Genomic DNA, 57,671 nt, shown 5'->3' with positions numbered 1-57,671 from the left:
GCGGCTGGAACTCACATCCGCCCCCATCGCGACGAGGGCAGGTAAACATAGGTAGCAATCGGAGATCTCGAGAGGCACTCGCTCGCTTTATGAACCGTTTGGTTCTTTACATCATCAAAGACCGGAGGTAATTTTCAAGATGGATCAAGACGCCGACCTGCAGAAAGATCGTATCGTAATCGTCGCTGGGGCTCAGGGTGTTACCGGCAGAGGAGTTGTGGAGCGGTATGCCAAACTTCAGAACACCAAAATCTATGGGCTCTCAAGACGGTCGGTGGAGAACGAAGGACCGGTCTCTAACATTGCCGTGGATCTCAACGACGAATCGGACATCAGGACTAAGTTGTCGGTGATCCCATCGGCCACTCACCTGGTATTCGGTGCGTATGTGGATAAGTCGACGCCGGCGGAGAAGAGTGATGCGAACATTCGCATACTCCGCAATCTTTTGGACTACGTGGAGACGGGGCAACCAAGGTTGCGCCACATCACCATCTATCAGGGTGGCAAGGCATATGGGTCGGATCTGGGCAAATATAAGACCCCGGCTCGCGAGGACGACCCTCGTCTGATGCCTCCTAACTACTACTACACCCAGGAAGACCTTCTCCGCGAGCGACAGCAAAATAGTTCCTGGGACTATACCGTTTTGCGCCCCGGCGGTGCAATCTGCGGTCCTTCGTTTGGGACCGCCATGAACCTGACGATGGTCATTGCAGTCTACGCAGTCATCTCCCGCGAACTCGGTCTGCCGCTTCGCTTCCCCGGGCCGGAGAATGTGTATCGCGCAATGTATCAGGTAACGTCAACGGAGATTCTCGCCAAAGCTACGGTATGGGCTGGCAACGCGGCCTCCGCGCGCAATGAACTTTTCAATGTTACGAACGGAGACACTATGCGCTGGCAGCACATGTGGCCGCGCATTGCACGTATGTTCGGGATGGAGGTCGCGGAGCCCGTCTCCTTCTCTCTCACCACCTTTATGGCGGACAAGGGACCACTGTGGGACACCATCGTGAAAAAGCATGGCCTGCAGCCGATTCCCTACGACCAGATTGTCAACTGGGGCTTCGGCGACTTTGCGTTCCGGCAGGACTTCGACAACGTATCGAGCACGGTCAAAGTCCGCCAGGCAGGCTTTGCTGACTGTATGGATTCGGAGACGATGTTCTCCACATTTTTCGAAGGTCTTCGTAGCGCCAACCTGATTCCAGCCTAACGACACACTGCATCTGGAGGATGAAATGAAAGACCTACTGCACCTTGCTGTCGAGGCCCACGGCGGCCTGGCTCAATGGAACAGCTTTAGCCGACTAGAAGCAGATGCTTCTATCGGCGGTGCTTTGTGGCATCTTAAAGGCCGACCTGATGTGCTCAAAAATATTCACGTTTCGGCAGAACTGCACGAACAATGGATTTCGACTCTCCTCCTAGATAGCGATCATAGGTTGACCCTCGCAGCCGGCGACATCGTCCTGGAATCGGGATCCGATGAAGGGCGGAGAGTACGTGAGCAGCCTCGAGAAGCCTTCGCCGGACAGCTCGCAGAGACGCCATGGGATGATTTTCATGTCGGCTACTTCAGCAACTACGCGCTTTGGACATACTTTACGATTCCTTTCCTTTTCACCTATCCGGGGTTCGTTACGCAGGAACTCGAGCCGTGGTATGAGAACAACGAAGTATGGCGTCCTCTTCAGGTAATCTTTCCATCGAACATAGCGAGCCATACTCATAGGCAGATCTCGTACTTCGGACCTGACGGCCTGCTGCGTCGCCATGAGTACACGGTTGATGTGCTGGGTAGCGCAAAAGGCGTCAACTATGCTCTTGGCTATCGAGAGGTAAATGGCATTCAAATCCCGACCCAACGGAGAGTCTTCGCCTGCGACGACAGTAAACAGAAGATCCCTGTGCCTTTACTCGTCTCTATTGACCTCACAAACATACGCCTAACGTAGAGGGAACCACGGCGAAAGCTCTGACCTCTTCTCTCAACTGCAAAGGAAACTCAATGTCCGACAGCAAACAGGAACACAATAAGGCGCTCGTCCTTGAGGCCTTCGATACATTGTTCAATAGGCGTGACTACCAACAAGCCGAGAAGTTCTGGTCGCCCAGCTATATTCAGCACAGCGTCCACATCGGTCCGGGACGTGATGGCCTGTTCGACCTGATCAGGAGTCTGCCGCCGACGCTCCGCTATGAGCACGGCCTTATCCTGGCCGACGATAACCATGTAATCGTACATGGACGATTCTCCGGTTTCGGTCAGACAGCGTGGGTGACCGCAGACATTCTTCGGATCGTAGATGGCATTTTCGTCGAGCACTGGGACGTCATTCAGGACGAGGCCACCGAAGATCAATCGAAGAGTGGGAAGCCTATGTTTGGCGAGTCCTTTCCGTCTAAGGGCTGACTGTAATTTGGCGCATCACAAAAGACTCGGCGAACCGCTCAACTGAGCGCTTCACGCCCCCGTCAAGGAGGAGAGATGAAAGGAACTTCAAAGGATCGAATCCGTGCTGGCCTCATCGGCGTCGGCAACTGGGCGCGATACGGCCATATCCCAGCACTTCAAAGTCTCCCGCAATACGAGATCACGGCAGTCTCAAGCAGAGAGATGGTCAAGGCGCAGGAACTTGCAAAGAGCTTCGGGATCCGCCACGCGTTTACAGATCCAACCCAGCTGATAGAGCACCCCGAGGTTGACCTGGTAGTGGTGCTGCCGCCTGCCCCGGAACATGCCCCCCTGAGCCGCCGGGCAATCGAAGCAGGCAAGGATGTGTACTGTGAATGGCCCCTCACCACAAAGACGGCCGACTCTCAGAACCTGCTCGCCCTCGCTAAGGCTGCCGGGGTAAGACACATTGTGGGTCTCCAGCGACGAATGGGGCCGAGCGCGCGTTATCTTCGAGACCTGCTCGCTCAGGGCTACATCGGAGATCTCCGCTCGATCAGAATGCACGTCAGTATCGAGTACTTCGGACCTGTGCGACCCCCTTCTCTGGAGTGGACGCTTCCCGCGGCAAACTTCTCGCACCTGCTCTCCATCTACGGGGGGCACTTCTTCGATCTGCTCTTCTACGTCGCAGGCCGACCGCAGACCGTCAGCGCGATCGTCGCTAAGCAGTTTCCAACTCTTACTCTGAGCAGGACAGGAGAAAGTTTTCCTAACGAGACGCCGGATGAGGTCCTGGTTCAGGGCAGGCTTTCAAACGATGCACTCTACTCCGTGCAGATCGAGGCAGGAAAACTGAACAACGCGGGTTTGCAGATCGATCTCACAGGGACCGAAGGAGATCTCAAGATTTCAAACACAAAATCTTTTGGAAATGTGACCGACAATCTCATCGAAGGTGCGCGGGGGAGCGGAAGGAAACTGGAGATCATGCCGGTCCCCGCGGAGTACGAGTTGCCTGTATCCTCTTCCCTCGACGCCAGTGTTCAGGATCTCGTCCACCTGTATGCGGCGTTTGCAGCAGACAGGACTAGCGGTGCATCCCGAGCGCCGGGCTTCAACGACGCCGTACAAATGCACCGATTCATCGACGCCGTCACGAAAGCGTCGGATGCGGGCGCAACCCAATTGACCGACTGAAAGTGAAGACCCATAAGGCGGTCTAATTGGAAGCGGCAGAAATCTCTGAAACTTACAAAGCGAACTCTCGATATAGAAAGGTTCCCGTATGCCTCTTATCCGAATTGACGCAATTGAAGGTCGCAGCAAGCAGGAGATTAAAGATTTACTCGACGCGGCACACCGGGCGATCGTGTCAGCCTTCAAAGTTCCACTACGGGATAGATATCAGGTCTACCATGAACACCCGGAATCGAACCTGATCGCTGAAGACACCGGATTGGAGATACCACGCACGAGAAATCTCGTAATCGTCAGCGTAACGAGCAGACCTCGCAACCAGGATTCGAAGTTGGCCTTTTATGCCAGCCTCTGTTATGAACTGAAACAAAGCTGCAATATCGATCCGGGCGACGTGATTGTGTCCATCGTTACAAACTCGGACTTTGACTGGAGCTTTGGAAACGGCCAAGCACAGTTCATTACTGGTGAGCTGTAGCGACCAGTAATGGTCACTCTCGATCAAAGAGCCGGATCAGAACACCCGCGAAGACGCTTCCAATCGTACTCACGTATTAGAGGACATTCCTTTGCTCTCTCACACCACGCTTCATCTCGCTTCTTCGTCGCAAATGACAATTTTGATCATTTTCCTCAAGAATCCGATCTGTCTTCCAGCTATACCTTAGTCGTCAGCGCGGCAAAAGGCGAAGCCGGTACAGGTTGGCGTCTTTCGACCTCGTAGCTGTTGCGCCGGTGCCATACCATCTCGGGAGATTGCACATGAACGTCCTCTTCATCATCACAGGTTCAGATCAGGGAACCTGGTTGTCGGAAGTCACACATCCATACTGGCATCTCATCGAACACGGAATCGAAATCGACTTCGCGACTCCAGAAGGTGGCAGAGTTGTCTGGGATCCATTAAGCCATCCAGCAACCCAGGGCTCGCACGAGCCCAATGATCTTGTCACCAAAGGCTTCTTCTCGGACGGGAGGTTTGCGTCGAAGCTGGCAGAGACAACGAAACTATCGACGGTAGATCTTGATCGTTACGCTGCCGTCCATGTCGCAGGCGGCCTGGGAGCTGTCTACGATCTCTACCCGAACGAGGACGTTGCCAGGACACTCGAGTACTTCTGGGCCCATGACAAGGTTATTGGAGCTATTTGCCATGGTTCAATCGCGCTCGTAAATAACCCAGAGCGCATTCGCGGGCGTCATGTAACTGGATACACCCGGGCCGAAGACCGCGAATTGGAAGAGAGGCTCGGATCAGGCTTCTTTATACCTCACTTTCCGCAGCCGGTTCTGGAAGGAGTAGAAGCCGTGTTTGACGGCGTTGAACCAGGAGGTTCACGAGTAGTTCTCGACCAAAAGCTCGTCACCGGTCAAAATCAATTTTCCGCATCAGAGTACGGGATTGTTCTCTACCGAGCAATCACAGGTGCAGATCCTGTTCTCTCCTTCGGAACGATAAATTCAACTCCCTAATTTAACCCCAACGCTTTTTTTCAAAAGGCCAGGAGCTGGGGCCACATTCGTATCCGGAGGACATCATATTGAAAGTCGATATATTGATCTATCGTCGCCCCGACCTCACGCACGAGCAGTTCGTCGAACATTGGCGAGACGTGCATGCGCAACTTTTCTCAACTCAGCCTTCCGTGAAGCGACATGTTCGTCGTTACATTCAATCGAGAACAATCCCAGATCCACCGAGCAGCATGCTCATTGCAGACTATGACGGAGTAGCACAGCTCTGGTTTGACGATATGGAGGGCTTTCACGGGGTCTTCAGTTCAAAGGACTACACAGATGTCATCCAGTTCGATGAGCAAAAGTTTACCGACGGTAAGCGCGTTCAATTCCTCTTTTCAGAGGAAACCTCGATCATTGGCTAGTCAGCAGTCGAGCTGATCCCTTGTGACGTCCCGATAATAGCGGGACCCTTCGTCTCAGCAGCCTCGATTGCTTTGGGGCGTTTGCCAGGCTGATTGGTCGCGTCTTCCTGAAATTACTCGCCACCGGCCAGAGGTACTGCAGAGGTCCAATAGCAGGAAATTTACGTGTAATGCGTGGTGTAGAGTGCGGTCCGTGCCACGTAGTTTCAAAGAGGTGCGTCTGGAAGTCGTTATGAACATGAAGTGGCCAACGGCGTCTAATCGAGCGTTTCTTCTTTAGATGCTGTAGCTTGAAGAAGCCTAAGGTTTTCCCGGAAGTTCTGCGGAGGTCCAATAAGAGATTCTCAGGCTGCTTCCCACGTACCTTTTCGCTAATTTTCGATTCGGACTGGAAACAGCTTTCGATGAGTGCGTTACACAGTTGCAAACAGTTGATAGTTCCATTCGAAGGACGATTACTTCCGCTATGCTGACTTCTCGTTACTAATCTGCTATCGGCCCCTTGCGAAGGTATGCGGGTGTTATCGCCCCACAAATACAATTGCTTCATGACGGCTCTCGATCCAAAGCTCTTTCAAAGCACGTTAGCTGACACCATTGCTTGGTGCAAAAGGAAAGCTACGACTATGGGTGCCGAGTCGGATGACGTTCGACGTCGACAGTCCTCTTACAACGTAGCCGAACAGAATTGGAATGAAGCAATCGAAATCATGAACCGAAGGGGTCTTGAAAGCGTCGCTGGTATTAGTCAGTACCAGTTCGCAGTTGCTCAACTCAAAGAGATTCGGGATCTCCTCGGCCCTATGGACAGCCTTTTTCGAAGCCCAGAATTGAAACCGACCTTTAGCCTGGATCAATTTGAAAACGACACTCCTTGGATAGAAGCGGTCGAAGAAGTTGTGACATTGCGTGCAGGATTTGTGGCCGCAAATGTTGACGAGCAATTCGTAAATGACGAGGGAGGCCGCTTTCTCTTGTACACCCCGAGCGAGAATCTCGCTTGTGGCGCCGCGGACGCTAGCTCAAATGGATTCTTTGACACGAACAACGTCCCGCCCTGGGACCTTTGGCTCGGCTTCTCAGGCCGTACGCTCGTGAGCTGGATTCCGCCTCCCCTAGTCGATGTGGCTGCGATGGGAGTTTTCGTCAACCCCGAAGAATGCATCAGGTGGGCCGACTCGCGTTAGTTAGAGATGTCTGACGCTATGCCGACTTATAGGGACTGAAGATTGGCGAGATCGTGGTTTTATGTGTTCGAGGCGTTGACTGGCATTTCCTGATCACGCCCATTCATCTGCATCCGCGCGTAACGTCCTGGCGGAATGCCTACATGGCGGGTGAACGCTATCGTGAACGTGCTGGCCGAACTGTAACCCACACTACCCGCGATCTGTTCGATGGCCAGGTCGCGTGCTCTCAGCCGCTTCTTCGCCAGCGCCATTCTCCACGCAAGTAGGTATTGCATCGGAGCCAGCCCTACCGTGCGAGCAAAGCGCGCGAAGAAGGCTGAGCGCGACAGAGCGGAATCCTTAGCGAGATCCGCCACCGTCCAGGAATGTTCGGGCCGTGCGTGGATTGCTCGCAGAGCGATTGCAAGATGCTCGTCGGCCAGGCCACGAGCGAGGCCGGGTGCGGATGATGCATCGATGCCGGACCGTAATGCCTCAATCAACATCACCTCCAACAGCCTTTGAAGCACAAGGTCGCGCGCGGAACGCCGTGCACGAGTCTCTTCGTTGATCAACTGCAGCAGAAGAGCGAGCCTCGGCTCGCCGCGGGCGATGATGACCTGCGGCAGCAACGAGACCAACAACTCTGCGTCGGGAGAGTCAAAGTGGCAGTGTCCCAGTTGAATGCGTGACTGTACGGGGCCACTTTGCTGACCGATGCGAAAACATCCGGGGCTGGTCTCAATCGGTGGTGTGTTCACTCCAGCCGGAGGCGGTGTCAGGCTCTCGTTGATGAGGTCGTGTATTGCAGGCACCAGCATGAAATCCCCTGCCTGTAGCGTGAGTGTTTGCCCGTTCACGATGACGCGACAAGAGCCCTCAAGGATCGCGCAATAGAACGGGTCACCTGTTGCTAGGCGGTGGACTCTCCACTCTCCGGCGCACTCTACCAACTTGGAGAAGCGGGCTGTGGGTTGAAGCAGGGTGACAACCTCGGCGAGTGGATCATTCGACATATCAAGACTCTCGCAAAAGAATCAGCGACGGTCAACTATAGAAAGTCCTGCCAACCAGGGTTATCTTCAGATCTGTTGGTTTGCACTTTGGAGGTGCTATGTCGAAGATTCTTATTACGGGTTGTTCGTCAGGCTTTGGCCTGGACGCAGCGAAGTTCTTTCTCGATCGCGGTTGGGATGTGGTGGCTACGATGCGGACGCCAGATGCGGATGTGCTGCCAAAGTCGGATCGCCTGCAAATTCTCCCACTCGACGTGACCAATTCAGAGAGTATCGCTCGTGCGGTTTCCGATGCCGGCCACATCGATGTGTTGGTCAACAACGCGGCCTTTGGTTTGCCGTCGCCGGTCGAGTTGGTCGACCTCGATACAGTGCGCGGCATGTTCGAAACCAACACGTTCGGAACGCTTGCAATGATTCAGGCCGTCCTCCCAACATTTCGCGAGGGCCGCTCAGGCGTGATCATCAACGTAACATCGTCCGTCACAGTCAAAGCACTTCCTCTGATCGGTCTGTACAGAGCAAGCAAGGCTGCGGTCGACGCCTTCACCGAATCCTTAGCGCTGGAGGTGCAGCCTCTGGGTGTGCGCGTCCATCTGGTCCTGCCAGGAAGGTCACCCGAGACAAGGTTCGGCGCCAACGCGATGCCTCACCTGCGCGGCCTCGACAACCCAGATTATGCGCCGATGATCGAGCGTGTTCTGTCCAGCATCCGCGACAACTCCGGACCGGTGACCCACGCCAACGATGTCTCCGAAGCGATCTGGCGAGTCGCCAACGATTCATCTGCACCGCTTCGTATAGCAGCTGGTGCTGACGCCGTCGCCTGGATAGCTGAAGCACAGCAGCGCCGGTAACTTACGCAACTCCTGATAAACGCGCTTCTCGGAAGTAATCGGGCATACGGTCGGCTCAATGAGCGCATTGGCCTGTTGGCACCGATCGACACTTGAGCCCATGAGTTGTCGATTCTGCAGTCTGCAATTACGGAACCTGGTGCGATCTCTTCGGGAATGGCCATCGCCGGCACAGTAACTTGAGCTGGGGAGATCGATGACTCAGCACGAGAAGGCGAACGAAAGCAAAAGGGCGGTTCCAGCCGCATCCTGGTACTCACCGATGACCATATGCGTTCGTACTGCTGCGAACGCGGTTTGATGTTCAATGACCAAGCCAACGGCTTTACGGCATTCGCTTGCTCAATGCTATAAAGTACATGAATCCCGAATCCATATCCGATGACGACCGCTCTTAACGTAGCGCTCTTGCTGATCAGTACTATCGCCACACTGGCCGCCTTTGGGGGGAAGACATGGCGTGACGGAGAACAGCGCCTCATTGAGAGAATTTCACCACGAGGATGGATTTCGCTGTTCTGTTTGACAATCGCTTTGGTTTTGGGAGTGACCAAAGAAATCCTGGCTGCCAAGCAAAGCTCCCTCGACAGGAAACAAGACGCACTGAAGGCTGCTGACGCAAAGCTCCAACTCACAGAAACACAGTCGAAATTAGACCTCGCGAAGAAAGATCTTGAGAATTTGGAGCTGCGTGCGCAGCTAACACAGAACCGTCTCGATGACGCCAACACAACACTCGCAGACGTCTGCACATCTCTATCCTCCACCAGAACTGATCTTGACCAGCAAAGCTCGGCATCAATGGTTACTGCTTTGGCTTCAGTCCGCGCCAACGTGAGCGACATGTACTTTGCCATTCCCCCTCCGCGCACGGCAATGATGAATTGAATGTTCGAGGCCAGCTTCTGCCTGAATGGATGGATCGGACCTGTGATGCTGCCACCCAGCTGGATGCGACTTTCTCACTTGGGAACGAAACTACGGAAACCATTACCTACCAGCCCGACGATGTGGGGATGAACCACCTCTACTCCGACCATGGTCTCCCAAAGATTGACGGAGTGGCCGCGAACGGGCTGTTTGCAACATCTCACTTTATGGATATGTTGCAACAGTTGCTTGGACAGAAATCGACGAATCGCTTTTTTTTACTTCGCCGACATCCGCTCCCATGAACACGAGGTAAGCATCGCGCAGCTATACGACACACTTGCTTGATGACAGCTTGGGCGAAATGTATATGGACCTTCTTTCACCTGTGGTTGAGACAGAAGGGCAGCGCAACAGCACGAGTATTAGTTACACCCATAAAAAGTCTCTTCTCCTGCCCACTTCGTTGAACCCAGCGCAATCCTTTAGGATTGTCCAAGACTGGTATGCCGCGGCCGTTAATTGTGGGGCAACACCTTTGCCCACTGTCTGGAAGGATGAATCTTCGGCGCTCATGTGGGCTCGAAAAGATAACGACCGGGACATAGGTTGGAGCGCAGCTGGGCAGTACTGCAAGGCGCTGAAGCTGGACGGATTCAGCGATTGGCGCCTCCCAACAATAGACGAACTTCACGTTATGTACTTCGACAAAAATTACTTTAATCGACACGCGCGCATCTTCACATTGGGCTACGACTTCTGGAGTAGTACTTCTGGAAGTTCAAGAGATCACGCACAGGCTTTCGGAATCATGGGTGGAGGAGCTTCGGAAGAAGCCAGCCTCGACGATACGAAAGTCCATCGCACCCTTTGTGTTCGCAATACCAGGTGATCAGGTGGCTACGCTTGTCAAGCGAAAGCACATCCTGCGTGGAAACTGGCCGGTCTTCTCGATTAGTGCCCAATCGCCAATGCACTCATTGACAATTGGTGAGTACGATAAGCATCTCGTGGAAAATGCGGTGCATTGCGCTGGGCGGCATATGAACCCCGAAGGTCCCGTATCTTTTGACGATCCTGACCTTGTCATCCAAGCCGTGCTTCAGGGCATGAGTATCGGTTGTGGGGAGGAGTGGCATTCCGTGATTGCCCTACACTCCCGGAGAGGTTGAAATCCTCTGGGAGCTGAATTCTACCTTTTCTAGCGACAAACGAAATTATTCAATTCCTAAGCTCCTTGTCGACCGTTACCCCGCCTGGCGGGGGGCCATTCCGTAATGTACACTCTGCTTTTGGCCCCGGAGCGACGACAGAACCAGAGATCTCATCACGATCGCAATGAACAGATGTTAGGGAGAACGTTGAGGTTTCTCGTCATGAAAATACAACGTTTCCATAACTCGCACTTGTAAGAATGCAGGGAGATGGTTTGGAATGGAGAACATTTTAGTGTCTGAAACACGCGATCCATCCACCAGGAAGCGCGCGCTCGTCTTGGGTGGAGGAGGGCCGGTCGGTCGTGCCTGGGAAACAGGCTTCGTATCGAAGCTTGTCGCCGAAGGGGTGATGCTCAGGTCGGCGGACTTGATTGTTGGAACCTCCGCCGGTGCGATCTCAGGAGCTCAGCTCGCTCTCGAGATTGAGCTTGATCTTACTGCTCCCGTGCCGCCACCTGGGCAATCCGTCGCCCCTCCAAAGCCGAACGGCATGGCTTTACTGGTCAAGGCGTTCGCGGAGGCCTCGCAGTCGTCTTCTCCCGAGATCCAGCGTCAGGCAATCGGACGAATGGCGTTAGACTCACCGACGCCGAGCGAAGAGCAGTCGATTCGACGTTTGGATTTCTTGGCGAACCAGGAGTGGCCCGAGAACCTTCAAGCCACGGCGGTGAACGTCCGTACGGGTGAAAGCATCGTTTGGCATAGGGGGTCGGGCGTTCCTTTGGTCCTCGCCATAGCCTCCAGTTGTGCCCTGCCGGGAGTTTGGCCGCCGATCACTATCAATGGCGATCGATATATGGATGGTGGCGTCCGTAGCGCGCTCAATGCGGACCGGGCCACGGGCCATGACGCCGTGATAGTTGTATCGTGCTCCCCTTTGGTTTTGCCGGCAGGAGTCAACAATCCAGACCGAGAGACCCTGAACGCCGGGCTCAACGCAGAGATCGCAGGCCTTCGGGAACACGGGGCTCAAGTCGATGTGGTCACGCCAAGTGCAGCGTTTCTGAAGCTTACAGAATATGGCGCGAGGATGCTGGACGTCAGCCTCGTACCAGAAGCCTTCCAGATTGGGACCCGCCAAGCGGTTCAGGAAGCGCTCCGCATCGACGCAGTGTGGCGCCGGGATCGGGATTTAATTTAAGATTGCAGAATCTAAACCCGTGCTCGCAACCGCATCGCCACGCCAATAAGCGCCGACCCAAATATGTCTGAATATCTTAACGAGAGAAGACATCGATTTTTCTATATTGATAAAGCCCCGGCTATTGGCTTGGGCTTTTCTTCTTTTCGGTGAGCGGCCGTTTATTTAGTTAGGACTGTATCTTCGTCAACTGGGATCTGCTGGATCGAGCTGACGTCGAGATGGAGGTGCTGCTGGAGCGTCAGGCAGCGTGTCCACCGCCAATAGCCTCAATAACAGGTGCATCTGAAGATGCAGCAGCCTGGATGGGGACGTCAAGACACGACGCTGCTGTGACAGAGTGGGCGAGCTGAGGAGATAAGAAAATCAAGTCCACGCGAAATCACCTTTCCCTCTAAACAAGCGGCCAAAGCCATCACTCAATTCGCCTCCCGTATCCCCCTTGGCCGAATTGGCAGACCCGAAGAAATCGCCGCAACCGTTCTTTTCTCGCGTCGGCCGAGAGCAGCTATATCGCGGGCATCGATCTTGTGGCCGATGGCGGATTCACGGCGATGTAGCGCAGACTTAAGTCTCGACAAGTCGGAGTCTCGCCAGTGATCGTTCCCTTCCTACAAGCGGGTTTGTCGTTACCAGCCCAGAGAGGCCGACACCAACCCGCTGGATGAGTGCATTGGTCTGAAATCAACAATTGACGTCTGGCTGGCGAAATTGGGGACGCAATAGATCGTTTCACCATCAGACGGAGCACCGTCTCCAGGCTAATCGCCCCTCATTCCCCTATCTGGCCCTAATTGCACCAGGAAGGACGGTACTGCACCCGCATCCCGCCAACTACGGCCTTCGTTCGTCGGCTCCGCTCCAGAAAACAATCCAGCTCACGGCATCATGTATGAGACGGGCCTCCCTCGATTTCCATTCGTGCACTTCTGGCTGCTTATTTGACATGAAGCCGTTACGCATCGGAGACTCGTTTCGCGATGCCAAGTGATTTGCCCAGGATAGCGCGCCATTGCTGTTCTGGAAGAAGCCGCTGCAGTATCGACGCTCCCTGTGTTTTCACCGGGTAGCGCAGTCGCTTGCTTCCATCGATGGAGGCTTTGAAGATGACCTCCGCGACGCTCTCCGGTCCTGGAAGAGCGGACTCCGGCCCCGATGCCTGTTTCATGCGAGTTTCTACAGAACCCAGATTGGGCTGGTAGGCATCGTGCTGGGCAAATTTCTGCGTAAAACTCGTCTTGATACCGCCGGGTTCTATCAGCTTTACGCGGATGTTGAATGGAAGAAGTTCGTAGTAAAGGGATTCGCTTAAGCCTTCGAGTGCGAACTTTCCCGCGCAATACGGAGAGAGGAACGGAACTCCGAACCGTCCTGATACGGACGATACATTGACAACCACGCCCTGCTTTTGCTTCCTGAAGATGGGCAGGACTTCCTGAATCATTCGGATCGAGCCGAAGACGTTGGTTTGAAAATGCCGCTCGATCTCATCGATCGGGATTGCCTCCAAAGGGCCTGCCAAGCCGATTCCGGCATTGTTGACGAGCACATCAAGCCGACCGGCTATTCGGACTGATTCCATTACCGCCGCGCGAACCGAATCTGAACTCGTCACATCCAGAGACAGCGGGATGACATCGGCCATGCGGCTCCAAGCTCCGAGGCTCTCCAGCCGCCGTGCGGTGGCGCATACCCTCCATCCGCGTTTCAGGAAATACTGCGCTGCAGCTTCCCCAATTCCACTGGACGTTCCAGTAATCAGCACTGTTTTCATCATTCTCCCTAACGACACCTAACTGCATCCTGTGGGCAGAGGCAAACTCTGCTGCATAGTAAAAAGAAAGTCCAAGTCTCCATAAATGAAGACATTCCTCTACCAAACTTAAGTTCCGAATTAAATTGGATCGATGAATCCCCGCTTCATTGCTATCGTGACTGCGTGAGTTCTATCGTTTGCTCCGAGTTTGGACAAGATGCTACTCACATGCCCTTTGATAGTACGTTCGGTTACCCCCAACTCGGCCGCGATATTCTTGTTGGAGATACCGCGGGCAACCATTGTCAGGACTGAGATTTCTCGTTCACTCAATTGATCCATGGCGACGTGCTCTGCGAGTCCAGCGGCCACCTCGGGCGGGACATGCCGTCGTCCAGAGTGAACCGTCCGGATTGTCTCCAGCAGATCCTTGCGGATCATGGTTTTTAATAGATAGCCGGAAGCACCGGCCTGAAGGGCGCGTAGGGCCTGAATGTCTCCCCGGTACGTAGTAAGCACCACTATGCGCGCTTTCGGGAACTCTTTACGAATAGCTGCGATTACATCGATGCCATTCATATCCGGTAATTGCAGGTCCATCAGGGTTACATCGGGCCGAAGGTCCCGGATGCGTTCAATCGCTTCCTGTCCTGTCGCCGCTTCCCCTACCAGCAGCATGTCGTGCTCTTCCTCTATCACCGCCGCTATCCCCTTGCGCAAAAGGAGATGATCGTCGACCGCGAGAACTTTGATTTGAGCAGAAGAAGTCATTGAGTGTTGCTTTCCTCCCTGGTGTCTCTCTGATGCGCCCAGCGCTTCCATCCACCACTGTTTCGGTTAGCACACCGCACGGGCAAATTCAGTTGCAGCCGGGTGCCTTCGCCAAGCTTGCTCCAGAGATCGAGCGTAGCCCCAATCTTTCTTGCTCGTTCCCGCATGCCGGGAAGGCCCCAGTGTCCTGGCCGTCCATCCTTCAACACCTGGGACTCCATTCCGTTTCCGTTGTCAGAGATTTTCATGCGAAGTTCTGCAGGGCCGTATGCGAGTTCAACTTCGACCTTTGAGCCCCTTGAGTGTTTGAATGCATTTCCGATAGCCTCGCGGCCAATTCTGTAGACTTCATCACGGATGATCGGATCAAGCGTCAGTTGTTCGCCGGTTACAGTAATAGCGAACAAGGCAGAGCGGGCTTGTGCAAGTTCTTTTCCATAGCGTCCTATGGCATCTGAAAGCTCATCGAATGCCCGCGTATCGGCACGAATGTCCTGGATGCGATCCCGCCCTTCGGCGAGCACTTTATCTGCGTAGTCGAGTCCGTCTTCGAGAGCCTTCCTATTTGGATCTCCTGTGAATAGGCGCTTGGATACTGCCTGGAACTGAAGTATGACCGCCTGAAAATCCTGGAGCAAGGTATCGTGAAGTTCCCGCGCAATCCGCTCCCGCTCTTGCAGACGCTCCCCCAATCTTGCAGTGACCTCGGCAGTGACCTTTTTGAGGCGCAGAGAATAGACCAGCCAGATTAAGAGAAGCGCCGCAGTTGCCAAGGCGAGCTTGAACCACAGGGTCTGATAGAACGCGGGAGAGATCGAGAACTCTAAGCTCGCCCCCTCATGGTTCCAGACGCCATCGTTATTCGCTGCGATGATATGAAAACGATAACGGCCCGGAGGCAAATCGGTATAAAACGCCTGGCGCCGTACTCCCGGATCCTGCCAGTCCTTATCTCTTCCCTCAAGGCGATAACGAAACCGCACCTTTTGTGGCACGGTAAAGCTCAATGCTGCGTAATCGATTTCCAGGTCTCGCGTGCGCGACGGTAAGCGAAGGTCTTGCTGAAGCGGATAGTTTCTTCTGTCTGCGATGACGCTTTCGATGTGTACCGGAGGCACCACATCGTTTCTGGCAACATTTGAGGGATCGATCGTCTGAACCGTGGAACCGTTGACGAACCATAACTTTTCATCTGGGCCCTCAGATGCAGGCGGTGTGAATGATGTCCAAGCTGCCTGGACTCCATCGAAGCTGTCGAAAAGACGATACTCCAGAATGGACCTGGAGCCTGTCCACCATCTCTGAAGATTTTGAGCGTCGATCGCGATCAGTCCACAAGGAGTATAAAGCCAAAGTGTTCCTTGCCTGTTCAGAAGAAAGGTGAATGCTCGATCACATGGCAATCCATTCTGCACTCCTAAACTCTGCAAATGCTTGCCTTGCCAACCTGTGATTTTCCCGGAAGAAAGAGCAAGGATATGACCGTCCGCTGTGAATCGGAGATCGTTGATTGGCTCATTCGTGGAAAGGAGAGTCTTCAGACGGCCGTCTTTGTATGCAGCAATTTTTCCATCTCTAAAACCCAACAAGATTCCTCCGGTGGGGCTAGCTGCGATGGACATGATTTTTGAATTTAACGGGCCAATTGTCTCTTCATCGACGGCATACCGATGAATATGAATGAGCTGTGGACCGGAGGGCACAGGAACGCCCCACAAATCGCCGCTTTGATCTTTGATCAGCCGCTGGAGAGTGCCGACCGGACTGCCATCGACACGAGAAAGGGTGTGGAATCGCTCTCCTTCTCGAACCGAAAGAGTATCGTTGACACCGACCCAGAGTTGGCCGGCCGGTTCTTCTAATAGAACGGTAACGCGACCTCCAGGCAAGCCCTCTTGATTGCGTATCGATGAGATAGCACCGTTTCGAATACGATCAAGGGCATCATGGTTTCCAACCCAAACCGATCCATCATGTGTTGCAAGAATCGAGCCAGCATAATCAGAGCTCAAACCATCGCGGCTGGAGAAGGTAATTACTCTCGGAGCACTAAAACGGTCCAGGCCGCCCGAGGTAACCACCCAGATGTTTCCCTCTTTGTCTTCATATAAGTCATTAACGACGTTGCTCGAAAGACCATCGGCGGTGGTGAAGTGGTCCACGCGTTGGCCTCGTACAACGAAAATTCCTTCATCAAATGTTCCTATCCAGAGGGAACTATCTCTGGCGCGGAGCAAATTGTCCACTTTCAGATTGCTTCCATCGAAGCCTGGTTTCCTGAACAGGTTCCATCGATGGTCTTTGAACTCCTGCAAGCCCAAGTTCTGGCCTGACTGCACCATTCCAACGAGCATCGAACCGTCGAAACCGTCTGCAAAAGCGCCAACCCCGCCCAGGCGACTTGACTCAGCCAAGAAGGACGGAGTGAATGTCTCGAATTTCTCTGGCTTACCCGTTGCCATTCCTCTGGAGCCGCCTAACCATAGATCGCCTGAGGCGTCGCGGAAGAGGGCCCCGGCGTAAGGGATTGCTATCCCATCTCCTTTGTCAAAGCACTTGATCGTTGAATCAGTGATGTGGCATAGCGGGCCGAGTCCATTTGATATCCGCGAACGTGTAAACCAGACGCCTCCAGTCGGATCTGGAAGAATCGCATTAATTCTTCCTCGTACGCTTGGATAGGTGGAAAAATTACCATCTTTCCAACGCATGAGGGTCCATGACCCTATCCATAAGCTGCCGTCTGAAGTTGCGCCGAGAGAATAAACCCCATCCGTAAGAGCCGAAGGATCTGAAGGCGCTGTCCAAGGCAGGAATCGGACCCCGTCAAATCGCACTACGCCGGAGCTCGTTCCGATCCAAAGGTAGCCATCCGCGGATTGGACGATGGAGTATGGGGTACCGTTGAACACGCCATCCTGCATTCGCCAGACCGAATGCGCGTATTCCGAGGTTCGGACAAACGACTCAAGGCCCATGGCGATCATGGCGTTTGACGCGATGAAGAGCATCAGGGCGACCAGTCTCCTAGACCAAATCTTCATGCGCGGTTCCTGTTCCAATGCTCTGGGACTCATTTCAGAATATATCCCCAATCTTCAATGGCTTGACCGGACGAAAGTACGGTTCTTCATCTGGACTATCGTCGTTGTGCCAAGACTTGTGGGGCAATAAGGTTTTTGTACGTAGAGCCTTCCCACGCTTCTGATAGGCAGCAGGGCTGTATGCGCCAGCGCTCAAGATACCTTTTGTATGGGAAAAGCAGACATGCTTTCTCTCGGCGCTTCACCGCATCTGTTAGCGATCTGCCTATCAACGCGTGGCTACACGACAGATCATCATGGAAAGGTATCTTATGAATCCTCGTTGTTCCAAAAGGAAGCCAATGCGGCTCCTAAAACTGGCAGGCAAGGTAGCATTTGCCGGCTTCCTCTCATCAATGCCGTTTTCAGCAAAAGCGCAGGGCAAGGCGGTACAGGATATGCACATACACAACATTGTCTTGGTCCATGGAGCATGGGCGGACGGTTCGAGTTGGAGCAAGGTTATCCCAATTCTTGAGTCGAAGGGCTTTCACGTCACAGCAGTCCACCTTCCGTTCACGACGTTAGCCGAAGATGTAGCTACCGTGAAGCGGACGTTGGCACTTCAGGACGGTCCGGTCCTGTTGGTTGGACACTCCTATGGGGGTGCCGTGATCACAGAGGCTGGCAATGATCCTAAGGTCACGAGACTGGTCTACGTCGCGGCGTTTGCTCCTGACAGCGGACAGTCTGCCGGCGATCTGAACAATGAGTTCCCGGCACCTCCCGGCGATAAAGAATTCCGGCCTGATGCCCAGGGCTTTCTAAGTCTGACGGACAAAGGCATTGCTGAAGACTTTGCTCCGGACCTTTCGGCCGCTGAGATCAAGATTCTGGCCGCAACGCAGGGCCAGACCAGTGGACCGAACGAACTAGGAGCGAAAGTGACACAAGCCGCATGGCGAGATAAGCCGAGCTCCTACATCGTCGCGGATCACGACCGCATGATTGCTCCGGAGCTCGAGAAGAAGCTGGCGCAACAGATGCACGCAAAGACGATTCATATTCCATCGAGCCACGTCCCGATGCTGTCACACCCAACGCAGGTCGCCGCCTTTATCGCGGACGCTGCTAGCGGTCAGTGAATCCATTCATTCAATGGAGTGGGAGTTGGAGGGCGATGCACATGCCTCCCAACTCCCACGGAACACAACTATGCATACGCTTCGACTGATAACAGAGTGTCACTGAATGCATTATCGCCGATGCATTCATCGACTCAGACCCAGCCCCCAACCCGCGTGTCAGTTGCTTCCCGAAGCTTTTCGTTCTGCCAGAGGTCCTGTAAAGGTCCAATAAAGGAAAAAATGCGTGTGAAACGTCGTGTAGGGTGCGGTCCGTACCACGTAGTTTCAATAAGTTGCCTACCGTTGCCGTAATAAACAGGAAGTTGCCAAGGTTGCCTAATCGGGCGCTTCTTCTTTAGATTCTGCGAATTGGAAAACCGGTGCTGTTTCTCAGGAGTCCTGGAGAGGTCCAATAAGAAATTCTCAGAATGCTTCCAGGTGCGTCATGCGGCAGTCCGACTTGGTATCAGGGAACAATTCTCGATGAGTGCGTCGGCCTGTAATCACCAATTGACGACGAAAGGCCACACGGTCTTTGGTGTGCCGAATGGCATGAACGAGGCGCATTGAACTTAGGTCCGCCCCATTTTGATTATCTGATTGTGCGTCGCACACCCTGGCTCGTGCAGGCATAGTACGCCACGACACCAAAGAAAATCACGACTGCTGCGACCGGATGCACGAACCAGCCAAGCACACCAGCCACGATATAGAGTAGGACACCTATGGCTGGACGTATCAGCTGGGTTGCGAACATGCTTGGCGGCACGCTAGGTTCTACGAGCTCGGAGTGACAATGCAAGTACGAAAATGCCGGCAACCACGCCGCCGACATGAGCCCAGCGATGAGCGCGTAAAAAACTACGCCAGCCTTTTGATCTACAAGATTGCCATCTACGAAGGCGCTCGCCACCACGCCCGTCGGAAATGGGATTAGCGCTGCCGTACCGAGAATACCGAGATTGATCCAATTCATAGCCAGATCTACCTTGCGAAGGTGTTCAAAGAGATAGTGATGATTGCACCAAATAACTCCTACATTGAGAAAAGCCACTGCATAAGCGAGATAAGAAGGCCATTCCTTTAGCAGTTCCCCTGCCAATCTTCCCGGCGTGGCGCTCGGACGGTGAATCTCAATGACGAGCAGGGTAATGATGATGGAAAAAGCACCGTCGCTGAGTGCTTCCAAGCGAGTACGAGCGGAAAGATTCGGCTCTTCGTCTTTGAGCACCTCGGCCTCATTTTCGGCGGTTGCAGTATCCGAGGCTTGAGGACCTGAAGGAGGGAAAGCGACCTTCCTCCAGAGAAACGCCCGAAGCTCTGGTTGCACGGGTTGAGCGCTCGTCACGTTTAGGCTCTTGTGATTGGGATCAAGGGAACATGCGGCAGCGAGTCTAGTTGTCGTAGTCATTCGGTCCTCATTGCACGAAAGAATCGTTTCTATAAGAGACCGTATCAACGCTCTTTCAGATAAAAACTCCGATTCTTGCTCTTGAATTCCGTCCTACATCCATCCGTAGATCGGCTTGTAGGGCAGCATTTCTACGTCCCGTCATACGCTCTCAGAGAACGCGAAATTTGAAAGCTAGATTCGGAGTGCCGAGTCCATGCCCTCCAGCTAGCTTTTGAACTGCGAAAGGATGCACGGATGACACGAATAATGGACCGCGGAAACGCTATAAAGATGGGATTGCTGACCACTATGGGGCTAGCGGCTCTCTCTCGATACGCTGAGGCAAGCAAAGATCTACAATCGAAAAACAAGATCGTGGTGGGACGGTGGTTCACGGACTTTTGGGGCAGGATCTTTGACCCGGCCGCCGTCGATGAGCTGCTTCTCCAGAAATGTTCTTGCGGTATTCGTTGCATAGACCTCGCCGTGGTCGAGAGGATATCAAGATGTTCATGCGCAGTTTTCGCGATGCATTTCCTGATCTGTACTTTTGGGGAACAGCACCCTTGCTGGCCGACCGAGACTATGTGATTGGACAGTGAGAGGGCGGCGGCACGTATACAGGACCTGCCTTTAGTGATTTCCTGGCGGGCTCCCTGCCGGCAGCGTCCGGGAAGAAGATACATTTCACAGGTATCACCATACTGCGGCTTGATAGCGGCAAGATCGTCGAAGAGGTCGGACTCGATGATGGGGTAACCGCACTCCGGCAACTCGGTCTCCTATCCAACGCCCAAGTAGAAGACGAAACCGCGGAATCTATTTGTGCCAAATATTGCTAAGAGAGATTCGAGCCTAGTCGACGATCCAGCGGTTGCGAGGGATCTCGTAACGGAGATCACGCAGCCGCCAGATTCCGCTCCGGCTATTGGAGTCTCGTGACCTGGTGCGGGCCAAGCCAATAAATCTCACCAGACTTCAGATAGGGAATCTGCGAGTTCACGACGGGGAGGTCTTCAAGGATTCCGTACCCAACCCGCACAAGTTCGGCACACATGCCGAGGACGACGGCTCGATCCGATGGAATAGGCGAGATAGCTTGCTCATGCCTGCTGGGAGTGTTCATAGTTTTCATCGAAGACGTCACTGCATTGTGCTTGTTGATACGACAGGGCGTGCGTAGGTCTCGTCCAGGGTTTCGATAGACAAGATCGAGTTGAAGATCACGGGGCTCAGCCGGCATGCCGAAAGGTGAGATTGTAGCGAACTCGGCCGAGTCGCGGATGTTCGCCGTCCTTCAACGGCGCAATACCGTGATAGCGCAATCTGGCGGAACCTCCCCAAACAAGTACATCGCCATGTATGACATGGATGCGTTGTGTCTTGTCCCCGCGCTCCAAACCACCGAAGAGGAAGGTTGCGGACAGTCCCAGCGAGACAGAGACGATGGGCTGCGTAAAATCACGCTCATTCTTGTCCTGGTGCAACGACAATCTTGCACCGGGTTCATATCGATTTATCAGGCAGGCATCCGGGATGAAATTCGAGAAGCCTGCTTCTTCTGCGGCACTTACCGCAAGCTGCCGAAATGCCGTGGGCATAGCGGGCCAGGGCCGATTCGCTTCAGGGTCGATCCCGTCATATCGATAGCCGGTCCGGTCCGTTACCCACCCGAGCGAGCCACAGTTCGACATGGCAACTGACATGCGGAATCCACCCGGTGTCACCATATTGCGAAACGGCGACCGTTCGACGACGTCCTTGAGTGAAGAAAGCAACTCCTCCTCAGCATCAAGCGCAAAGCCAGCAAGGACAGCCGTGCCAGCACCGAGAATATCTTTCGATGGCGGTGCCGTTGGCTCCATTTCAAAAAGCGATGTGCTCATGGCTCCCCTAGTTGGCATCGTGAAAGATGATGCCCACGGTATGACGCTTCCCTGAACGCAAGCGGCTGACGCCGTGCCGGAGGTTGACGCGATAGGTGCCTCGCGTGCCCTGCACGGGCCGGTGGTGAACCGCGAAAGCCACGGCGTCTCCCTGGTGAAGCGGAACGACCTCGGGTCGCGATTGCATACGGGGACGTTGTTCCGTGAGCACGAATTCACCTCCGGTGAAATCGCGCTGCGGATCGGAAAGCAGGATGGCGACCTGAATCGGAAAGACGTGCTCTCCGTAGAGATCCTGATGCAGGCAGTTGTAATCGCCTGGACCATACTGCAAGAGCAACGGAGTGGGTCGCAGTTGTCCTGCATCGTGGCATCGCTGGATGAAATCGGCGTGGCTCTCTGGATAGCGCACCTCGATTCCCATTGCTTCGTTCCAGCGATTCGCGACGGGAGCGAGTTGAGGATAGAGCGCCGTGCGGAGACCATGAATGATAGGCGGGAGCGGGTAGCTGAAGTATTTATATTCGCCCCGTCCGAACCCGTGCCTTCCCATGACGACGCGACTGCGAAAGGAAGACTCCTCCGGATAGAGAGAAGCGATCGCCTTGCATTCGTCTGCGGAGAGGACGCTCGGCAGCACGGCGCTTCCTTGGTCATCGAGGTCTTTCCTGATCTGGCTCCAATCGAGCGCGTTGACTCTTATGACAGCTCCTTCGAACGGAATCGAGCCCGCGCTCGTTTCCTGGGCTATTTGAACTTCATCTGCGAATAGGGTGTTCAAGCCTGTGCCTCTCGATCTAACAGTGCTCGTTTGCGCTCCACACCCCAGCGATACCCGGAGAGCATTCCATCATTTCTGACGACGCGGTGGCACGGGATTGCGACGGCCAGCGTATTTGCTCCGCAGGCCTGCGCGACCGCCCGTACGGCCTTTGGCATACCGATGGCCTTCGCAACATCCGCATAGCTTGCGGTCGTACCGACAGGGATTTGCTGCAATGCCTTCCAAACCCTTTGCTGAAAGGCAGTACCGCGAATATCCAGGGGCAGGTCAAGTCCGACGCCCGGCCTTTCAATGAGCCCAATCACCTTGGCGACCAGATCCTCATAGCCGGTCTCGTCGCCGACCAGCTCTGCCTTGGGAAACTGGTCCTGAAGATCGCGTACCAGCAGGAGCGGATCATCCCCCATGAGGACAGCACAGACACCGCGCTCGCTCTTGGCCACCAGGATGGAGCCGAGGGAGCACTCCGCGATCGCGAAGTGAATCACGGTATTTGCGCCGCCGTCGCGGAAACTGGTTGGAGTCATCCCGAGAACTTCGTTTGCACTCTCGTAGAAACGACTGTTGGAGTTGAAACCAGCATCGTAGATCGCGTCTGTTACAGACTGACTCTTGCCAAGAGTCTTGCGGACACGCTTCGTTCTGTGAGCAGCGCCGTAGCCGCTCGGCGTGAGCCCAGTGATCGCCTTGAACGTGCGATGTAAATGAAAGACACTCATCCCTGCATACTTGGCTAGTTTTTCAAGAGAAGGAGTCTCCTCGGATCGCTCGATGAGTCGGCATACTTTTTCGATCCTGGCTGTGTTGGCTTCGGTCAGCGAGAGTCCAGCCGGCTTGCATCGTTTGCAGGCTCGGAAACCTGCTTTCTCTGCCTCTGCAGTTGTCCTAAAGAAGCGCACGTTCTCTGGGCGTGCGAGGCGAGCGGCACACGACGGACGGCAGTACACGCCCGTTGTCTTCACCGAATAGAAGAACTTCCCATCCGATTCCTTGTCCCTCGCTACAAGCAACAGCCAACGGGGATCGTTGGTTGTCTCGGTCGCGAGCTTCTCGATTTCCATCTGCCTGTTCATTGCAACTCCTTCAAATCTTACTTCTCAACCTTAGCGAGATGCCTCAGCGACGACACTCCGAATCTTGCTTTCAAATTCAAAGGGTAGGATCACGATTGGTGACCTCGTGACCAAGTCCCTTACACCCAACGAATTGAAGCTATCGACAGAACAACGACCATTCCGCGCGGCGACTCTTCATCTCGCTTCGATCGACGCGGACTGGAGGCAGCTCATTAAACAGGTCGGGCCGTGTACGCACCTGCCCAAGCCCGCTCGGGAGCCGTACGAAGCCTTGATACGTGCCATCGCATATCAGCAACTGCATGCCAAGGCGGGCGATGCCATCCTCACGAAATTCATGGCACTGTTCGGAGGAGCTAACTTTCCATCCCCAAACCAGATTCTGGCGGCGGATCTCGACTCGCTTCGGGCCTGCGGATTCTCCGGGAGGAAGATCGAGACGATTCGCGAGATTGCGTCGGGCTCCCTGAGCGGCTTGGTCCCGGATCGGAAAGACGCGGACAAGATGTCCGACGAGGACCTCATCTCAAGACTGGTGACTCTCAAAGGGATTGGTCGGTGGACCGTTGAAATGTTCCTGATTTACACCATGGAGCGGATGGACGTCCTACCCGCAGATGATTTTGGAGTGAGAGAGGGACATCGACGTTTGACGTCGCTACCGAAGGCGCTTTCGGCGAAGGAAATCGCAAGGGAAGGACAGCGGTGGAGCCCCTACCGAACCATTGCCGCGTGGTACCTCTGGCGTGTACCACGCGACGGTTCTACGAAAGGCTGAGCTGCTGCTGCGATGTCACGTTGGCTGCTTCTAATTCCAGCAGCCGACGTTTTCGTTCGAGGCCACCGGCATAGCCCGTGAGGCTTCCGTTGCTGCCGACAACGCGGTGGCACGGAATGATAATGCTGATTGGGTTCCTGCCGTTCGCAAGTCCCACGGCACGGATGGCGAGGCGGTTGCCCAGCAGGTCCGCAAGCTCTCCATAAGAGCGCGTCTCTCCATACGGGATGGTTTGCAGCAGCTTCCACACCGATTGCTGGAAGGTCGTTCCGCATAGCGCGATCCGCAAGTCGAAGTGAATACGCTTGCGCTCGAAATACTCACCGAGTTGCGAACGGACACTGTCGAAGCCCGACGTTACCCTCGATCCCAGCGAATCCGCCTTGGGCCCTCTAAGGTGATTCGGCATGTATAAGCCGCTCAGAACTCCATTCGTATTCACCAGCGTCAGGGTGCCCAACGGTGACTCCATCAGGAAATGCTCAATCATTGACATTGTGTCTTCCTCCTAGCGACGGGCTTGCAGCGCGAATGTTTCTTGCCACCACCTCCGCGATCTGCGTTGCCACACTCGGCGGTTCTTCGTGTGACCAGAATCTCAGGACAGTCCATCCTTCCTGACGGAGTCGTTCTGTCGTGTCCTCATCTCGGGTCTTGTTGCCTCGAATCTTCGTCGCCCAATAAGTCGCGTTTGTCTTGGGCTGTGCATGATGTTGCGGGCATCCATGCCAAAAGCAGCCGTCGACAAAGACCGCGACCCTCGCGTTTCGAAAGACCAAGTCAGCGGTCCTCCTGAGATCTCTTAGCGGACGCGCTGAAATTCGATAACGCATCCCTAACGCATGGACGGCCGATCTCACAGCGACCTCAGGTTTTGTGTCTCTGGACTTGTTTCCCTGCATCACACGACGTACGGCTGGGGTACTCGCCCATGAGCCCATAGGTAGCTGAGTTGGAACGACGGTGCCGTTGAGTGTCCTTGGTATGCCCCTGTTTAACATCGCTTCTCCTCCCGCTCGTGCTGCGAGCGTTCTCAGAAGGTAGCCGCTTCAATCCTTCATCTCACTCCGTTCTTTGCTCTCAAATTCAAATTTGCTTGAGCGGAGCCCAGCCTCGGATTCGAAAGCAAGATACGGAGTGTCTCTGCTCCGACATCGGAATAACTTTCGAGATGCAGAGGCGGACGCCATGCTGGCCTTCGCCAACATCCCTGCATATGGAGAACACTTATGTCGAAAGAACAAGAGAATAAAGCCATCGTAGGCCGTTGGTTCACCAGCTTCTGGGGACTCAAATGCGACCTCAGCATCGTTGACGAGCTCGCCGCACCGAACATGCTCTTGCAGTATTCGTTGCACGAGCCTCGCCGTGGCCATGCGGACATCAAGGCGTTCATGGCTGATTTCCGCGCCGCCTTCCCAGACCTCAGCTTCGGCGGAGCGGCAGACCTCATCGCAGAAGGCGACTATGTCGTTGGTCGCTGGGTCGGTGGCGGCACGCACAGCGGGGCCGCATTCTCCGACTTCCTGGTTGGGTCGTTGCCGGCTGCGACGGGTCGCAAGATGCACTTCACCGGAACGACGGTGTTGCGTCTTGAGAACGGCAAGATCGTCCAAGAGATTGGACTCGACGACGGCGTCACCGCACTCACGCAGCTAGGCCTAATTCGCACTGTCTAACAAATAGCGGCGGCCGTTGCCAAGACGGCGGCCGCTTATAAAATCAATCGCGCGTCAATTCCGAAGCGGTGAAACCACAAGTTCGTTCGGGCATGTCAGTTGTCGCAAAAATCGCCGATGTACTCATCGAGGACGGGTGATTACTTCAGATATGCCGCCTTATCGTTATCAATCGCGGACCAGGTTTTCGGCAAGACGGAAATGAACTCCAGGCTTGGCACCCATAGCAGCACTCAGGCATGCCGCAGCGATCGTGGGTGCGGGATTGATCTGAAGCTTCTTCGGAAGAATCGGCGCAAAGATGCTCATCAAACGCAAAGCGACGCTTTCCCCGAAGCGTGATTCATCCCGTTCGCCGCCGATCAGGCTGGGACGAACGATGGTGAGTGATCGGAATCCCACAAGCTCGAGGTCCCGCTCGACTTCGCCCTTAATTCTCGGATAGAAGATTGCAGAGCCGACATTGGCAACACTCGCCGAGACGAGGACAAACGTTCCCACACCATGCTCATATGCGGATCGAGCGAAGGTCAACGGCAACACGTAGTCCACCTCACGAAAGGCCTCTTTAGAACCCGCCTTGCCGATTGTTGTTCCCAAGGTACAGACGACACCATCGATTCCCTGAGTGATCTCTGCGGACAGCAGTGAGTCCAGATGGTCGGACACAGGATTTCTCAACTTTGGATGGGGTGCAAGGGGCCGGCGCGTTGGCGCAACCACGCCTATTACATCCGGATGCGCCAGAGCCTGCGCCAATACATTTTTCCCTACGAGCCCCGAGGCCCCCAACAGTAGCAGCTTCATCGTAGTGCCTCTTCCTACTTCACCATTGCTTTTACCAGCAAGCCCCGCCATGCTGCATCAGGTAATAGTCGATTTGCCCAAAACAGTGGACCGGGTTTGGCAAGGTAGCGCAACCGGCTGCTTGAGTCATTCGCTGCACTATAAATCACCTTCGCAACTTCTTCCGGCTTAGCCGCTTTCGCATTACTCTTCGCGAAGACACCGAGAAATTTGTTCATGCTCGCTCGATACGGTTCACTCGTTGCTGTCTGCATACTGCCCTTGCCGAATTCGGTATGGATGCTGCCGGGTTCGATCAGTTTGACGCGAATGTTGAACGGTTGCAGCTCATAGCGCATGGATTCGCTCAACCCCTCCACTGCAAATTTTGTTGCGACATATGAAGAGGCGTAGGGGAGAGCCAAACGGCCGACGATAGAAGAGATGTTCAGGATCAGACCTTCACCCGCCGCGCGCATGACCGGGACGATCTGCTGCGTGACTTCAACCAGACCAAAGAAGTTCGTCGCGAATTGCTGCCGAATTTGCCTGCTGTCGCTCGCTTCCAGTGGCCCGAACAAAGCATAACCTGCGTTGTTCAGCAAGACGTCAATCTTCTGGAAGCGAGTCAACGTATCGGCTATCGCTCGGGCAATGGACTCTGCATCTGTGACGTCCAGCGTCGACAGGCTGATCTGCGGATGTTGAAGCGCGGAATCGTCTTTACGCGGGTTACGCATAGTCGCGGCTACATTCCAGCCTCGCTCCGCGAAGTAAAGTGCAGTAGCGCGTCCGATGCCGCTGGATGCCCCCGTGATAAAAATCGTCTTTGCCATAGAACTCCTTATATTGCGTGGCCGTTACATCAACCGGACTAGGGTGAGCGCGGAATTATGCATTCCGTATAGTATAGATATACCGTACGGTATTCTGGTTGCAAATAGTTTTCATGCGCTATCCTAGAACCGTGACGAAAGTGATAAGGCAGAGATTGACGCGCCAGGAGAGCCGACTCGAAACGAGGAACAGGCTTCTGGAGTCCGCCGCTCAACTGTTCGCAAGGGACGGTTATGAGGGTGCGTCTGTCGACCTGATTGCAGAGAGCGCAGGCTACTCAAAGGGGGCGTTCTACTCCAACTTCGAAACTAAAGAAGCTATCTTCCTGGAGCTCCTCGACGCCCATAAGCGACGCGAAATCGATGCTTTGGCGCAACTTCTCGCGCGGGACATTCCTGCATCGGAGCTCATATCGATGATCCGCAACTCTGAAAACGGGCGCGCCTCTGATTTCGACTACGGTTTACTCTCTGCGGAATTTCAACTCCAGGCATGTCGCGACAAGACGTTTGCGAAAACCTATGCCAAGCTACACCGCACGCACGTTGACACGATGGCTGGACTGGTTACCATGCTGTTTGCCAAGCTTGATCGGAGTCCTCCCTCTTCACCGAAAGATCTTGCGGATATCATCATGGCGTTGACCACGGGCCTCTCTCTGCAAAGAACGAGTGTGCAGGGACTTTCTCGAAAGGGATTCGCCACAGAGGCGATACTTTTGGTCCTTGGTCTTGATCGTACGGAGGGAGATCGGCCCCGATAAACGCGCTCCACATCAGTTGGACATTGGAAGCGAAATCCGGGTTCCCGAAAAGCGATAAATAGCCAAAGCACTCATCGACTCAGATCCAGGCTGCGTGTTGGCTGCTTCCTGAATTCTTCGTTCTGAGCCAGAGGTCCTGTAAAGGTCCAATAAGGGGAAAAATGCGTGTGAAACGCCGTGTAGGATGCGGTCCGTACCACGTAGTTTCAATGAGTTGCGTTATATTGCCGTAATGGCATGGAAGAGGTCATCGGTTCGATCCCGATCAGGTCCACCAAATAACTCCTTAAAAATCAAGCTTATGTCGCAAGCGGAGCACTCCCGCTTCGTCGTGGTTTTGTGTCATCTCGTGTCATGCGCGTAGAAGGCCTGCGTGGTAGGCCGAATCTGACTGCTGACGACGGCTCTGGTTGAAGCCGACACTCTCGGTAATTCCCGATTCCGTATCCGATCTATCAAATCCATCAACGATCAACTCCAGATGGATGGAATTGATCGTCGATGGGCTGGGCTCTGTTCTTTCTGGGCGGATCTGGTTCAAATATCAGAAGGCGGCGATTTACAGGAGACTATGCGCCCGTTAGCTCTTGTGGACGGCCTCGAATGAATAGCCGTCGGGGTCGAGTACATCGGCTGCGTAGTATCCCGGATAGTATTCGACTCGCGCTCGCGGTGAGATATTGTCCCTGGCGCCGGCGGAGATTGCGGCGTTATAAAATTTATCGACCTGTTCCTTGCTTTCAGCCATGAATCCCCAGTGAATGGATACTGGATCAGGCTTACCTTGCTTGAGCCAGAAGAATGCTCTCTTGCCATCGCCAAACCCCCACAGATCAGGGTGGCCGTCTTTGCCCTCAAAGGGTAAGAAGAATTTGATCTTGAGAGGCTTCAGGGCGGCTTCATAGAACGCCAGGGAACGTTCAACATCGCTGACAGTCAGAATTATGTGGTCAAGCATTGTTATCTCCTTTAAATCACCAGGGCTTCAACAGCCTTTTCGCCATTAGGGACTGCATGGATCGCAAGCGGTGGTATGTTCATTCCCTCTGCCCGCACAGTTTGTACATCCTCGATTCCAATGAAGCCGAGGATCTGGCGGAGATATGGCTCCACCGTATCCCATGACTTCCAGGGGCCTTCACTAAAGACTCCGCCGGATGCAAGTATCAGGATTGCCTTTTTCTCTTTTGCCAACCCCTCTACCTTTGCGCCGATATAGTTGAAAGTTTTGCCGACGCGTACAACATGATCAATCCACGCCTTTAGAGAAGAGGGAATACCGAAATTCCACATCGGGCTGGCAATCACCAATAGATCCGACGATAGGAGCTCTTCTGTGAGTAGATCCGACAGATGCAGTGCGGCCTTCAGAGATTCTGCCTCCAGGGGGTCTTGCGTGGTCATCGCCTGCAGAGCCGGTTCGTCCAGATGGGGAAGTTTGTCATGCACAAGGTCGCGTTCGGCGATTCTCGCCTCTGGATATTGTGCCTCGAGCCGTGCTCTCACCTTGCCGGCTAGTTTGCGGCTCGCAGATTCCGAACCTCGAGGACTTGATTCGACAATCAGAATTCGCTTCATTGGGGCTCCCTTTAGATTTTTTCTTATGCTTACCTTTTGTTCGTTGATTCTATTAAGAGAGCTTATTATCAACAATAAGGCACTTTGACATTCGCTACGCACATGGATGTAAGCATGAAAAAGAGCAATAAAAAGCCACTCGACTCTGCCTATGTCTGCGGCCATGAAGACCCGGCTGCGGTTCGCGAGTTACTCACCAAAGTGGGAGATAAATGGAGCATTTTTTTAATCCTCACTTTGGCGAAACTGCCGGGTGAGCGCGCTCGATTCTCTGAGTTAGAGAGAGCGATCCCTGGCATCTCACAAAGGATGCTGACGCTGACGCTGCGAAACCTGGAGAGAGATGGGCTGCTCACAAGAGAGCTGTTTCCTGAGGTGCCTCTACGAGTGGAGTACGAGATGACCACACTCGGCCGAAGTCTGCTGCGACCGATGCAGGCTCTGGTGGATTGGGTTACAGAGAGTTGGCCGCAGGTAAAAACGGCACGAGGCGAATTCGATGCGAGATAAAGATTGGCGCTCGCCAGGCGAGCGCCAATCAGGTCAAATCCTCCGCAAACAGTCTGCCCAATCAACCCAAGGCTGGACAAGTGGTTCTTCAAGGAAAAATGACCGTAGTCTATTGTGATTTGCAGGTTGCGATTTGCCTGCTGTGATTTGCTATGGAGTTCTTAAAGCTTTTTAGCCTTCGTCATTATCCGGTCAAAGCCGGGATTTAAACTGGAGCAGGATTTAAACTAGCTACTGTCACTGGCTCACGATTGTTCCGGGGGACGGGCGATAGTTTGTTCGTATTTTGTGGATTGGCGTGCAGCAGGAACACAACAGATCGAGGGTAAGCCAGATAACGATGCCGAATCAAACCAATCAAGTTCCGCTCCCGCAGCCAGTGCTAGGTCCGCTTACGCGCGCTGCAATTTTTCTCGTCGTTACAATCAATCCGGAAGCTGAGAGCTATGACACTATCCGTTCGTTCTGCGGCGACCTCGCCGGACTGATCCGAGCGGTTGAGTTCCGTGATATCGACGCTGGGCTTACTTGCATCGCAGGTTTCGGGTCGGATGCCTGGGACCGGCTTTTTGGAAAACCTCGGCCAGCCGAATTACATCCTTTTCGAGAATTCAGAGCGGCAAACCGACATGCCGTCGCTACTCCCGGAGATGTGTTATTTCACATCCGCGCTGGACGAATGGACATCTGTTTTGAATTAGCCACGCAAATCATGGAGCGCATCGGATCCGCGGTTTCTGTAGCAGATGAGGTTCAGGGTTTTCGATATTTCGAAGATCGCGATCTTATCGGTTTCGTCGATGGCACGGAGAATCCAAGAGGCTCTGTCGCCCTTGAGGCCGCTCTCGTTGGCGAAGAGGATGCTCCCTTTGCAGGTGGCAGCTACGTCCTGGTGCAGAAATATCTTCACGACATGAAGGGATGGAATGCTCTTTCCACCGAAGCGCAGGAACGCATCATTGGACGCAAGAAGCTTTCGGATATAGAGCTGGATGATACGCAGAAACCTGCCTCGGCACATACTGCGCTGACCGTCATTGAAGAGAACGGCAAAGAGGTCAAGATCCTGCGGGACAACATGCCCTTTGGCCAACCTGGCCGCGGAGAATTCGGTACCTACTTCATCGGTTACAGTCGAACTCCACGCGTCACCGAGCTAATGCTCGAGAATATGTTTATTGGTCGTCCGCCGGGAAATTACGACCGTCTACTGGACTTTAGCAGGGCCGTGACAGGAGGTCTTTTCTTTGCGCCTTCAGAGACATTTCTTGAGGGTGCGGGTGAAGAACAGCCTGCTGCCGCGGCACTCGGCACCCCACCTGTCGTCGCCGATTCGCCTTCCACAACATCCGCTCACAAAACATCACTTGGAATAGGATCGCTCAGAGGAGAGCCAAATGAATAACCTCCATCGGGAGTTAGCACCAATCTCAGACGCAGCATGGGAGCAGATCGAGGAGGAAACAACTCGAACGCTCAAGCGCTATCTCGCAGGAAGACGCGTTGTGGATGTACCAACGCCCAGCGGAATCAATTCGCCGGCAGTTGCCACAGGCCACTTATTGTCGATTGCTGCACCAGAAGCAAATATCATCGCGAGGCAGCGCGAGGTAAAGTCTTTCGTGGAGTTGCGGGTTCCTTTTGAACTGACACGTGAGGCCATCGACGATGTCGAGCGAGGCTCGGATGACTCAGACTGGCAACCTGCAAAGGATGCGGCGAAGACGATCGCCTTCGCTGAAGACCGCGCCATCTTCAATGGCTATCGCGAGGCGAACATCCAGGGCATCCGAGAAGGTACCAGCAACCCGATCATGACTCTTCCCGCTGACGTGCGAGACTATCCGGACGCTGTTGCCCAGGCTTTGAGTCAACTGCGTCTTGTCGGCGTCAACGGCCCTTACTGCGTCTTGCTCGGCGCGAAAGAATATACGGAACTTGCCGAGACACGCGATCACGGATACCCGGTGTTGGAGCATGTCAACCGCATTGTCGACGGCAATATCGTCTGGGCTCCTGCTATCGAGGGCGCCTTTGTCCTGACTACTCGCGGGGGAGACTTTGAGCTCAACATCGGGCAGGATATATCCATCGGCTATCTCAGCCACACAGACTCGGTCGTCCGACTTTACCTTCAGGAAACATTCACGTCCCGCGTCCTGACGAGCGAAGCGTCGGTTGTGCTCTCGCCCTCTGCTAAGCCTTCGGTATAAAAATACTTCTGTTCCTCTATTCATTATGGGCGTCGCGAACCAATGCGACGCCCATAATCTTGTAAGCAATGAAATATATCAATTAAAAATGACAACGAAAAGAGGGTCGCAAATAGCGACCCTCTTTGGGGATATCAGACGTTCCAGCACTTTGAATCGTCTTAGCTTTTGAGGAATGTCAACAGGTGTTGATTGACGACATCGGCATGGGTTGTGCACAGGCCATGCGGAGCGCCCGGTATGACTTCCAGCCTTGCATTTTTGACGATCTTCACCGTGAGCCGACCGGAATCGTCAATCGGCACGATTTGATCCGCGTCACCCTGGATTACGAGCAGAGGCACTTCGATCTTCTTTAGATCTTCATTCTGATCGGTCTCAGAAAAGGCCTTGATGCAATCGTACGATCCAATGATCGAGGACTGCATTCCGAGGCGCCAGAATGCCTCGCGAACGCCCTCGGAAATCTTCGCATCCGGCTTGTTATAGCCGTAGAACGGGATGCTCAGATCCTTGTAGAACTGCGAACGATCCCCAGCCACACCGGCACGAATTCCGTCGAAAACGGACATCGGCAGACCGCCGGGATTGCTCTCGCTCTTCAACATGATCGGAGGCACCGCGGAGATCAGGACAGCCTTCTTGACGCGTGCGTTTCCGTGCCTGCCGATATAACGAGCGACCTCGCCGCCACCTGTGGAGTGGCCGACCATGGCGATCTCTTTCAGGTCGAGATGTTCGATGAGTTCGGCCAGATCATCGGCGTACTGGTCCATGTTGTCTTTGCCCCAGGTCTGGCCTGAGCGGCCATGACCACGGCGATCATGAGCGACGACGCGATAGCCCTGCATTCCGAGAAACAGCATCTGAGCATCCCAGGCATCAGAGCTAAGCGGCCAACCATGCGAGAAAGTCACGACAGGGCCGGTTCCCCAGTCCTTATAGAAGATGGATGTTCCATCTTTGGTTTCGAACATATTCATATCTTTTGCTCCTTGTTTCTTGCCACGCAAGGTTGACGGTTTCGCTGCTTTGGGTTGAAGTGCCAAAGCGGCCGTGGGTAAATTCATAGTAGCCACAATCGCTGCTCCGCCGATAAAGACTTGTCGGCGCGATATATCAGCGATCTCGCTACGGATCGGGTCCAATGTTTCAGCGGACTCCGTTTCTCGGATGTGATTATACTTGGACACCATTTATATTCTTCCTTTATCGAGAGAGGATAGATTAATCCATCCGTCATGTTGAGGAAGCGTTACCTGCGTCCTAAGATTCGCTGACAGTAGGAGTTGATCATCTTGACCCCGTTCGATAGTAGAGGATGGTCGAAGGGATGCCTATTATATGTTTGTATGGCCGTGTTCTCCGGGAGAACTCTCAATCGAATAGCCATGTAAATGTATAGGGTGTTGCTGCGTCTGTGTTGACCCTGCTGTCCTGCGGATCATCCGTTTAATATGTCGATGCGACGACACTACTGTCGACATTTCGACAGTAGTGCTATTGCAAATGCCAGGCAATCTTAAAATCATGTATGCCGATTTTCCTGTTCTCATCGAGCATAGTTGTAAACGGCGAACTCATTTACTGAGATGAACACTGACGATTACACGCATTGAATCGCTGACGATAGATGCCTGTATCGATTGCGAAGCAGTCTCAACAGAGATTGGATCATCTGGCACGTTGATTGCAATGCCACTTCGTACGACATCCTAAGGTGTCGTAACAGCAGTTTGCTCGTCGAGCGATTGCTCTAGAAAGATAAGTGGCTGTTCCCCGGCGGGTGCTGATAGTTGAACCAACTGTTCTTCTCCATCGCAGTTGGGGAGTCTTGCGAAATCAACGAACTTGCAGGCAAAGAAGAGGAAAAAAATGGCGAAGATCCTATGCGTTCTTTTCGATGATCCCACCACTGGATATCCTCCGCAGTACGCGCGGAAAGATATCCCAAAGATTGAGGTCTATCCTGGCGGACAGACTGTTCCGACTCCTAAACATATAGACTTTGTTCCTGGCGAGCTGCTTGGTTGCGTCTCGGGCGGTCTTGGTCTCCGCGAATATCTTGAGGGTCTTGGTCATACCTTCGTTGTCACTTCAGACAAAGAAGGGCCGGACTCAGTCTTCGAGAAGGAGCTGCCCGATGCGGACATCGTCATCTCACAGCCCTTCTGGCCGGCCTATCTCACAGCCGAGCGGATTGCGAAAGCCAGGAAGCTAAAGCTTGCGATTACGGCAGGTATCGGATCGGACCACGTCGATCTCGATGCTGCTATCAAAGCGGGCATCACTGTTGTTGAAGAGACATTCTCCAACAGCATCTCCGTCGCGGAACACGCGGTTATGATGATCCTTTCCCTGGTCCGCAATTACATTCCATCGCATGAAATCGCGGCAAAGGGCGGATGGAATATCTCCGACTGCGTTTCGCGCTCTTACGATATCGAAGGAATGCATGTCGGAACAGTAGCGGCTGGAAGAATCGGAGTGGCCGTGCTGAAACGCCTCAAGCCCTTCGACGTTCACCTTCACTACTTCGACAAGCATCGTTTGCCGGAGAGCGTCGAGAAGGAACTGGGACTTACGTTTCACCCAAGCGTCGAGGAACTGGTTGCAGCCTGCGATGCCATCAGCATCCATGCCCCACTGTATCCCGGAACGAAAAATCTCTTCGATGAGAAGCTACTGAACAGCATGAAGCCTGGGTCCTATGTAGTCAATTGTGCCCGTGGTGAGATCTGTGATCGCGATGCAATCGTTCGCGCACTGGAGAGCGGACAACTCGCTGGTTACGCGGGCGATGTCTGGTTCCCGCAACCCGCGCCCAAGGATCATCCGTGGCGGACTATGCCTCACAACGGAATGACCCCGCACATCTCGGGAGCCTCACTCTCGGGACAGGCTCGTTATGCTGCAGGAACGCGGGAGATTCTCGAATGCTGGTTTGAAGACAGGCCCATACGCAATGAGTATCTGATTGTTGCTGGTGGTGCGCTCGCTGGCACAGGCGCGAAGTCCTATGATGTCGCCGCGAAGAAGTAGCTCAGTTTCATGGGCACGGCACTGTCCTTGAATCACTGAGTATCTGTACTTTGATTGATTGACTGCATTGCAACAGGCGGATCTTTCCATCGAGCGATCCGCCTGTTTTCATTCCTGCCTGAAGGCGTTCAGGGCACATTAACCTGCCAGTCGAACAAGCCTCTGCAGATCCTTTCTGCAGGCCGTACTAAATCGCTTGAGAGGATCGGCCCTGGACGCAAGAGCTGCCTCTCTCAGGTCTTCGAGGGTCATGTTGATTTCGCCATATCGCTGCACTGTGCTCCTGACCATCTCTTCCGCCGCATGCACTACGTCGTCCGGAGAGACCAGCCGTATGCGGCTCGTCAAGGCGTACAGGCTTACTAACTCATTCAGATCGAAGATATTCTTAGTCATCGCATCGGCATGAAGGCGAGCCGCTTCAGAAATGAAGTCGGAATACAGTTTTTGCCTCTCTGCGATTTCACGGTTAATCAAGTCCCTCCGCGCAACTCGCCGTTGTAGGACGTAGTTGCTGAGAACCGGAGAAAGTGAGCCCACGGATGTGCCTCCGAAGACAGCCAATGCGCTCATCGCTGCAGAATCCATGCTCTATGGAACTCCATTTCCAGGCTCTGCCTAAAACAGTTTCCCGAAGGTAAAGAAGATCTTCCGGTGGTCCTCATCGCCTACAGCACCGCCGAATGTGATTGCGCCGACAGGTGTGCTCAACAGAACTCCTCCGAACCCATCCTGCCGGAAGATCGCAGGATGTTCGGGTGACCATACATTGCCTTGCTCGTATCCTCCCGTCAGATAAACTCCCTGTCCAATGCCCGTCGGGAGCGAGGCGATGCGTCGCAGATAAATCGCTCGTACGAGTTCTGTATCCGTGCCGCGATATTCATCGATTGACGATGCGTAGAGGCGCAGGGGTCCGCCAAGCGTAAAACGCAGAGGGTCTGCCACATTGTTGCGAAAGTATGTATTCACCTCAGTCGAGAGACTGATGAGATTGGCGCGTGCGAATGTAAACGACTGCCTCGCACTCAGTTTAGAAAAGGGTGCGTCTGCGCTCGCTGAAGTGTCAAAAAGATGACCTATCGTGAAATCCACGTGGGCGCCGTGGGGCGACGCAATTGCTGCAGTCCTCGTGGTGTAGACAAAATGCGCTGCCGCGCTCTCCACACGTCCTGAGAGCTGCGGCGTGGGGCTAAAGTCTGTTCCGCTGACTAGCTTCCACCGGATCGTCGATGCCCGATACTCCAGCGATGCCTGCAAGTTTTGGCTTACTGCCACGCCGAGATCCAAGCCGCCACCTGCGTGCTGAAGGAATCGCTCCGACACTCGCTTCTGGTCATCCCAGAGATACACTGGCTCCCGAAGAAGCTGCACGCTCGGTTGAACGAACAATCTTGAGGCACCCAGCGGCTTGTAGTATTCGGTGCCCACTTGCGTGAGGTATCCAATGCGAACATCCGAACGCAGTTCTGAACCGTAGCCGCCGAAGTTTTGATCGACGAAACGAATGTCGAAAATGCTGCTGGTAACATTCGAAGTCGCCGCCATGACTTCTGTGCCCAACAACAGGTAAGGTGGTCCGTCTACTTTTTTGTCCCAGTAAATCTTTACCCCGTCATCGGGCAGACCAGAGCTCCCGCCACCAGTGTTCGATCCCGCTGCCGAACTCTGGAAGGTTTCATAATATGCATCCAGCGCTCCGTTACCTCTCACAGTCGCGACAACGGCCTCGGCCTGTTCTGGCTTAAAGGGATGATCCTGTAACTGCTTCGCAACCGCGGCCACATGCGCAGATACCGATGAGTCCGGACCTGACACACTCGCCACTCGGATATAAGCTGGTGGACGCCTCAGCTTCGCCGTAAGCGCAGCTTGGTAGACCTGCCAATCAGACTCCGATATTGCTAACGGAAGTAGCTTGGCTCGCTGCTTCTCCGTCGCGTCGTACCCGGCTTTGATGAGAGCTTTCGCCTTTTTGTAATCCGTCACCGAGAAGCTGTCCAATTCGGGAGCAATCTCGATATCTGCGCGAGAACGATTCAATCGCACATTCCCGCTTGTCCCTGCCGCTAACGTGCGCGCAAAGATTCCCACGAGGGAAGTTGCATCCTGCTCTGGAAATGGGGAGTCGCCGAGATACACAGAAATGACAATCTGAGCATGCAGTTCGCTACGGAGCACATCTGTCGGCAGATTATCCATAATCGCTCCGTCAACCAGGAGATCCTGGCCACTCCGCACAGGGGGAAACACTCCTGGAATCGAGATGGAGGCGCGTACGGCGAATGGAAGGGATCCGGAGCGAAACACCGCAGGCTGCAATGTCGTGAGGTTTGTCGCGACGCATCGAAACGGAATGGGCAATGCATCAAAGTCCAGATTCTCGCTGTTATAAGCACTCAGTTGCCGACCAAGAAATGCATTCAATTCGCCGTCTGCTATCAGCGCGTTTCCGATCGATGGTGTTCCGTGGCGCAGGCCTATCGAAATAGCCTGAGGCAACTCATTTTGATCTGCGCGTCTCCTGAAGCTGAGATCGCTCATGGAAGGCTTCAATGTAAAGAGATCGTTGAAATTTGTATCGGCTGCCAGGTGTTCAATCTCTTCGGCTGAATGTCCTGAAGCGACCAGCGAGCCAATCAGGGCACCCATGCTTGTCCCTGTAACTTCATCGACAGGGATGCGATGCTCATGCAGCCACAGGAGAACGCCGACATGAGCAATGCCAAGAGCGCCTCCTCCTTCGAGAGCGAGGCCAATCCGCGGCCTGCCAGTCGCCGGCGTTATGGCTGGTGTTGCTGCTTCCGGCACGTTATGGTCATCAGCTCCATGCGCGGCTTGAGCACTCGCTGCTTGAGCATTTGCAGCTTGCGCATTCGCGGCCGGAGTGTATAGACCAACGATGGACAGCGCAACGCACACGGCGGCCTTCCACATCCTGCTTTTTGAACGCATACTATTCAATGGCCGCATCTGGCTCCTATCCAATGATCGAACTGAGAAAAGGCGCATTTCTGCTCGCCTGACGTGAGTCAACTTCCGATGGCGATCACTCACCTGGGAGCCGCTCCGAGAGTTCCCGTCGCAAAAGCAATTGTGGCCGCAGCAGATAAAGCAGACGTGTAGGCATCATCCTCGGCAAGCTCTGCTTGAAAAAGATGTGTCTCGGCATCGACAGTTGCTGTCACTGTGCCGACTCCCTGCTTGTAGGAATCCAGCGTCGCGTCATAGGACGTCTGCGCGGCGGATTTCAACACGAGCGCCGCATCGTTTGCAGCCAGGCTGGTGCGCAGCGCAATCTGTGCAGACACAATCTCTCGCATGGCATTCAGGCGTATCTGATCAAGAGTTGTTGCGGCTTTATCCTCGTCGTTCTTCGCCTGACGAATTGCATTGGCACGCCGGTGAGCGTCAAAGATCGGAATCGACATTCCCATCAAAATCGTTCCATTCCATTGATTGCCGGTGATGTTCAGAGTCGGTAGCTGCTCTCCGATAGGAGGAACTGCGGTGAGTCCGAGTTGGCCGCTCACATAAGCGCCTGTACCCGCTAAGAAAATCTTCGGGCGGTTCTGGGCCTCAGCGACTTTCACGGAGGCCTGACTTGCCTGCAGCGTGCTGTAGCCTGCAAGCACATCCGGACGGCGAGTCAACGCGTCACTGACAATCTGATCGACCGGCGCGAGATCGTCAGTGGAGAGCGCATGATGCATCACTGGCGCAATCCGGATCGTCACCAGCGGCGATACACCCATTGCAGCAAGCAACGTCGCATACGCCTGCTGCTCTGCCCCTTGGCTATTCACCACAGAGAATCGCTCTTGTGCAGTCAAGTTGCGAGTCTGGGCGGTTTCAATAACCGTGCCTTCGCCGTGGTTGTAACGTGCTTCAGCAGCAGCCTCAATTTCACTCGCGTTCGTCAGCGCCTCCATTGCGGTCTTATGACGCTCTACCGCCGCGACATACGCATAGTAGGCAATTGAAACAGAATAGATAACTTGTTGATGGGCGCCAGTGAATGCGATGTTAGACGCATCGGTCATTTTTTTAGCTGCACCGACAATGTTCTTCCTTCCACCGAAGTCGAAGAGAAGCCACCCTATCGACACAGCCTCCACGCTGCCAAACACATTGGCAGAACCATGAACGGTGGCCCCAAGAGTGCTGCTCTGACCGTTCACGCCTTGATATCCCCCAAGCACATTGGCGGTGATAACGGGCAAGTAGGTGCTCGCCGCAATGCCCTCACCGATAGCCACGTTGCGGGCTCTCTCCCACGCTATCCGTGTCTCCGGGTTTTCTCGTTCGGCAATGTCTATCAACTCCACCAGATCGTATTCATGATCCACGGAAAGCGCAGTGTGAGGCACAGGTATGTGCCCTGCATCTGGATTCGGCGGCAGTACAAAACTTCCACGAGGGAATGGCGCATCCGGAAGGCTCAGTGGTTTTACTCGATCTGCAGTAGAGCCCTCAGGCGATGATGAGGCCTGTTTCACGCTCTGCGAATAGAGTGGAGACGCAGCGAGCGGAAGCAGGAGTGCAATCAGGATGAAGGGAGTTTTATTCATCTTGTCCCGCCTGTTTGAGATTCGACAAGGCCTGCTCGAATGCGCTGATTCGAACGCGCACCAGATTTTCCAAAGGTACGAGGGATTTAACTTCAGTGCGGTTGTTCGGATTAGTGTAGGGCTCGGTTTCAGCACACCAGTTCAGGAGACCGCGAAGGCGGCTCCTTTCCTGTTCGGGAGCCAGCTCTGCAATACCGAGGAGTACTGGCTCCAACCTTCGAGCTGCTTCTGCCGCATGTTGTTGCGCGTCGAGCCAGGTGCTTCCGGGCCGAATGGATGCGGGCTCGTAAGCAGCCAGATGGATATCGCTCTTGATCGCGTCCAATATCGAATGTGTCTCAGCCGCGAGACGCCGCCGCGACCATCTATCGATTGCCTCCATCATATTCTCAAGGTTGTGCCTGGCTTTGTGAAGAGCATTGTCAATACGCGGACCAACACTGACCGGCCAAATCCGTGTTGCCATGAAATACGAAACTATATTTCCCAGAAGAATACCGATCACGCGGTCACGGGCAACCACCATGTTGAACGAAGGCGACGGGCCTTGGATTACACAAAGAAAATATGCAAATGCGATCTGAAATCCAGCATAGGAAATGTGCTTGTCGCCGGCCGCGATCCACGCTCCGAGAAACGCGCCAACAAAAACAATCACTGCCAGGCTTCCGATGTTCGTCACCAAAGGAATCACCTTGATCATGACCAGTAGCCCCAGCCCGGCACCGACCAGGCATCCAAGAATACGTAGGGTCAACTTCTCTACACTCTCCGCGGCTGTTCCAAGCGAGACGATAAAGCATGTGATCAGCGCCGTATGGATGCCGGGCCAGCTAAGGATGGAATAGAGAAGGTAGCACAGCATCGCTGCGGCCGTGATCTTGAACGCAAACTTCGTATGCGCCGGATTCGTGAATGCATCGGGCAGGAAGAACCCTGCGTGCTCTTTCGGTTTCTCCAAACTCTTGGTCGGCCTCAACTCGCCGAACTGTGTAAGCCCCGTGTTGAGAAAGTCCACTGCTGAAACGGCGAGGCCGGTGCAATCATCATCGATGTTTACCGGATCGACCTTGGCTGCATAGCCGCCGGCGGCGAAGATAGAGGCCACTTCCAGTAGCCGGAATTCAATCGCCCGCTTGAGGTTTTCGGGAGGCATTGCCTGAGGCTCGTCCAGCATGAGCTGTACTGCGGAGAGCACGATGACGACACAATCGGAGGCGCCTTTCAAAGCGGCAATATCCTCATCGCTGCTTGTCTTTTCAAGACCGGCCAGCTTGAGGTGAGCCTGCGTTTCAGCGTCCTCTATCGGTGCGTAACGCGCTGGCCTGCTAATCGCAACATCATCACTTTCAATTAAAAGTTTTGCGGCGAAGCGAAGCCGCTCTGCGATTTCCTTCTGTGCAATGCTGCGCGGAGATGGCGCAATGAGCAGGTTTACGACGACTGAGATGAGTGCGGGAATTCCGACGAAGAGCCATGCGTAAAGCAGACCGCGTGTCCCCAATTCCCCGACCGGCACTGAGCCTAATACATCCAGTGCATACGCGAGAACGAGCGCTATGGTGGATGCCAACGGCTTTAACTTGCTTGCGGAAGCAAAAAAAAGCATGGCGAACGAGATTGATGCCATCGTTAAAACTCGCACGGCAGAACTGGCCCAGACAGGTTCCGCGAGAAGCAGCAGAAGTCCCACGAGAAGAGTTATGAGTACTGTTATTGCGATGGTCAGCGCCATGCTAGACATGCGGTCCGGCTTATTCAAAAAAAACACGAGATAGACAGTGAGCGCGATCTCAGGGGTTGTGTAGGTCTCTGCAAAAATAGCCACGAGCGTGCAAATCAACGCGAGGCGCGCGGCGAATGCTAACCGCCCAGGAGCAGGGTCTGCAATGAGCTGCCATACGGACGCCCATCGAATTCCACTATCGGCACGCGTGGCCATGTGCAACCTCCACAACGGCGCTGGCGCCCAGCCTGACCAGACGTTCGGGTGGGCTCTCCAGGCGAATGCGCACCGGAAACCGCTGTGCCACCCTGACCCAATTGAGCGAAGGTTGTATATAAGGAGCGGCTCTGGGCACGTCAATCTTGTCCGTGTCGAGCACCCCGTATCCAACACTCTCCACAACGCCCTTTATCGGCACGCTGCGATCGATCATCGAGTAGACGGTCACGCAGGCCCCAGGCTCGATTCGATTGAGATCGGTCTCTCGGAAGTTTGCCGAAGCGAACCACTCTTCAGTATTGATGAGGGTAAAGAGCGCCTGCGATGGAGCAACGACTTCGCCCGTCGATATAGTCAAGCCGACAATGCGCCCATCATGCGGGGCTCGCACTTCCGTGTCTGACAAGGCACGGCGTGCATTGGCAAGCTCAGCGGCTGCGGCCCTTACGCTCGCAACCACAGCGTCGGCAGTATCCACCGAGCTTTCAGCGGCACGTTGTTGCTTTTCCGTTTGAGCGAGTGAGGTTGTCGCATCCTGCGTCGCAACCTTTGCCTGATCGAACTGTTGCTGTGGAATATATCCTTTGGCAGCCAACGGTCCGAGGCGCTCTTGCGTTCTTTGCGAAAGAGCCAGGTTATCTTTGGCTCGACCAATTTGTTCCGTTGCAATATCCGCATTCCAACGCTGCGTAGCGACAAAACGTTTTTTAGAACCTACGCTCGCGCGCGCGACATCGAGATTAGCCTCTGCCGTCGTTACATTGATTTGATATGGAACCGGATCGATCCGGAACAACAGATCGCCTTTGTGTACGAGTTGATTTTCGTGAACAGCTAATTCAATGATTCGCCCACCGACCAACGGCGCAACGTGCACGACCTCGCCGTCGATGCTTGCATCATCGGTGCTGGGCTTCGACGTTAATAATGTTCGACCCCAGAAAAACGCGGCGAGGATAACAAGAATGAGAGCAATCACCGCGCCCAGAGGTTTGCGCTTACGAATTCCACGAGCTTCCGTCATCAATGCACCACCCAAAGCTGCCACATAACGAGGCCGGCAATTACACCGATCGATGAACAGACTGCTAACTGATAGGGGATATGGTTTGCAAGCCCACTAACGAGCATCAAGCTGCGTGCCATCACCGCGGCAAGAACTGCTATGAGGGCACACAAAAGCCACGCTGGGAAGTAGGCGCCGGCTATAGTAATCGAGGGCGCTCCACCGCAACCGGTCAGAGACAATGATTCAACTGCCACGAATATAACCGAGGCAGGTCGCGTTAGATGGCGAGCGCAGACATTTAATTTCATGTGTGCGCCGCGAAGGATCATCATTACTTTCATTCGCCGTTCCTTGCATTCAGACAGGTGTGAGAGTGCCTCCTGCCTACGATGTCGAATGAGAAAGGATTTCTTGATCTCTTCAGAGTGTAACGAAAATATCGCAGCTTGAGGAACAAGCTTTACTGTGGTCGCAGAACCACACTTTCGTGTGGCTATCTAACAGAAACAACAAGAGACGAGCGGAGAAATGTTTTCTCCCGTGAAACCAAAGGCGAGTACTTTCCTGCGACGAGCTGTTGTAGTCGCTGGATTCTGTCGATCGTAAATCGTGTCAGCCATTCAGATAACCGCGCTTTGTCGCTATCGTCACCGCATGGGTGCGATCATTTGCCTGCAGCTTTTGCATCACATTTCGCATGTGGCCCTTGATGGTATCTTCTGTAATCCGCAGCAGGTCTGCTATCACCTTGTTGGAGTTTCCATCCGCAACCAGACGGAGCACTTGAAGCTCTCTTTCTGAAAGATGCCCGACCGCAAGATGAGTGGCAATTTCCTGGGCGACCTCCGATGGAACGCAGCGAACTCCAGAGTGCACGGCCCGAATTGTCTTAACCAAGTCTGTACGAAGGAGACCTTTAAGTAGATATCCCATCGCCCCCAGCCTGAGCGCCCTGCTTGCATGGATGTCTCCGGAATATGTAGTCAGCACAACAATGCGAGCCTTTGGAAACTCTGCGAGGATCTGCGACATAGCTTCAATGCCATCCATCTCAGGCATCTGTAGATCCATGAGCGTAACATCCGGAAGGTGCTGCCGAAATGCTTTAACAGCTTTCGTACCGTTTTCAGCTTGCGCCACAAGCTCGATGTCAGATTCCTGCTGTAGGGCAAAAGCGATACCGTCCCGCATGAGGGGATGGTCATCTACGCACATCACGGTAATCCGTTTCGGTGTCATACTTATTACCGCCAGCCCTTCCGCCATGCCGAGCACACCTCGCAGGGCTTGATGGTCTCCGCCAACATATCAGTTTAGGCGATTGCTTTCTAAACACGATCGCAGCGGCGGTGCATCATACTTCCAAATCTGGTTATTTGGTTCCCCCATAACTTCTCTTGGTAGTATCTGTTCGCGTCTCCTCTGGCGCTTTCGCTCTTCATTGCTCGTAATCGCCGGCATTGACACGATCCTTCCGCAGCAATCCAATCGACAATTCAGACAAGCCGCACCCATGCCGGAAAGATGAAGCGCTCGAATAGCGCAGATAAGCAAGCTCATTGTGCTCTATTCCTCTTCTTTTGCAACGCCACATTAGAAGGGTTGGCGAACTACACTTTCGTGTGCGCGTACCTCTGCACCAGTATCAAAATGAAGAGATTGCATCCGATAGCCACTCAGGATGCGATGAAGAGACCCACAGTGTGATGGTTTCGCGAAGACCTTCGACCGGCAAAAGATGACATTCAAAACCGCGCGCTCCGTCTAGTTCGTGACGTTTACGAAACATCATACGCGTGTGGCGCCTGGATCTTCAGCTCGATCCTAGTCCCAACCTCAAGTTCACTCCAGGGAGCGAATTCACCGCTGACGATCTTTGCGCGCTCGCGCATACCAGCCAATCCAAAGTGGCCTTCGCCTCGTCCCTTAACCAGAATGGTGGGATCGATGCCTATACCGTCATCAACGACAGCAAGGCGAAATTCCGCCGCCTCGTATAGGAAGTGCAGCCATATATGCTTTGCACGAGCGTGACGGAAAGCATTTCGGAGAGCTTCGCTACCGATACTGACGACTTCGTGAATAACGGATGGATGCAAGCGGGCAGGAATGCCTGAAACTTCCACATGAAACGCAGGCCCACCCACAGTCTCAAGCCCGGCGGCCAGGCCTTTGCCCAGCGTAGTCAGCACCGTGATGAGATCTCCAGGCTCCTCCGCACCCAGACGCAGGCCCTGGATTGCATCTCTGCCCTCAGCAATAGCACGGTCAGCCTTAACAAGGGCTTGTTCGAGCGCTTCTTTAACCGGCCCTCCATCGAGAAGATTCTTCGCGGCACCTAACATGAGCAGCGTCGCTTGAAAGTTCTGCAACAGGGTGTCGTGAAGATCGCGTGCTATCCGGGTGCGCTCGAAGACACGCTGCTCCAGCACTGCTTCCTCAGCACGCTTACGATCTTCAATATCGAAGGTTATGCCGTACCATTTGACGATCTCCCCACGTTCGTCATACCTCGGCACGATGCGATGGATCACCCAGCGATATACCCCGTCAGCCCGTCTGCATCGCGTCTCGATATCAAGCGACCGTCCGGCAGGAAAAGATTCCTGCTGGGCCGCGACAAGCCTGGGCAGATCATCTGGATGGACCACATTCTTCCAGTTGAAACCAATCATTTGCTCAGAAGACAGACCATAGTATTCAAGCGTACGCCGGTTGAAGAAGTCGACATTTCCATCGGACGACAGCGTTCCGCAAAGCACTGGAATCGCATCGATCGTGTCGCGAAGTTCTTGCTCGATACGATCATGGACGATTTCATCGTTGCGTTGCAGCTCTTCCTGTACTCGTTTTCGGTCATCGATATCGAAACCCGCGCCATACCATCTCTGGAGTTGGCCTGAACTGCCATATGCAGGAGTACATCGAATGAGCCACCATCGATAAACCCCATTTTTGCTGAGTACGCGTATCTCTTGTTCTAAAGGGTGAAGGCTATCAAGCGATGACCTCCAGGCCGAAGTGTAGCGATCCACATCCTCAGCATGAATCACCGATTCCCACTTCCAGCCAAAAGCCGCGCTCGCAGGAAGGCCCGTATACTGCTGCCATTGAGGATTGACAAAATCAACCGTACCGTCGGGCAGCGCTGACCACACGTATACGGGGATCGCGCTCATGACATCGCGGCACTCGTCACCTGTCCACTGCTCTGGCACTGTCATAGAAGTCTCGGGATACTTTCTTTTCCAGCCTACAACAGGCATTCCAGCGGGATACAAATAGTGCCAGTTAAATGAGCGCCACCTCTTTTATGGGGTGTACCGCCGCCAGCAGGGATCGAATGAGCGGAGGAGGTGTGGCGGAATGAACACAGGGCACAATTATCCACAGCGATGAACGGGTCCTACGAAAATTACATTTTGGAGATATCTGGCTGACATCTCGAGTTTGGCCAACTGCTACTTTTCTTACATCAGAGTTCCTATTGCCGGCCAGGCATGTGATGGAGGAAGAGCAAGTGAAGCCATTTCGCGAAATTCGAGCGTGTGATCTGACATCGAGCGCCCTAAAAGAAGAGATTGACGCACGAGGGTATCTACTGATTCGAGGGTTGCTGCCACATGACGCTCTTGGCTCGGTGCTTAGTGAGACAACGCAGATACTGAGCAACGCGGGCTGGTTGCTGCCCGAGCATGACCCGCTGGAGCGCATCGCCAATATGAGCGCGGCCTGCGGCGATCCCGATCCGTCATTCAAACGCACCTACCAGGAGATTTTCAACCTGGAATCGTTTCATTCCATTGCGCACCATCCTGCTCTGAAACAAGCCATGAGCATGCTTGTTGGCGAGCAGCTCCTGGTTCACCCTAAACCCATTGGGCGTTTGATCTTTCCAAATTGCGAGCGCCTGGTGGTCCACGCACACCAGGACTATCGGTTCATGGATGGGGATGTCGAATGTTTTACCGCGTGGATTCCGTTCCATGATTGCCCAATTAATCAGGGGCCTCTAAAAATTTTGGAAGGCTCTCACCGTTTCGGCTTTCAGGCTCACGACCAGGCATACATTCCTGCGATTCCCGATGGAGCAGCGCAGGGAGAAGAGTGGGCCGGCGGCGAAATCAATGCGGGCGACGTGCTCATCTTTCACAGTCTGACAGTGCATGCGGCTTCTCCGAACCTATCGAACCAGCTTCGCCTCTCGCTCGATTGTAGATTTCAAAATTACGAGCGAGTTCTAAATCCTGCCAACCTGGCGTTTGGCGGAGAGTCTGGAAAGTCATGGGAAACAACGTACTCCCAATGGCATTCGGATGATTTGAAGTACTACTGGAAGCAAATGCCCCTGGCACTCAAGCCGTCCAAAGCCGAGATAGAAGAGCTTGCAAAGACAGCAGAATCTCCATCCAAGCGGGCGAGGTATGCCAGAATTTTTAGCCAGATTTAATAACTATTGAATTATGCGCAATCGATAAGAGCTCATATTTTTGTACAGCGGTATGCAGGGACAGAGGATGAAGCCCGCGAAGACATCTCACACAACCAAGGAAATTATGTTGCCATCCTTCTCCGATCAAAGGCCTCCGCATGGAACAGGTATTCACCTTGTACCTTATACCCCTGTTGTGCCTCAGCGGGTTGAACAGCTCGGAGATACACAGGCACTTATCGAGACGTCCGCAATGAATGCGAATACATCTCCAATAATTCCAAACAGGCAGCAATCGATTCGCGAGGCTGTTCTGTTGATCTTTTGCGATCCTCTGCCTGCACAATGTTCTCGACTGCAAAACCTCTCTGATAGGGAGTGGCGAAAATTACTGACTTGGCTGGATATCAGTGGCCTCGCATTGTACTTACTCGATCGAGTAACAGAGTTAGACATGTGCGCGCTCTTGCCGCCTCGTGTCCTTGCACGTCTGCAACGGAATCTATCCGAAAATACTAAGCGAACGCACGGCATGATTGCAGAGTCGGTCGGAATTCAGCAGGATTTTCAACGAGCTAATCTCTCTTACGCAACGCTGAAAGGTTTCTCTCTATACCCATATTCCGTGCCTAAGCCAGAGATGAGACACCAGTTTGATATGGACTTTCTCGTAGCAGAGAAAAGCATTTCCGAGGCCCGGCAGATTCTTGAACGCAGAGGTTATCGCCTGTCTGCGATCAGTGGCAGAAGCTGGGAGTTCAAGAAAAACGAGATACCTGGCATTCCGCTGAAAGACTTATATAAGAACCTGTCATCCTGGTCTCTGGAGTTACATGTCGAGACCAATACTCCGGGCCATGCCTCCCTGTTGGACCGCATTGAGAAGCGCGATTTCTATGGCATCGACATGCCAGTGCTTTCGCCTGTCGATTTGTTTCTAGGTCAGGGATTGCACGCATACAAGCACATATGCAGCGAGTTCTCACGCACAGCACATCTTGTCGAATTTCGACGCCATGTACTTATTCGTCAGGACGATGATGCTTTCTGGGAAGAGCTTCGATCGACAGCCAGAGATAATCCGCGCGCATACATTGGACTTGGCGTAGTCACCTTGCTGATTACGCATATCATGGGCGATTTCGCTCCAAAAGGACTTACTAGCTGGACCGTCGAACGCCTTCCTGAGTCTGCGCGGCTTTGGGTCGAGATGTATGGCCGGCGCGTTGTGCTCGGAAGCTTTCCGGGTAGCAAGCTCTACCTGTTGCTGCAAAGAGACCTTGAGTCCGCAGGTGTTCCGGCGAAGCGTTCGCTACGACAATCCCTGTTGCCTTCGCGTCTGCCTCCGGCTGTGATACAGGCATCCACGAACGAGCCGTTATCGGTACAGATACGTCGTTATCGTATTCAACTCAACCATATTTTCTCCCGCTTGCGCTTTCACATCATGGAAGGATTGCGCTTCCCGTGGGAGTCATACCGCTGGCGCCAACACATGAACAGGATTACACAATGATGCCTAATTTGCGGCCTGCCGCTCTTGCCTTCGACGCGATCGCACCTAACTTCGACTCTCGCTTTGGTGCGTGGCACAGTGTAACAGCACAGCGCGGTGCAGTTCGCCATGCTCTGTTGCAGGAGTTTCCAGCAGGAGGACACATTCTGGAGTTGGGCGGCGGTACCGGCGAGGATGCAAGCTTTCTCGCTGAACGCGGATTCGATGTACTGCTGACCGACCCCTCACCCACCATGGTGGAGTTGGCGAAAGCCAAGCTTTCGCCACTCAGTGCGCAAGCTGAAATTGCCACCGGGGAAGAGATGGAAGACTTTGCTACCGCGCATCTTTCATCCGGCGGAACGATGTTCGATGGTGCCTTCTCCAATTTTGCGCCACTCAACTGTGTCACCGATCTGGGGCCTGTGGCGCGAGGTTTAGCGCGATTGCTCAAGCCAGGTGCACCCGCAATGCTGGTGTTGTTTGGCACCTTTTGCCCAGGCGAGATGGTAGTGGAAGTCTTGCGCGGCAGGCCTCATCTGGCCCTGCGGAGATGCTCAAGCGGCGAAGTACACGCTCGGCTTGCCAAGCGCGAATTCAGCGTCGTTTATCACCGTCGTGCTGCGATGCAACGCGCCTTCGCCCCATGGTTTGTATTGGAGAAGCGCATTGGCATTGGCGTGACAGTGCCACCCAGCGCCGCCGAGCCGTGGATTTCGGGGCATCCCCACCTGCTTGCAGCAATGGAGAGGATCGACCGCAGTCTTGCGCGTCCCCTGGCGATGCTTGGCGACCATATTCTCTATCAATTCCGTCGCACCAATGCGCAATAAAACTTAACGGCAAAGGAATGACACTGGGCTGACAATATTCTGACAACTACCCACACTTGACCCAGTTACGCTGCATAGAGAAAAGCCAAGTGCACTAGTCGCGAGAATCGGCTAAGTGCACGCAGAGGCTGCATGTTGAATCTGCCAGCGTATAAATATTGAGGTGAACTTTGGCACAGGTTTTACTGACACATTCGTATCATCTTCCGTATGACTCCAAGCAACTGAGCAAGATGCAGCCGTACACGCCCATCGGTACTCTCTATGCAGCTACTGCTCTGCGGGACAATGGCATCTCTGTTGCAGCGTTCGATTCGATGCTGGAGGAACCGTCTGCAAAGTTTACTGCAATGCTGCAAGAGCATCAGCCCAGGATCGTTGCTGTCTATGAAGATGACTTCAACTTTCTTTCGAAGATGTGTCTCACGCGCATGAGAGAAGTAGCGTGGGAGATGGCGAAAGCCGCTCGCGCCATGGGCAGCATCACTGTTGTACATGGTTCCGACTCCACGGACAATCCAGCCCTGTTCCTTGAGAACGGCTTTGACTTTGTCCTCTGTGGAGAAGCAGAAGAGACCCTGGTACAGTTATGCGCATCCATACTGAACGCAGAGGAAATGCCCGAACTCGAAGGCCTCGTAAGACTCGATGAACAAGGCCGACTCGTTGAGAGTCCACACAGGCTTGCGAAGAACGCAGCATGGATGGAGCTTTCTTTACCATCGCGCGATCTAATTGATTTGGAGCCATATCGCGCAGCATGGATGAAGTCTCATGGATATTTTTCTACCAATATGGTTGCCAGCCGCGGGTGCCCTTACAAGTGCAACTGGTGTGCAAAACCGATCTCCGGAAATAAGTTTCATTTGCGGCCGGCTGCCGTAGTCGCCGAGGAAATGAAGTTACTGAAGGTAAGCGCGGGAGTCCAGCATATCTGGTTTGGCGACGATGTCTTCGCATTGAATCATCACTGGGTTCAGGAGTTTGCTGAAGAAGTTACAAAGCGAGATGCGGCGATCCCTTTTAAGATCCAGTCCCGCGCTGATCTGATGAGTGTGTCCACCGTTCAGAACCTCAAGACTGCGGGATGCGCTGAAGTATGGATGGGTGTCGAATCCGGAGCGCAGGTTGTGCTCAACACGATGGACAAAGGGCTCAGTCTTCCCTCCGTCATTGCTGCACGCAGCCGCTTAAAGGAAGCTGGAGTTCGCGCCTGCTACTTCCTACAATTTGGCTATCCTGGAGAAACCTGGACGGAGTTGCAGGAGACCATAGCCTTCGTTCGCGAGACGCGTCCTGACGATATTGGAATCTCATTCTCATATCCGCTCCCGGGTACGGTGTTTTATGAGCGTGTGAGAACGCAACTCGGACAAAAGCGTAACTGGACAGACAGCGGTGATCTTTGCATCATGTTCCGGGCGGCCTATACAACTGATTTTTACCGGGCGGTGCGCAATGCTTTGCATGCAGAGGTCGACTCCTGGAGTGAGTTGGAGATATCGAGTGAAACCAAGGCTCACATCGAGAGCCTGTGGAACAACGTCTATGCACTGGAGCCTGTGAGCCGGGATGCAGAGGCCTTTGAGATCCCGGACAAAGTCGATGGTTTTACCTCGTCTGCTTTCGTCTCGATTGAGCAATTAGCTCCAGCTAGCGAGGCATAAAATGCAGAGTTATCGCGCCCGATTGATTTCCGGCAACGCGGTAATTCACTCAGGTGTTCGTATGCAGTGCCCTTGCTGTAGAACCGATATAAGCGGTCACAGCTTCACGTCGTGCGGATTTCACATGAGGCTTGCTCACAGGGTCGTCCACGCACGGCCCTGTGAGCAAGCCACGCATTACGCAAACTTGAGAAGCGCTGGCTGTCCTATTCCGCATGTACGTAGCACGAAAGAACGCATGATGCCTGATCCCGAAGGAAAACAACAAAAGCAGGTAGTGGTCCACGGAGGCATCTGCGCACTTGGACCGCAGGCGCGCGTACAAGCTTCCATCCAGATCACGGACGGCTATATAACCGGTATTCTAAGCGAGCCGCCTCTAAGTCCGAATGATCGATCGTCGTGCACGGCGATTGATCTTAGCGGCTTCCTGATCATGCCTGGTCTCATCAACGCGCATGACCATTTAGAGTTTGCGCTTTTCCCTCGGCTGGCAGACCCACCGTATCGAAACTACATCGAGTGGGGAACGGATATACACAACAAATTCCCGGATATTATTGCAAAGCACCGGGCCGTTCCCAAAGATTTACGAGTATGGTGGGGCGGCATCCGAAACCTGCTTTGCGGAGTTACAACAGTTAGTCACCACAACCCTCTTCGGGCTGAAATGCAACGTGAGGATTTCCCGGTGCGAGTAATCCAGGAGTATGGATGGGGACATTCTCTAGCGCTCGGCGGAGATCTTATCGCAGCGCGTTCAGCCACTCCCGAAGGACGCGCGTTCCTTGTGCATGCATGTGAAGGAGTCGATGAAGTAGCGCGTGTAGAGCTCCTCGGATTTGATCGACTGGGCCTTCTGGATGACCATACGGTGCTCGTGCATGGACTCGCAATCGATCATGATGGTGTTGCGCTCATGCGGGAGCGCAACGCTTCCCTTATCGTATGTCCATCCTCCAATAACTTTCTCTTTGAAAAACTTCCGGATATGTCTGTCCTTGGCGCAATCGATAACGTGGCTTTGGGAAACGACTCTCCATTGACAGCCGAGGGCGATCTTTTGGATGAGATCCGATTCGCAATTCGTCTTTGCGGCATTTCATCTTTAGACGCTTATCGCATGGTGACTGAGAATCCAGCGCTAATCCTTCGCTTAGAAAATGGAGAGGGAGCCATACGAGTATCTGGCATAGCAGACCTGATTGCTTTTCGTGATACAGGGTGTGATGCAGCTCACAGATTGCAGGCACTCTCCATGGTAGATGTGGAGTTTGTCATGCTTGGAGGCCGCGTTCAGCTTGCGTCGGAGGCAGTGTTAGAGCGGCTTCCTTTATCGGAAAAGCACGGATTGGAGCCTGTCTGGATAGACGGAACAATTCGATGGCTGCGCACGCCGGTAAAAGAGTTATTGCAGAAGACGGAAGAGGCACTGGGCAAAGGTGAGTTACGGCTGAGTGGTAAGCAGATTCGCATTCCAGCGTAGAGATCAGGATTGAGAGATACGCGACTTACACACGTATCCGCTCTTCCGATTCACCGGGCAGGCTCACGCAAATGTGGATCAGCATTGCGATTGCCTAAGGAACACAGCACTTGATCTTGTCCAGGTGAGCACCTGCAATCAGAGTTTCGTGCTGCCGGAAGGAATAAATGTCACACTTTGGAGTATTGTCCTATGGCGGTACCGGGCACCTGAATTCTCTGTCTGCACTGTCACGGCAATTGATGCTCCGAGGACATCGAGTTACATTCTTTCAGCGCCCTGAGTTAGAAGCTCGAGTGCGTCAATATGGCCTTGAATTCTCTCCCATAGGGAAAGTGCGCGCAGATAAGAACAAGTCTTCAAAATCAGGCATTGCAGATCTGCTCTACCGCATCAAGCGCATTACGGATGAAATAGAAATGTATCTCCGGGAAGCTCCGGATGTACTTATTCGATCCGGCATCGACGCACTCATTATCGACGAGGTTGCGCTGCCGGGGCCGACGTTAGCTCAGATGTTGCGGTTACCTTATTTTCTTGTATCCACTTCTGTGCCGCACAATTTCGGATGGTCCGTGCCGCGTTCATTGTCGCACTGTGACAATCCAATTTCATATTTTTCCAGACTGCAAAATATGTTGCTGCAGGTATCTGTTTTTCGCATATGCGGACCTGTGCGCTGGAAGCTGAATAAGCACAGGAAGCAACTCGGCCTCGGATCGATTCGAGAACTTCAAAAAGCGTTCCCGGCTTTGGCACATATTGCGACGCTTCCTGAATGTCTTGATTTTCCGCGTCAAATACCACGCACCTTCCATTACGCCGGGCCCTTTGTTGATGAACATGCAAGACCGTCAGTGGAGTTTCCCTGGAACCGTCTCGATGGTCGACCTCTGATCTATGTTTCTTTAGGAACTGCGCGAAAGATTCAGCCGTCGACCTTCCGCATCATAGCCGAAGCGTGCGTGGGTCTTGGCCTGCAGGTGGTGATCTCCCTGGGCGGCGGTCGAGATCCCAAAATGTTTGAGGGCTTGCCGGGAGATCCTTTGGTAGTGAGTGTCGCTCCTCAACTTGAGCTTATAAAAATCGCCAGCATCGTGATCAATCACGCTGGAATTAACACCGTGCTGGAGGCCCTCATGGAAGGCAAGCCCATGGTTGTCATTCCCATCACGCATGATCAGCCTGCACTGGCAGCTCGTTTGGCTAGGCTAACGGTTGCAGAAGTGATTCCGGAAAAAATGCTTTCAACAAAGCGTCTGCGTTTGGCCGTGCTTAAGGTTCTATGCAATGCAAGCTACAGCAATGTCGCCAGGGAAATACAAACTAAAATTCTGTCTACTTATGGATTGGAGCGTGCTGTGAAAGTAATCGAGGAAGAGCTCGCAAATTCTATTGAAAAATCAGCCGACTCAGCCTTCGCGGGAGAGCCATTCGAGCACATTGCTCTGTAGCAACCGACGCGTGATCGCTTAATTCAAGCGCCCTGCAACAGCAGATCGAGTTGTTGGATGGCATGATCCAACTCACAATATTGCAGTTCAAATGTGGGAACGCTGGACAATGACTCCAGGATCTCCTCGTGCTTTGCACGAACTTCTCCAGCAGAGTAAAGCTCTCTTCGCGTGCGTTGTGTCGCCGTACCCTCAGGCAATGGAATAAGCTTGCCCGTTGCCGACGGAGATCGATTCAGATAAATGATGTAATGTACCTCCGCCTCGCTCGCACTCTGGATGCCGGGTAACTCCGAGGTCGGAACTTCCAGCGAAGGTTTCCCTTCCATTCGCGGAGTCAACGCGCGGCCTTCCAACTCCGGAAAAATAGTCTTGGCGCTTGGTCTAAAACGCGCTCGATGTGAATGTCCAATCACGGAAGGCATATCCGAGTTATTAATCAGATAACTCGTGTCATCCGAGGTATATGTCCACCCACTACGCGCACAGGCATAAGAGAGTGTCGATTTCCCCGCGCCCGAGTCTCCGCAAAGAAGAATGCCTTTCCCATGCTTGCTGACACAGGCTGCATGCAGGTCTGTTACGACGGATGAACCTAGCAGCAAGTAGACCGTTTTTTCAAGAAAGTTATAGCGAAAATAGAGTCTGTTATCGACAGTAGCTTTCTGTAACCAGACAAAACTAACGCAGGATTTTAAATCCAGCATTGCCTGATTCTCAGCGTCTGCCACCATGGAATAGAGATAGTTATACTGACGTCGAACAGGCTCAGGTGGACACCCAGGACCACCTCCCTCGCTGACGCCAATGCGCACCTGGAGTGTGGCGCTCGACCGGGAGAAGCGTCCATGACCAAAGCTCTCACGCGCCGCTTCGAGCACTGCCGGGTCGTTAGTGATGATCTCGACAGCATAGCCAAGTGGATAGAAAATCTCGCGGAAGGGCAACTCCATATCGCTGAGAAGCGACTTTTGGAGAGCCAGTGTTTTGGGAAGTTCTACCGCCACTGGGGCTGTCTGCAAAATGTGTTCGTTCGTCATATCGCCATTGGATTGCAGCTATAAAGACTGCGCCACCAGCACCGGCGTTGTCACATGCCGACTCGTCAGCGAAGATCTCTTGTAACCAGAGTTATATCTTTGGCAGTCATGAGATGTCAGACGAATGTATCCAAAATGTAATTTCTAAACACACGCTTAAACCGTTGATCTATCGGTGTCCAGATCGACCGGTCTCACCGGTATAAACTGCCGCGAAGTTCATTCCAAAACGATCATGCTCAAACCCTTGGGAAACAGGATTCGAGCATGATTGCAGATATAGATGCAGTTAATGCCAGCTTTTATTTGACTCGGCTCTTATTTGACTCTCAAGAGCAGTACGCCATGCGATGGCACGGTTGCGGAATAACCATCGCCGGTGAACTTCACATCTTTATGCTCCCACAGGTCGCGCGCTTTCTTCACCTTGCCCAGGTGCAGATCGCTGGCATGGATTGTCGTTTGCGCGGCTGATGATCCGAGGTTCACCACGCCCACAGCAACACCTCCATCCGCGAGCGGCTTTACCCAGGTTTCAACATCGCCATTCTTGACCGGCGAGGCTTGCTTGCCCAGCGAGTCCTGATCGACTGCGATCACTTCTTTGTTGAGCAGGATTGCTTTCGTCTCGGGCGTCATGATGCGAATATCGTTACCAGCCAACAGCGGCGAAGCTACGAGCGCCCACAAACTCATGTGTGTGCGGTATTCGTCATTGCTCATGTGGCCGTTGCCGACCTCTAGCATATCGGGATCGTTCCAATGGCCCGGACCCGCGTAAGGAGCGGTCGGCACCTGCTTCTCAACGTTCTCGATCATGCTTGACCATTCGTCGCGGATGTCGCCCGTCGTACGCCACAGGTTGCCGCCGACTTCCGTTCCCCATTTTTCGACGCTGCCCCAACCGTACTCGCACAAGCTGTAGATCATCGGTCTGCCTGTGGCCTGCAGCGCCTCACCCATCTTTTGATAAACGGGCTGGAGCGCGTCGTTCTTATAGATATTGCGCGCGCTGCACCAGTCGTACTTCAGGTAGTCGATGTCCCAACTGGCGAAGGTCTTGGCATCCTGTACCTCGTGCCCGTAGCTGGCAGGATAGGCAGCGCAGGTGCGTGGCCCAGGCGAAGAATAGATGCCCAGCTTCAGCCCCTTGGAATGCACATAATCTGCCAGCGCCTTCATATCAGGAAACTTGTGATTGGCCTGCAGATTTCCCTGCGCGTCCCGTACGCCTTCCCATGTGTCATCAATGTTGACGTAGATGTAGCCGGCGTCGCGCATGCCACTGGACACCATTGCGTCGGCCATCGTTCGCACGGTCTGGTCATCGATTTTTCCTGCGAAGAGATTCCAGCTATTCCAGCCCATCGGCGGCGTCTTGGCCAATCCATTGTAAGGAATCTTGTGCAGCGGCGGAGGCTCGATGTATGGAACCAGAGGCATCGCATCGGCGCTGGTACTCGGCTTAGCCACTATCGGGTTTCGGCCGCGCTCCGTGGCATGCAACTCGCCGTTGACGAGATCGCCTGCAAGAAAAGGCCTGGTCGTGCTCCAGTTGGCGAAGACCTCAAAGTGATTGCCAGTCGCTGTCCCCTTCAGTTCCACGCTGTAGCCCAGGGTTTTCAGAGTACCGGTGACTGTGCTGCCGTCCTGCTTCAACTCCACAATCGACTTGGGTTGCTCCCCGTTGTCGAGGGTTTTTCCTTCGATCACCCAGCTACCGGTCAGGCTTTGCCCGTATCCCGGAACCGCCATCAAGCCAAGGCTGAACAACAACGCGATACCGCAAACTATCGCGAACGAGCTTTTCTGAGTTCGTATTTTTCGCATGCCTATGCCCATCCTTATTTTTTGGAAATTGCAATTGCCGCGGGCGTACTCGCCAGAAATTCATTGCGACCCAAAGCAGTATTTTTCGAGCGAACCGAATTGTATACGATTACAACCGAAGCGTGCCTGAATTCCGATTTTGGGTTCGAGGCC

General features: G+C 53.8%; 52 protein-coding genes. 27 read left to right on the top strand and 25 right to left on the bottom strand.

Features of this window, described 5'->3' with window-relative positions:
* Positions 1-139: 139 nt before the first annotated feature.
* The 8 genes from OHL19_RS17605 (at position 140) to OHL19_RS17570 (ending at position 6,671) form a co-directional block, all read left to right on the top strand.
* Positions 140-1,219, top strand: coding sequence for an SDR family oxidoreductase (locus tag OHL19_RS17605; RefSeq protein ID WP_263359103.1), 1,080 nt, complete (start codon positions 140-142; stop codon positions 1,217-1,219).
* 25 nt (positions 1,220-1,244) lie between these two features.
* Positions 1,245-1,961 (top strand): hypothetical protein, encoded by a 717-nt coding sequence (locus tag OHL19_RS17600; protein ID WP_263359102.1) that lies wholly within the window; start codon positions 1,245-1,247, stop codon positions 1,959-1,961.
* Positions 1,962-2,014: 53 nt separating this feature from the next.
* Positions 2,015-2,419, top strand: a complete 405-nt coding sequence (locus tag OHL19_RS17595; RefSeq protein WP_263359101.1) for a nuclear transport factor 2 family protein — start codon at positions 2,015-2,017, stop codon at positions 2,417-2,419.
* A gap of 75 nt (positions 2,420-2,494) precedes the next feature.
* Positions 2,495-3,601, top strand: a complete 1,107-nt coding sequence (locus OHL19_RS17590; RefSeq protein WP_263359100.1) for a Gfo/Idh/MocA family protein — start codon at positions 2,495-2,497, stop codon at positions 3,599-3,601.
* Positions 3,602-3,689: 88 nt separating this feature from the next.
* Complete coding sequence (locus tag OHL19_RS17585) at positions 3,690-4,079, top strand: tautomerase family protein (RefSeq protein ID WP_263359098.1); 390 nt, start codon at positions 3,690-3,692, stop codon at positions 4,077-4,079.
* A 284-nt stretch (positions 4,080-4,363) separates the two neighbouring features.
* Complete coding sequence (locus OHL19_RS17580; RefSeq protein WP_263359097.1) at positions 4,364-5,074, top strand: type 1 glutamine amidotransferase domain-containing protein; 711 nt, start codon at positions 4,364-4,366, stop codon at positions 5,072-5,074.
* Positions 5,075-5,142: 68 nt separating this feature from the next.
* The gene (locus tag OHL19_RS17575) at positions 5,143-5,484 is read left to right on the top strand and encodes an EthD domain-containing protein (protein WP_263359096.1); all 342 of its coding nucleotides are present in this window, start codon (positions 5,143-5,145) and stop codon (positions 5,482-5,484) included.
* A 626-nt stretch (positions 5,485-6,110) separates the two neighbouring features.
* Positions 6,111-6,671: a hypothetical protein gene (locus OHL19_RS17570; protein ID WP_263359095.1), complete on the top strand. Its 561-nt coding sequence runs from the start codon at positions 6,111-6,113 to the stop codon at positions 6,669-6,671.
* A 59-nt stretch (positions 6,672-6,730) separates the two neighbouring features.
* Here OHL19_RS17570 and OHL19_RS17565 read toward each other — a convergent pair whose 3' ends face one another.
* On the bottom strand, positions 6,731-7,669 hold the full coding sequence (locus OHL19_RS17565; RefSeq protein ID WP_263359094.1) for an AraC family transcriptional regulator: 939 nt from the start codon (positions 7,667-7,669) through the stop codon (positions 6,731-6,733).
* Between the two features lie 98 nt (positions 7,670-7,767).
* On the opposite strand from OHL19_RS17565, the gene OHL19_RS17560 reads away from it, so the two are divergent.
* The 4 genes from OHL19_RS17560 (at position 7,768) to OHL19_RS17550 (ending at position 11,754) form a co-directional block, all read left to right on the top strand.
* Positions 7,768-8,526: an SDR family oxidoreductase gene (locus OHL19_RS17560; protein WP_263359093.1), complete on the top strand. Its 759-nt coding sequence runs from the start codon at positions 7,768-7,770 to the stop codon at positions 8,524-8,526.
* Positions 8,527-8,907: 381 nt separating this feature from the next.
* The gene (locus OHL19_RS17555) at positions 8,908-9,414 is read left to right on the top strand and encodes a hypothetical protein (RefSeq protein WP_263359092.1); all 507 of its coding nucleotides are present in this window, start codon (positions 8,908-8,910) and stop codon (positions 9,412-9,414) included.
* 346 nt (positions 9,415-9,760) lie between these two features.
* Entirely contained in the window at positions 9,761-10,288 is a 528-nt protein-coding gene (locus OHL19_RS23155; RefSeq protein WP_396126801.1) for a DUF1566 domain-containing protein, read from the top strand.
* Between the two features lie 542 nt (positions 10,289-10,830).
* Positions 10,831-11,754, top strand: coding sequence for a patatin-like phospholipase family protein (locus OHL19_RS17550; RefSeq protein ID WP_263359091.1), 924 nt, complete (start codon positions 10,831-10,833; stop codon positions 11,752-11,754).
* 955 nt (positions 11,755-12,709) lie between these two features.
* Here the strand turns inward: OHL19_RS17550 and OHL19_RS17545 are convergent.
* The 3 genes from OHL19_RS17545 to OHL19_RS17535 all read right to left on the bottom strand — a co-directional run bounded on the left by OHL19_RS17545 (position 12,710) and on the right by OHL19_RS17535 (position 17,325).
* Positions 12,710-13,531 (bottom strand): SDR family oxidoreductase, encoded by an 822-nt coding sequence (locus OHL19_RS17545; RefSeq protein ID WP_263359090.1) that lies wholly within the window; start codon positions 13,529-13,531, stop codon positions 12,710-12,712.
* 117 nt (positions 13,532-13,648) lie between these two features.
* Positions 13,649-14,281, bottom strand: coding sequence for a response regulator (locus tag OHL19_RS17540; protein ID WP_263359089.1), 633 nt, complete (start codon positions 14,279-14,281; stop codon positions 13,649-13,651).
* The gene (locus tag OHL19_RS17535) at positions 14,278-17,325 is read right to left on the bottom strand and encodes a sensor histidine kinase (RefSeq protein WP_263359087.1); all 3,048 of its coding nucleotides are present in this window, start codon (positions 17,323-17,325) and stop codon (positions 14,278-14,280) included. Before OHL19_RS17535 ends, OHL19_RS17540 begins: the two co-directional genes overlap by 4 nt.
* A gap of 341 nt (positions 17,326-17,666) precedes the next feature.
* On the opposite strand from OHL19_RS17535, the gene OHL19_RS17530 reads away from it, so the two are divergent.
* The gene (locus OHL19_RS17530) at positions 17,667-18,449 is read left to right on the top strand and encodes an alpha/beta fold hydrolase (protein ID WP_263359086.1); all 783 of its coding nucleotides are present in this window, start codon (positions 17,667-17,669) and stop codon (positions 18,447-18,449) included.
* A gap of 574 nt (positions 18,450-19,023) precedes the next feature.
* Here OHL19_RS17530 and OHL19_RS17525 read toward each other — a convergent pair.
* Positions 19,024-19,842 carry a TMEM175 family protein gene (locus OHL19_RS17525; RefSeq protein ID WP_263359085.1) on the bottom strand — a complete coding sequence of 273 codons (819 nt, stop codon included), beginning with the start codon at positions 19,840-19,842 and terminating at the stop codon, positions 19,024-19,026.
* A 626-nt stretch (positions 19,843-20,468) separates the two neighbouring features.
* Here OHL19_RS17525 and OHL19_RS23150 point away from each other — a divergent pair.
* Positions 20,469-20,666, top strand: coding sequence for an ester cyclase (locus tag OHL19_RS23150; RefSeq protein WP_396126799.1), 198 nt, complete (start codon positions 20,469-20,471; stop codon positions 20,664-20,666).
* 83 nt (positions 20,667-20,749) lie between these two features.
* Here OHL19_RS23150 and OHL19_RS17515 read toward each other — a convergent pair whose 3' ends face one another.
* The 4 genes from OHL19_RS17515 to ada form a co-directional block, all read right to left on the bottom strand.
* Complete coding sequence (locus OHL19_RS17515; protein ID WP_263359084.1) at positions 20,750-20,959, bottom strand: hypothetical protein; 210 nt, start codon at positions 20,957-20,959, stop codon at positions 20,750-20,752.
* Positions 20,960-21,056: 97 nt separating this feature from the next.
* A complete protein-coding gene (gene alkB, locus OHL19_RS17510) occupies positions 21,057-21,710 on the bottom strand; it encodes a DNA oxidative demethylase AlkB (protein WP_263359083.1) in 654 nt (217 codons plus the stop codon).
* A gap of 7 nt (positions 21,711-21,717) precedes the next feature.
* Positions 21,718-22,491, bottom strand: a complete 774-nt coding sequence (locus OHL19_RS17505) for a 2OG-Fe(II) oxygenase (RefSeq protein WP_263359082.1) — start codon at positions 22,489-22,491, stop codon at positions 21,718-21,720.
* The gene (ada, locus tag OHL19_RS17500) at positions 22,488-23,567 is read right to left on the bottom strand and encodes a bifunctional DNA-binding transcriptional regulator/O6-methylguanine-DNA methyltransferase Ada (protein ID WP_263359080.1); all 1,080 of its coding nucleotides are present in this window, start codon (positions 23,565-23,567) and stop codon (positions 22,488-22,490) included. The genes OHL19_RS17505 and ada overlap by 4 nt, the downstream gene beginning before the upstream one ends.
* Before the next feature lie 106 nt (positions 23,568-23,673).
* Between ada and OHL19_RS17495 the strand changes: the two genes are divergently transcribed.
* On the top strand, positions 23,674-24,348 hold the full coding sequence (locus tag OHL19_RS17495) for a DNA-3-methyladenine glycosylase family protein (protein WP_263359078.1): 675 nt from the start codon (positions 23,674-23,676) through the stop codon (positions 24,346-24,348).
* Here OHL19_RS17495 and OHL19_RS17490 read toward each other — a convergent pair.
* Together OHL19_RS17490 and OHL19_RS17485 are read right to left on the bottom strand one after the other, a co-directional pair.
* A complete protein-coding gene (locus tag OHL19_RS17490; RefSeq protein WP_317890589.1) occupies positions 24,335-24,844 on the bottom strand; it encodes a methylated-DNA--[protein]-cysteine S-methyltransferase in 510 nt (169 codons plus the stop codon). The two genes, OHL19_RS17495 and OHL19_RS17490, sit on opposite strands and share 14 nt — an antisense overlap.
* Positions 24,831-25,250: a very short patch repair endonuclease gene (locus OHL19_RS17485; protein WP_263359257.1), complete on the bottom strand. Its 420-nt coding sequence runs from the start codon at positions 25,248-25,250 to the stop codon at positions 24,831-24,833. Before OHL19_RS17485 ends, OHL19_RS17490 begins: the two co-directional genes overlap by 14 nt.
* A 327-nt stretch (positions 25,251-25,577) precedes the next feature.
* On the opposite strand from OHL19_RS17485, the gene OHL19_RS17480 reads away from it, so the two are divergent.
* A complete protein-coding gene (locus OHL19_RS17480) occupies positions 25,578-26,027 on the top strand; it encodes an ester cyclase (RefSeq protein ID WP_263359077.1) in 450 nt (149 codons plus the stop codon).
* Between the two features lie 168 nt (positions 26,028-26,195).
* On the opposite strand, the gene OHL19_RS17475 is transcribed toward OHL19_RS17480, so the two are convergent.
* Together OHL19_RS17475 and OHL19_RS17470 are read right to left on the bottom strand one after the other, a co-directional pair.
* The gene (locus OHL19_RS17475) at positions 26,196-26,834 is read right to left on the bottom strand and encodes a Rossmann-fold NAD(P)-binding domain-containing protein (RefSeq protein WP_263359076.1); all 639 of its coding nucleotides are present in this window, start codon (positions 26,832-26,834) and stop codon (positions 26,196-26,198) included.
* A gap of 14 nt (positions 26,835-26,848) precedes the next feature.
* Positions 26,849-27,649: an SDR family oxidoreductase gene (locus tag OHL19_RS17470; RefSeq protein ID WP_263359075.1), complete on the bottom strand. Its 801-nt coding sequence runs from the start codon at positions 27,647-27,649 to the stop codon at positions 26,849-26,851.
* Positions 27,650-27,762: 113 nt separating this feature from the next.
* Between OHL19_RS17470 and OHL19_RS17465 the strand changes: the two genes are divergently transcribed.
* The gene (locus OHL19_RS17465) at positions 27,763-28,413 is read left to right on the top strand and encodes a TetR/AcrR family transcriptional regulator (protein ID WP_263359074.1); all 651 of its coding nucleotides are present in this window, start codon (positions 27,763-27,765) and stop codon (positions 28,411-28,413) included.
* A gap of 580 nt (positions 28,414-28,993) precedes the next feature.
* On the opposite strand, the gene OHL19_RS17460 is transcribed toward OHL19_RS17465, so the two are convergent.
* Entirely contained in the window at positions 28,994-29,371 is a 378-nt protein-coding gene (locus OHL19_RS17460; RefSeq protein ID WP_263359073.1) for a VOC family protein, read from the bottom strand.
* Between the two features lie 11 nt (positions 29,372-29,382).
* On the bottom strand, positions 29,383-29,991 hold the full coding sequence (locus OHL19_RS17455; RefSeq protein WP_263359071.1) for an FMN-dependent NADH-azoreductase: 609 nt from the start codon (positions 29,989-29,991) through the stop codon (positions 29,383-29,385).
* Between the two features lie 114 nt (positions 29,992-30,105).
* Here OHL19_RS17455 and OHL19_RS17450 point away from each other — a divergent pair, with 114 nt between their 5' ends.
* The 3 genes from OHL19_RS17450 to OHL19_RS17440 all read left to right on the top strand — a co-directional run bounded on the left by OHL19_RS17450 (position 30,106) and on the right by OHL19_RS17440 (position 32,714).
* Positions 30,106-30,501, top strand: coding sequence for a winged helix-turn-helix transcriptional regulator (locus OHL19_RS17450; protein WP_263359070.1), 396 nt, complete (start codon positions 30,106-30,108; stop codon positions 30,499-30,501).
* Between the two features lie 340 nt (positions 30,502-30,841).
* Positions 30,842-31,906, top strand: coding sequence for a Dyp-type peroxidase (locus OHL19_RS17445; protein ID WP_263359069.1), 1,065 nt, complete (start codon positions 30,842-30,844; stop codon positions 31,904-31,906).
* Entirely contained in the window at positions 31,899-32,714 is an 816-nt protein-coding gene (locus tag OHL19_RS17440) for a family 1 encapsulin nanocompartment shell protein (protein WP_263359068.1), read from the top strand. Before OHL19_RS17445 ends, OHL19_RS17440 begins: the two co-directional genes overlap by 8 nt.
* Positions 32,715-32,875: 161 nt before the next feature.
* Here OHL19_RS17440 and OHL19_RS17435 read toward each other — a convergent pair whose 3' ends face one another.
* Positions 32,876-33,697 carry an alpha/beta fold hydrolase gene (locus tag OHL19_RS17435; RefSeq protein WP_263359066.1) on the bottom strand — a complete coding sequence of 274 codons (822 nt, stop codon included), beginning with the start codon at positions 33,695-33,697 and terminating at the stop codon, positions 32,876-32,878.
* 892 nt (positions 33,698-34,589) lie between these two features.
* Between OHL19_RS17435 and OHL19_RS17430 the strand changes: the two genes are divergently transcribed.
* Complete coding sequence (locus OHL19_RS17430) at positions 34,590-35,756, top strand: NAD-dependent formate dehydrogenase (RefSeq protein WP_263359065.1); 1,167 nt, start codon at positions 34,590-34,592, stop codon at positions 35,754-35,756.
* A gap of 138 nt (positions 35,757-35,894) precedes the next feature.
* On the opposite strand, the gene OHL19_RS17425 is transcribed toward OHL19_RS17430, so the two are convergent.
* The 7 genes from OHL19_RS17425 to OHL19_RS17395 form a co-directional block, all read right to left on the bottom strand.
* On the bottom strand, positions 35,895-36,344 hold the full coding sequence (locus OHL19_RS17425) for a hypothetical protein (protein ID WP_263359064.1): 450 nt from the start codon (positions 36,342-36,344) through the stop codon (positions 35,895-35,897).
* Between the two features lie 30 nt (positions 36,345-36,374).
* Positions 36,375-38,729 carry a patatin-like phospholipase family protein gene (locus OHL19_RS17420; RefSeq protein ID WP_263359062.1) on the bottom strand — a complete coding sequence of 785 codons (2,355 nt, stop codon included), beginning with the start codon at positions 38,727-38,729 and terminating at the stop codon, positions 36,375-36,377.
* A gap of 80 nt (positions 38,730-38,809) precedes the next feature.
* Positions 38,810-40,327: a TolC family protein gene (locus OHL19_RS17415; RefSeq protein WP_263359061.1), complete on the bottom strand. Its 1,518-nt coding sequence runs from the start codon at positions 40,325-40,327 to the stop codon at positions 38,810-38,812.
* Positions 40,320-42,269, bottom strand: a complete 1,950-nt coding sequence (locus tag OHL19_RS17410) for an FUSC family protein (RefSeq protein ID WP_263359060.1) — start codon at positions 42,267-42,269, stop codon at positions 40,320-40,322. Before OHL19_RS17410 ends, OHL19_RS17415 begins: the two co-directional genes overlap by 8 nt.
* Entirely contained in the window at positions 42,250-43,296 is a 1,047-nt protein-coding gene (mdtN, locus tag OHL19_RS17405) for a multidrug transporter subunit MdtN (protein ID WP_263359059.1), read from the bottom strand. Before mdtN ends, OHL19_RS17410 begins: the two co-directional genes overlap by 20 nt.
* 597 nt (positions 43,297-43,893) lie before the next feature.
* On the bottom strand, positions 43,894-44,520 hold the full coding sequence (locus OHL19_RS17400) for a response regulator transcription factor (protein WP_263359058.1): 627 nt from the start codon (positions 44,518-44,520) through the stop codon (positions 43,894-43,896).
* Between the two features lie 539 nt (positions 44,521-45,059).
* Positions 45,060-46,505, bottom strand: coding sequence for a PAS domain-containing sensor histidine kinase (locus tag OHL19_RS17395; protein WP_263359057.1), 1,446 nt, complete (start codon positions 46,503-46,505; stop codon positions 45,060-45,062).
* A 296-nt stretch (positions 46,506-46,801) separates the two neighbouring features.
* Between OHL19_RS17395 and OHL19_RS17390 the strand changes: the two genes are divergently transcribed.
* From OHL19_RS17390 to OHL19_RS17365, 6 genes are all read left to right on the top strand, one after another.
* Positions 46,802-47,731: a phytanoyl-CoA dioxygenase family protein gene (locus OHL19_RS17390; protein WP_263359056.1), complete on the top strand. Its 930-nt coding sequence runs from the start codon at positions 46,802-46,804 to the stop codon at positions 47,729-47,731.
* Positions 47,732-47,783: 52 nt separating this feature from the next.
* Positions 47,784-49,229 carry a nucleotidyltransferase family protein gene (locus OHL19_RS17385; protein ID WP_317890594.1) on the top strand — a complete coding sequence of 482 codons (1,446 nt, stop codon included), beginning with the start codon at positions 47,784-47,786 and terminating at the stop codon, positions 49,227-49,229.
* Positions 49,226-50,041, top strand: coding sequence for a class I SAM-dependent methyltransferase (locus OHL19_RS17380; RefSeq protein ID WP_263359055.1), 816 nt, complete (start codon positions 49,226-49,228; stop codon positions 50,039-50,041). The genes OHL19_RS17385 and OHL19_RS17380 overlap by 4 nt, the downstream gene beginning before the upstream one ends.
* Before the next feature lie 170 nt (positions 50,042-50,211).
* The gene (locus OHL19_RS17375; RefSeq protein WP_263359054.1) at positions 50,212-51,708 is read left to right on the top strand and encodes a B12-binding domain-containing radical SAM protein; all 1,497 of its coding nucleotides are present in this window, start codon (positions 50,212-50,214) and stop codon (positions 51,706-51,708) included.
* A gap of 238 nt (positions 51,709-51,946) precedes the next feature.
* The gene (locus OHL19_RS17370) at positions 51,947-53,194 is read left to right on the top strand and encodes an amidohydrolase family protein (RefSeq protein ID WP_263359053.1); all 1,248 of its coding nucleotides are present in this window, start codon (positions 51,947-51,949) and stop codon (positions 53,192-53,194) included.
* Between the two features lie 167 nt (positions 53,195-53,361).
* A complete protein-coding gene (locus tag OHL19_RS17365) occupies positions 53,362-54,648 on the top strand; it encodes a glycosyltransferase (protein ID WP_263359052.1) in 1,287 nt (428 codons plus the stop codon).
* A gap of 23 nt (positions 54,649-54,671) precedes the next feature.
* Here OHL19_RS17365 and OHL19_RS17360 read toward each other — a convergent pair whose 3' ends face one another.
* Positions 54,672-55,688, bottom strand: a complete 1,017-nt coding sequence (locus OHL19_RS17360; protein ID WP_263359050.1) for an aldolase — start codon at positions 55,686-55,688, stop codon at positions 54,672-54,674.
* 318 nt (positions 55,689-56,006) lie between these two features.
* A complete protein-coding gene (locus tag OHL19_RS17355) occupies positions 56,007-57,518 on the bottom strand; it encodes a glycoside hydrolase family 27 protein (RefSeq protein ID WP_263359049.1) in 1,512 nt (503 codons plus the stop codon).
* Between the last annotated feature and the right edge of the window lie 153 nt (positions 57,519-57,671).

Source organism: Acidicapsa ligni (genome assembly GCF_025685655.1).
GTDB lineage: Bacteria > Acidobacteriota > Terriglobia > Terriglobales > Acidobacteriaceae > Acidicapsa > Acidicapsa ligni.
This window is presented reverse-complemented; position numbering and strand designations above follow the sequence as displayed.

Coding starts and splice junctions, on each gene's coding strand:
- OHL19_RS17455 (WP_263359071.1), bottom strand. CDS start 29,991: ATGAAGCGAATTCTGATTGTCGAATCAAGTCCTCGAGGTTCGGAATCT.
- mdtN (WP_263359059.1), bottom strand. CDS start 43,296: ATGACGGAAGCTCGTGGAATTCGTAAGCGCAAACCTCTGGGCGCGGTG.
- OHL19_RS17395 (WP_263359057.1), bottom strand. CDS start 46,505: ATGACAGTGCCAGAGCAGTGGACAGGTGACGAGTGCCGCGATGTCATG.
- OHL19_RS17430 (WP_263359065.1), top strand. CDS start 34,590: ATGGCGAAGATCCTATGCGTTCTTTTCGATGATCCCACCACTGGATAT.
- OHL19_RS17450 (WP_263359070.1), top strand. CDS start 30,106: ATGAAAAAGAGCAATAAAAAGCCACTCGACTCTGCCTATGTCTGCGGC.
- OHL19_RS17385 (WP_317890594.1), top strand. CDS start 47,784: ATGCAGGGACAGAGGATGAAGCCCGCGAAGACATCTCACACAACCAAG.
- OHL19_RS17480 (WP_263359077.1), top strand. CDS start 25,578: ATGTCGAAAGAACAAGAGAATAAAGCCATCGTAGGCCGTTGGTTCACC.
- OHL19_RS17555 (WP_263359092.1), top strand. CDS start 8,908: ATGACGACCGCTCTTAACGTAGCGCTCTTGCTGATCAGTACTATCGCC.
- OHL19_RS17355 (WP_263359049.1), bottom strand. CDS start 57,518: ATGCGAAAAATACGAACTCAGAAAAGCTCGTTCGCGATAGTTTGCGGT.
- OHL19_RS17425 (WP_263359064.1), bottom strand. CDS start 36,344: ATGGATTCTGCAGCGATGAGCGCATTGGCTGTCTTCGGAGGCACATCC.
- OHL19_RS17585 (WP_263359098.1), top strand. CDS start 3,690: ATGCCTCTTATCCGAATTGACGCAATTGAAGGTCGCAGCAAGCAGGAG.
- OHL19_RS17535 (WP_263359087.1), bottom strand. CDS start 17,325: ATGAAGATTTGGTCTAGGAGACTGGTCGCCCTGATGCTCTTCATCGCG.
- OHL19_RS17460 (WP_263359073.1), bottom strand. CDS start 29,371: ATGCTTGACCACATAATTCTGACTGTCAGCGATGTTGAACGTTCCCTG.
- alkB (WP_263359083.1), bottom strand. CDS start 21,710: ATGAGCACATCGCTTTTTGAAATGGAGCCAACGGCACCGCCATCGAAA.
- OHL19_RS17590 (WP_263359100.1), top strand. CDS start 2,495: ATGAAAGGAACTTCAAAGGATCGAATCCGTGCTGGCCTCATCGGCGTC.
- OHL19_RS17370 (WP_263359053.1), top strand. CDS start 51,947: ATGATGCCTGATCCCGAAGGAAAACAACAAAAGCAGGTAGTGGTCCAC.
- OHL19_RS17525 (WP_263359085.1), bottom strand. CDS start 19,842: ATGACTACGACAACTAGACTCGCTGCCGCATGTTCCCTTGATCCCAAT.
- OHL19_RS17420 (WP_263359062.1), bottom strand. CDS start 38,729: ATGCGGCCATTGAATAGTATGCGTTCAAAAAGCAGGATGTGGAAGGCC.
- OHL19_RS17470 (WP_263359075.1), bottom strand. CDS start 27,649: ATGGCAAAGACGATTTTTATCACGGGGGCATCCAGCGGCATCGGACGC.
- OHL19_RS17380 (WP_263359055.1), top strand. CDS start 49,226: ATGATGCCTAATTTGCGGCCTGCCGCTCTTGCCTTCGACGCGATCGCA.
- OHL19_RS17540 (WP_263359089.1), bottom strand. CDS start 14,281: ATGACTTCTTCTGCTCAAATCAAAGTTCTCGCGGTCGACGATCATCTC.
- OHL19_RS17580 (WP_263359097.1), top strand. CDS start 4,364: ATGAACGTCCTCTTCATCATCACAGGTTCAGATCAGGGAACCTGGTTG.
- OHL19_RS17560 (WP_263359093.1), top strand. CDS start 7,768: ATGTCGAAGATTCTTATTACGGGTTGTTCGTCAGGCTTTGGCCTGGAC.
- ada (WP_263359080.1), bottom strand. CDS start 23,567: ATGAACAGGCAGATGGAAATCGAGAAGCTCGCGACCGAGACAACCAAC.
- OHL19_RS17445 (WP_263359069.1), top strand. CDS start 30,842: ATGCCGAATCAAACCAATCAAGTTCCGCTCCCGCAGCCAGTGCTAGGT.
- OHL19_RS17550 (WP_263359091.1), top strand. CDS start 10,831: ATGGAGAACATTTTAGTGTCTGAAACACGCGATCCATCCACCAGGAAG.
- OHL19_RS17565 (WP_263359094.1), bottom strand. CDS start 7,669: ATGTCGAATGATCCACTCGCCGAGGTTGTCACCCTGCTTCAACCCACA.
- OHL19_RS17360 (WP_263359050.1), bottom strand. CDS start 55,688: ATGACGAACGAACACATTTTGCAGACAGCCCCAGTGGCGGTAGAACTT.
- OHL19_RS17440 (WP_263359068.1), top strand. CDS start 31,899: ATGAATAACCTCCATCGGGAGTTAGCACCAATCTCAGACGCAGCATGG.
- OHL19_RS17545 (WP_263359090.1), bottom strand. CDS start 13,531: ATGATGAAAACAGTGCTGATTACTGGAACGTCCAGTGGAATTGGGGAA.
- OHL19_RS17485 (WP_263359257.1), bottom strand. CDS start 25,250: ATGCAGGGAAACAAGTCCAGAGACACAAAACCTGAGGTCGCTGTGAGA.
- OHL19_RS17595 (WP_263359101.1), top strand. CDS start 2,015: ATGTCCGACAGCAAACAGGAACACAATAAGGCGCTCGTCCTTGAGGCC.
- OHL19_RS17365 (WP_263359052.1), top strand. CDS start 53,362: ATGTCACACTTTGGAGTATTGTCCTATGGCGGTACCGGGCACCTGAAT.
- OHL19_RS17490 (WP_317890589.1), bottom strand. CDS start 24,844: ATGTCAATGATTGAGCATTTCCTGATGGAGTCACCGTTGGGCACCCTG.
- OHL19_RS17415 (WP_263359061.1), bottom strand. CDS start 40,327: ATGAATAAAACTCCCTTCATCCTGATTGCACTCCTGCTTCCGCTCGCT.
- OHL19_RS17515 (WP_263359084.1), bottom strand. CDS start 20,959: ATGAAAACTATGAACACTCCCAGCAGGCATGAGCAAGCTATCTCGCCT.
- OHL19_RS17465 (WP_263359074.1), top strand. CDS start 27,763: ATGCGCTATCCTAGAACCGTGACGAAAGTGATAAGGCAGAGATTGACG.
- OHL19_RS17435 (WP_263359066.1), bottom strand. CDS start 33,697: ATGAATATGTTCGAAACCAAAGATGGAACATCCATCTTCTATAAGGAC.
- OHL19_RS17570 (WP_263359095.1), top strand. CDS start 6,111: ATGGGTGCCGAGTCGGATGACGTTCGACGTCGACAGTCCTCTTACAAC.
- OHL19_RS23155 (WP_396126801.1), top strand. CDS start 9,761: ATGTATATGGACCTTCTTTCACCTGTGGTTGAGACAGAAGGGCAGCGC.
- OHL19_RS17400 (WP_263359058.1), bottom strand. CDS start 44,520: ATGACACCGAAACGGATTACCGTGATGTGCGTAGATGACCATCCCCTC.
- OHL19_RS17605 (WP_263359103.1), top strand. CDS start 140: ATGGATCAAGACGCCGACCTGCAGAAAGATCGTATCGTAATCGTCGCT.
- OHL19_RS17600 (WP_263359102.1), top strand. CDS start 1,245: ATGAAAGACCTACTGCACCTTGCTGTCGAGGCCCACGGCGGCCTGGCT.
- OHL19_RS17410 (WP_263359060.1), bottom strand. CDS start 42,269: ATGGCCACGCGTGCCGATAGTGGAATTCGATGGGCGTCCGTATGGCAG.
- OHL19_RS17530 (WP_263359086.1), top strand. CDS start 17,667: ATGCGGCTCCTAAAACTGGCAGGCAAGGTAGCATTTGCCGGCTTCCTC.
- OHL19_RS17475 (WP_263359076.1), bottom strand. CDS start 26,834: ATGAAGCTGCTACTGTTGGGGGCCTCGGGGCTCGTAGGGAAAAATGTA.